The organism is Streptococcus sanguinis, from assembly GCF_050222175.1.
Lineage (GTDB): Bacteria > Bacillota > Bacilli > Lactobacillales > Streptococcaceae > Streptococcus > Streptococcus sanguinis_M.
Genome location: NZ_CP071420.1, coordinates 1,730,023 through 1,786,298, shown reverse-complemented (window position 1 = coordinate 1,786,298; position 56,276 = coordinate 1,730,023). Strand labels below are relative to the sequence as shown.

Here is a 56,276-nt window from a genome sequence, read left to right as displayed (position 1 = left end):
GGCTTTGGAGCCTTTCTACCAGGTTTGATTTGCGGTATTTTAGCGGATCTTATAGCTCGGTCAGGCAGCTATCAAAAGACTGTTAGAAGCTTGCTGGCTTTTATAGTTTTCAGCTTTAGCACAGCGGGTCCTATTTTCCTAATGTGGCTGGCACCCAAGCAGTACGAAGCTAGTCTTCTTGCTAGAGGAAAGACTCAGGCTTATATCGGGCAGGTCATGCTTAAGCCAGAACCCAGCTTAGTCTTTTGGTTTGTGGTCAGCATTTTACTGGGGGCTTTACTAGGCGCCCTATTAGGAAGAAAAATCCTTAAAGCTAGACATTCCAAGTCAGCTTCAGACTAAATATCATCGAAAATATAACTAAGGAGAAAACATGAACAATTTACTCGTACTCCAGTCGGACTTTGGTCTGGTAGATGGAGCCGTGTCAGCCATGATCGGAGTGGCCTTAGAAGAATCGCCCACTCTGAAAATTCATCATCTGACTCACGATATCACCCCTTACAATATCTTTGAAGGGAGCTATCGTCTCTTTCAGACGGTTAATTATTGGCCAGCAGGAACGACCTTTGTGTCGGTAGTGGATCCGGGCGTTGGCTCCAAGCGTAAGAGTGTGGTAGCCAAGACTAAAAAAGGACAGTACATCGTCACGCCTGATAACGGCACCCTGTCTTTCATCAAGAAGCATGTCGGCATTGAGGCCATTCGGGAAATTTCTGAAGTGGAAAATCGCCGTAAGGATACGGAGCATTCCTACACTTTCCACGGTCGTGATGTCTATGCTTATACAGGTGCCAAGCTAGCCAGCGGCCATATCAGCTTTGAAGAGGTTGGACCAGAACTCAAGGTCGAAGACATTGTCGAAATTCAGGTAGTTGAGACCACGCTTGCGGAGAATTATGTCAGCGGAGCTATTGATATCCTGGATGTTCGTTTCGGCTCTCTCTGGACCTCTATTACCCGCGAAGAATTCTGCACCTTGAAACCAGAATTTGGCGACCGCTTTGAAGTTACTATTTACAATAATGACATGCTGGTTTATCAAAACCAAGTAACCTATGGCAAGTCCTTTGCGGATGTCCGCATCGGCCAGCCTATCCTCTATATCAACTCCCTCTATCGGGTTGGCTTAGCGATTAACCAAGGTTCCTTTGCTAAGGCCTACAATGTTGGTGTCGGTGCCCAGTGGCATATTGAAATCAAGAGAATTGAAAATTAAGGAAGAAGAAAATGAAAAATAATACAATCAGAAACGTAGTCGCAACAGGAATTGGAGCTGCCCTATTCGTGGTCATCGGAATGATCAATATCCCAACGCCTGTGCCCAATACCAGCATTCAGCTCCAATACCCTCTGCAAGCTCTTTTTAGCGTCATCTTTGGACCAATCGTCGGTTTCCTGATGGGCTTCATTGGCCATGCCATTAAAGACGCTATGAGTGGCGGCGGACTTTGGTGGTTCTGGATTGCTGGCAGCGGGGTCTTCGGTCTATTGGTTGGCTTCTTTAGAAAATTCTTCCAAGTGGAAGAAGGAAAATTTGAAGTCAAGGATATTATCCGCTTTAACTTGATTCAGTTTGGAGCCAATGCAATCGCTTGGCTAATCGGCCCGATTGGTGACGTGATTGTATCTGGTGAGCCGGTCAATAAGGTTATTGCTCAAAGTATTGTAGCAATTCTGGTGAATTCTGCGACAGTAGCAGTCATCGGTACAGTCTTGCTGACTGCTTACGCTCGCACCCGCACCCGCGCAGGAAGTCTGAAAAAGGATTGATTACATCAAAAATTGAAAGATTGGGAGAATTCCCAATCTTTTTTGTACAAAATAAAAAACAAAATGTAATTTATATATTGCATTATTTAAAATATATTGTATAATAGACTTATAAAAATGAAGGGAGAAGCGATATGAAAAACATCAAAAATATATATTCACCACTTATTTGGCTTGTTTTGGGTATCATTTTTTTGGTTATAGGACTGAACAATCAAAATCAGACTTTTCTTATTTTTGCTGGCAGTGATATTACAATTGGTTGTGCACTTTTAGGCATAGCAACAAAGAAGAAAAATGATAAGGATGATGACCATGGCAAAAAATCTTAGACTAAAAATGGCACGAGCTGAGCATGATATGACCCAGGGGGACTTGGCAGATGCTATCGGAGTGACCCGCCAGACCATTGGCCTGATTGAGGCAGGTAAGTACAATCCCAGTCTCAGTTTATGCTTAGCGATTTGCAAATGTCTCAATAAGACGCTGGATCAATTGTTTTGGATTGAATAGAGAAAGGACTAGTCATGAAAATTAAACTTATTAAACGACAGATCTTGGACGAGCGGGAAGAGCAGCTTGTCAACAAGGCCGGTATGGAGGCTTTTAGTCTTTTGTTGTATGGTGGTTTAGCCCTATATGCTGGTTCTGTATCTATGAATGCTGGAGCTATTCACTATCAGCCCTTCTTGGTTTTGATCATTATCGCCTGCTTATATTTCTTCTTTCGGGCTCAGTATCTGGGAGCCAATTATTACAATAGTTTCAGTCTGACTATTTGGGGTATAGCAGCTTGGACGGGGTCTCTAACTCTTTTGATTGCCTGCCAGAATTTCCAACTGAATCATGTTATTTATCATAACAGTGTTTTTCACCCCATGTTTCTATTTGTTATTTTTATTACGTTTGTCATTCACTTTCCCTTTATGCTGCTGGTCAATATTTTCTTGGAGTATATAAATAAATGGCAGAAAAAGCGCTTTGAGAAGTATTTGGATCAATTGGAAGAAGAGTGATAACTTGTCCTTCTCGCTTAAACTTTCCAGCTCTGCTATTTTTCAAACAAATATTTTGCCCAGTTTTTTCAATCAGGTTATAATAAATAGATGAATTAAAAAATTCAGAAAATTTTATAGAGAAAAGAGAGTTGAAATCTTATGGCAAAAGATATTCGCGTCCTACTTTACTACAAATATGTTCCGATTGAGAATGCTGAGAAATTTGCAGCTGATCATCTGGCCTTCTGTAAGTCCATTGGTCTTAAAGGCCGCATCCTAGTAGCAGATGAGGGAATCAATGGAACGGTTTCTGGTGATTATGAAACCACTCAAAAATACATGGATTATGTGCACAGCCTTCCGGGCATGGAAGACCTTTGGTTCAAGATTGACGAAGAAAATGAGCAAGCCTTCAAGAAAATGTTTGTTCGCTACAAGAAGGAAATTGTGCACTTGGGCTTGGAAGACAATGATTTTGACAATGACATCAACCCGTTGGAGACGACAGGAGCTTACCTGTCACCTAAGGAATTTAAGGAAGCCCTTTTGGACGAAGACACTGTTGTCTTAGACACTCGTAACGACTACGAGTACGATCTAGGCCACTTCCGCGGAGCCATCCGTCCAGACATCCGCAACTTCCGCGAATTGCCGCAATGGGTCCGTGATAACAAAGAGAAGTTCATGGACAAGCGCGTGGTTGTTTACTGTACCGGTGGTGTTCGTTGTGAGAAATTCTCAGGCTGGATGGTTCGTGAAGGCTACAAGGATGTTGGTCAGCTTCATGGCGGTATCGCGACTTACGGCAAGGATCCAGAAGTTCAAGGTGAGCTTTGGGACGGCAAGATGTATGTCTTTGATGAGCGTATCTCGGTTGATATCAACCATGTTAATCCAGTTGTGATTGGGAAAGACTGGTTTGACGGTACTCCTTGCGAGCGCTATGTCAACTGTGGCAATCCGGAGTGTAACCGCCGCATCCTGACTTCAGAAGAAAATGAAGACAAGTACCTCCGTGGCTGTTCTCACGAATGCCGCGTTCACCCTCGCAATCGCTATGTGGCTGAAAATGGCTTGAGCCAGGCAGAAGTGATGGAGCGTTTGGCTGCGATTGGAGAAAGCTTGGAAACATTGGTAGCTCAGTAATCGCATAGTAAAGATAAAAACTTTGGATGTTTCAAGCGTCTAAAGTTTTTTTATCATTTATTTACAGGTAAAAGTCTTGTTGGACAGAGATTTGGGAAAGTAGACTGTTTCCGCCGATTCTTGGGGCATCTCGCGGAGTATTACTTGCTTTCTGCTTTTCTTTCTGCGATTTTGATTTTTTGTCCTTTCTTTTTGATGTGATATAATGAGCTTAAATAAATGGGAAAGGAGCAAGTCTATGTCTAAAGCTATCATGGAAGAAGTGGCAGCCTATCTGCGTCAGCATGCAGATGAAGAGCTGAGTCTGACCGATTTGGCTCATCATTTCCATTATAGTCCATCCCATCTATCCAGAACTTTCAAGAAAAGGATGGGTTTTTCTATCAAGCAATATATGGAAGCTCTTAAGATGGAAAAAGGGATTCAGGAGATTGTAGAAAGGCGTCAAAATGTGACCGAGACCTCTATGGAAGCCGGTTATGATAGTCTGGGCAGTTTTTCCAATACGTTTAAGCGGCATACTGGACTTTCTCCTAAAAAATACTATCAAGAATCAACCAAGGCTTATGATTTTATGATCAAACAGTTAGATGAGAAGGGAGCTTTGTTACATCAGGATCCCGACTGTAAAAGTGGCAATCGATTGACCGTAGAGTTATCTTATCCTGAGGGCTATGAACCACGCCTTAGCTGTGTCGGGCTTTTTAAAACCCGCATTCCCAAAGAAGAGCCGATTATCGGAGTAGCACTGAGTCAGGAGAGACAGTTTACTTTTGAAAATGTACCCGATGGCCACTACTATCTTTTGGCCTGTGAATTGCTGGAGGATTTACGCCTGTCCAAAAACTATGTCTTGAAGAATAACTTTCGCTGGGGCAGCGATGAGCCTCTCACTTTTTCAGGCGATAGCATCTATCAGGAGGAAATCATCATGCGCAGGCCCTTGCCCAGCGATCCACCTATTACAGTTAATCTTCCAGTTTTAATCATGCGTTCCCTAGCCAAACAAGCGCAATTGAGAATAAGAAAATTTTTATCTTAATTGATAAACTGATACTAGAGATTTATTCTCAGCTATAAAAAATTGGAGGAACAATAATGAAATTAGACGTGTTTTTAAGTTTTAATGGTCAGGCCGAAGAAGCTTTTCGTTTTTATGCAGATCTTTTTCAGATAGAGATAAAGGGACTTGTCCGAGCCAGTGAGATGATGGATCCAGCAGACCTTCCTGCAGAAAAACGGGATAAGATTGCCTGGATTGCCTTAGATACGGAAAACTTGACCCTGAATGGTGAGGATGTAGGCATTTTTAACGACCTATCTATTCCTAGCAATCATCAGCCCAATCAATGGTTAGTTCTGAGCCCAGACAGTAGAGAAGAAGCTGATGAGCTTTTTGCTAAGCTTGCTGAAGGTGGGCAAATTCTCTATCCTTTAGAGGAACAAGCTTTCGCAGAGTTTTATGGCCGCTTGATTGACCGCTTTGGTATCGGCTGGGATGTGATGAAATGAGGCCGAAGGATGGCTTATAGTGAATCCTTAGCCCAGCAAGTCCGTGCCATTTTAGCTACTGAACTTCCTCCTCATGTTTTTGAAGAAGAGGTAGAAGAGAAGAAGATGTTTGGTGGCTTGGCTTTTATGGTTCGAGGTAAGATGACCGTTACTGTGAGTTCGAGAAGTCAAGAGCTTGTCATGGTACGCATTGGTAAGGAAATGGAAAAGCAGGTTCTGCCTAAAAATGGTGCTAGCGTGACTTTAATGAAGGGTAGGTTTTATCATGGCTATATTGATTTAGATGTCGAGGGACAAAAAGAATTATCTTACTGGATCAAGCTAGCCTTGTCCTACAATCAGGAGCTGACGCAGCAGGATAAAAAGTAAGAAGTACTCAGAATGAGTTTTGCTTTCTTAGAAGTTTGTTCATTACCTTTTTATGAAGTTCAAATATATTCTTAGAATCTGTATTGATGAAGTTTTCAGTCGGAGAGTCTCTTCATGGATACAGGTTTTTTCGTCTTTTTCTTCCAAAAATGTTATACTAATACCAGAGTCCGTTTTGCGAATGAAGTTTATCCTTAAAAGTCTTGGAGAAAATCTAGTTTGTACCTGTATTAAGTTTTGATTTTGCATTTTCTCGTTTTCTGAAAGGCTTTTGTAATTAGAAAGGAGCATGGTATGAGTATTTCTTTTTACATTCAGAACCGAAAGGGCTTGTTTAGCTATAAGGCGGTCGAAACACCCTTGTCTTTGGTTTCCTTGGTGGAAGGGCTGGAGGTCGTAGGCCTTGAGGGCGATAAGGCTTATCAATCCTTGGATCAGGTCGGAACTTTTCTGGCTGTCTACTGGGAAGGGGCAGGCCGTGGGTTTGAAGTTTATTATCTGCCAGACCGGGAAACCTACCAGGTCCGCGTCTTGTCACCATCAACGGTGGGCGACTGGAAAGGGGCTATTCTCTTCATGAGTCGTTTGGCTCAGAAGATGAAGCAGGATATTGTCGATGAATACGGCACCACTTACACTGCTGACGGGATTTTTAATATTGATTTTGAAGCGGATATTCTCTATGGCCTGAACGATGCCAGAGTTGCAGCTGCGCCTATGCATGTTTTTGAAGGCTATGCTCATGATTTGTACATGTCGCAGGAAAAACTTCTGGAACTATTCAAAGCTGAAGATCCTGTGGAGGAGTTTGGCAGGCAGATGGCCGAGATGCAGCAGGTTCAGAGTCAATTTTCTACTCCGAAGTATTATAAGGATCAGGGTGGGAAATATCTGGGTTCTTATGTTCTGGCAGAAGGAGTGGATACAGTCCTTCCAACTCAGCCCATGCCCAAGGGCTACTTGGTTAAAGAGATGGTTGAGAGTGGTGCTAGTCAAGACATGGAATGGCATCTTCATATCCTGATAGAGGATGCCAGCAGTCCTCAGGGCTATAAATACTTGACAACAAAGGACTTACAGGCTTTTTTGGAGAAAATTCCAGACACTCACCGCACCTATCTGGATTCCAGTCAGATCCGGATTCAACCACTCAATCGGCTGGAACTGGAAGCTATTTTGGATCAACTTCCCGATGGAGAACCGAAGTTTTAGTGCTAGGAAAATTTACTTTTTGAATCTTAACAGAGCTGCCAAAAGGCGGCTTTTTAAGGTCTGTCAGCAGTTCTCACAATTTTGTGACTCTTTTCTTTTTGATAACATTATTGAAAATATCTTGAAAATTTCAAAAAGAAGCTATAGAATAGAGGTCAGTTTTATAAAAAGGAGAACGAAATGAAAGAAAAACACATGCTAATCTTGGGCTGGGTGGCTACTTTTATGTCTGTTATGATGTATGTTTCCTATATTCCACAGATTATGAATAATCTAGCTGGTAATAAGGGTGACTTTATCCAGCCTTCAGTGGCTGCTCTAAACTGTACTCTCTGGGTCATTTATGGTCTATTTAAAGAGAAGCGGGACATTCCTTTGGCAGCGGCTAATATGCCAGGCATCGTATTTGGCTTGATTACTGCTGCTACAGCCCTTATGTAAGATGAGATTGGGAGTTATTCCCAGTCTTTTTTTCTTGGAAAATCATTGGACAAAGTATTCACGTCATTTGTGGCTATAGAGTCTGCCTATGGCTTTGGCTATGTAGAAAATATGCAGGCAGCGTTCAGCAGACCGCCTTTTTATGATACAATGGTAAGATGAAGTCAGCAGAGAATTGCTGGCTGTTTCATTAGGAAGAAAGGGATAAGAGCGCGCCTATGATACTTGAAGAATTTGACAACAATCGCAAGGCCATCATCAATCCGGAAGATTTGAATGAATCTATAGAAGACTTTCCGGAGACGGCTGTCTCTTGCTTTGCCAGAGAGACTTTTGCTCGGATGCTAGCGGATTTTGAGCATGAGCTGATTACGACAACCAGCATGGCAAATATTGAAATTCCTATCTATCGTATTTTCGCGGATGGACGAGAACTGGCTCTCTTCAATGCCCCGGTTGGAGCTTCGGCTTGTGTAGCTATTCTGGAAGACATGATTGCTTTTGGCATGAAGAAGCTGGTGCTTTTCGGTACTTGTGGCATCTTGGATGAGGAGATTAAGGAAACGTCCGTCATTATCCCGACGGAGGCCCTGCGTGATGAGGGGACTAGTTATCACTACCAGCCAGCTAGCCGTGAGCAGGAAGTCAATCTTGGCTTGAAAGATTTTTTGACGGCTTTTCTGGATGAGCGTGGTATTTCCCACAGCAAGGGCAAGGTCTGGACGACAGACGGCATTTATCGTGAGACGCCAGCTAAACTTCGCCTGAGAAAGGCTGAGGGAGCTATCTGTGTGGATATGGAATGCTCAGCTGTAGCGGCTTTGGCAGCCTTTCGAGAGATATCCGTCTGCCAGTTCTTTTATGCAGCCGACCACTTGTCTGAGGAAGCTTGGGATATGCGCAACCTGGCCAATCATGCAGACTTAGACGAAAAAGATAAAATTGCCAATCTAGCGATTCAAATCGCTCTGGCACTATAGAGAAATAAGATGAAAAAACCAATTATCCAATTTGAAGACTTTAGCTTTCAATATCAGGCCCAGTCTGAGCCAACCCTCAAGAATATCAATCTGACTATCTATGAGGGGGAAAAGGTTCTGATTGTCGGACCGTCTGGCTCTGGCAAGTCAACGCTTGGCCAGTGTCTCAATGGAATTATTCCTAACATTTATAAAGGAGAGGCTGGCGGCCAGCTCTTGATTAAGGGTCAGCCGGCTTTTGAGTCCAGCATTTATGATAAGTCTAATCTTGTCAGCACGGTTTTGCAGGACACGGATGGCCAGTTTATCGGGCTTAGCGTAGCAGAAGATTTGGCCTTTGCGCTGGAAAATGATGTCATGGAGCTATCGCTTATGCGCGAAAAAGTCAAAACCTGGTCAGAGAAGCTGGATTTATCAGAGCTTTTACAGCATCGACCCCAGGATTTATCAGGCGGTCAAAAGCAGCGCGTCAGTCTTGCTGGAGTTTTGATTGACGAGAGTCCTATTCTGCTCTTTGACGAGCCCTTGGCCAATCTGGATCCCAAGTCAGGTCAGGATACCATTGATTTGATTGACCAGCTTCATCGGGAGACGGAAACGACGACTCTGATTATCGAGCATCGTTTAGAAGATGTTCTCTACCAGCCAGTAGACCGCTTGGTGCTGGTCAATGACGGACGCATTCTCTTTAATGGACAGCCGGATGACCTGCTCAGAACCCAGCTGCTAGCTGAAAATGGCATCCGCGAACCGCTCTACATTACGACCCTGCGCCAGCTGGGCGTTGAAGTGGAAAAGACTGAAGGATTGTCCCGATTGGATCAGTTGCAGCTGGCAGATGTGACCTTTGAAGGCAGAGATTGGTCTGACTCTGACAAAGAGCCTCAGGAGCCCTTACTGGAACTGGAGCATGTGTCCTTTGCTTACCAGAGCGGCGGCAAGCCTATATTGCAAGATATCAGCCTGAAGATTTTCAAGGGTGAGCGGATAGCTATCGTTGGTAAAAATGGAGCTGGTAAGTCAACCCTGGCCAAGGCCCTCTGTCAGTTTATCGAGACTGTGGGGAGCTATAGCTGGAAAGGTCAGGATATCAAAGGAGACTCCATCAAGGAGCGAGCTGAGCGGATTGGCTATGTCCTGCAGAATCCCAATCAGATGATTTCGGCAGCCATGATTTTTGATGAAGTGGCCTTAGGCTTGCGCCTGCGCGGACTGGCAGAAGCGGAAATCGAAGAGCGGGTCCATGCGGCTCTCAAGACCTGTGGACTCTATGAATTCCGTAGTTGGCCGATTTCGGCCCTGTCTTTTGGCCAGAAGAAGCGGGTAACTATTGCGTCTATCTTGGTGCTGAATCCGGAGATTATCCTCTTGGATGAACCGACAGCTGGCCAGGACCAGCGCCATTATACAGAGATGATGGACTTTCTAGACGAGCTCAACCAGCAGGGACATACGATTATCATGATTACCCACGATATGCAGCTGATGCTAGATTATTCAGATCGGGCAGTAGTTGTGGTGGATGGTCAGATTTTAGCCGATAAGGCGCCTGCTCAGGTGCTGACAGATCAAGAGTTGATTGCGGCGGCTCATCTAAAGGAAACGTCAATCTTTGCTCTGGCTGAGAAGATTGGTGCCGACCCTCTGGCTTTGACTGAGTTTTATATGCGAGAAAAGGAGGACAAGCATGCTTAATCAGCGAAAATTAATCGGCTACCATGCAGGCGAGACGTTTCTTCATGGTCTGTCCGGTGCCAGCAAGATGCTGTTCTTCGTTCTGGTATCAGTGGCAGCCATGATCAGCTATGATACTCGCTTTTTGCTGGGGCTAGCCCTGCTGTCCCTCTGCCTCTTTCGGCTGTCCCGTATCCGCATCCGTGATATTTCATTTGTTTTAGTCTTTGCGGCATCCTTTGCTGCTCTTAACTTAGTGATGGTCTATCTTTTTGCGCCTCAGTATGGTGTCGATATCTACGGAGCCAAAGATGTCCTCTGGACTGGATGGGGAGCTTATAATCTCACAGCTCAGCAGCTGTTCTACCTCTTTAATCTCTTGCTCAAGTATGTTTCGACCATACCTCTGGCAGTGATTTTCCTCATGACAACCCATCCCAGTCAGTTTGCTTCCAGCCTGTATCAGCTTGGTATTTCCTATAAAATTGCTTACGCGGTCAGTCTGACGCTCCGCTATATTCCAGATTTGCAGGAAGAGTTTTTCCTGATCAGGATGTCTCAGGAAGCGCGTGGGCAGGAATTATCCAAGAAAGCCAAACTGGCTCAGCGCGTAAAGGGAAATCTGCAGATTATTATTCCGCTGATTTTCAGCTCGCTAGAGCGCATCAATACCATTGCCACAGCCATGGAGCTGCGCCGTTTCGGCAAGAATAAAAAACGGACTTGGTATACCTATCAGGCTCTAAGCAAACGAGATATGCTGGTGCTGACACTGGCAGTCGCCTTTCTATTGCTCTGCTTTGTCCTCTTCGCAGTCAATCACGGCCGATTTTACAATCCGTGGAGGTAGGATAAAGTGTGTGAACTTCGTTTAATATATATTAGGAGGATAACTACTAGGTGGAAGAAAGAATAAAGAGTAGATTCCGTAAGGACTTATTATTTCCTGTTTTATATGGTTTAGGAGGTATAATTTTTCTCTTCTATATGCCACATGCGGACGAATTTGGCTTTTGGGCATCCTTGATTTTTGCTGCTTTGCTACTACTGATGAGTGCACTCTTTACCTGGCTTGCTTGGATTACTAGGCAAAAGAGCTTGCAGAGCTATCAGAAGCTTTATTCTCAATATCCGGAGCTGGAGAAGGAGTTTTACAAGATTTACAACCAGTCTCGCTATTCACGTGAAAAACTATCTCTTTATCTTTATAAGGATGCAATCATACGAGATGATACCTATTTTCAATTTCTTATGCTTTATGATTTAACTGATTTGACTATTAAGATTGAGAAAGTTCAAGAGAACAAGTACGTTAAGTATCCTCATCTATATTTGTATTATAGTCCCATGAGTGCCAACAAAGATATTCGTCTGCATCTGGGACGCTATACTAATCAAAATTATGTTGAACTATTACAGTTTTTAGATGTGGTTAATCAAGTTGCCCCTCAGATTAGAATCTATAATGAAGCAAAAAATAATATTCTCTAATGGCGAAGAAAAACCAGGCAATCCTTGCCCGATTTTTCTTCTTATAACGGTCTTTTATTTGGCATGCCGGCTTTGCGGGGGTATTTATTGGGAGTTTCTTTCTTCTTTTCTACCACCGTGATAAAGCGGGGATCGCCGTTTGGTAGGGCATAGCTGAGGTTGTCTTGGACCTTGCTAAAGAGTAAGCTGAGGGCAGTTTTGGCTTCTGCCAGTTCTTCTGGAGCATTGGAAGCCTTGAGCGCTAGGAGTTTCCCGCCAACTTTCAGGTAGGGAATGGTCAGTTCAGACAGGATTTGCATGCGAGCGACTGCCCGTGCAGTGACCAGGTCAAATTGGGCCCGAAAGGCCTTGTCCTGAGCAAAGTCTTCTGCACGACCGTGGTAGAAGTGAACCTTGTCCAGCCCGATCTCTTCTGCCAGCAGTTTGAGGAAGTTGATGCGTTTGTTGAGCGAGTCAATGATAGTCACATCCAGCTGGGGGCAGATGATTTTCATAGGGAGACTAGGAAAGCCGGCACCGGCTCCGATATCCAGCAGCTTAAGCTCTTGATTATCAATCAGGCCTTGCAAAACGGGGGCAATTGAATCATAGAAATGCTTGAGATAGACTTCGTTTTTCTCAGTGATAGCTGTTAGATTGATTTTTTCATTCCATTCGACCAAGAGTTCAAAATAACGCCCAAACTGGTCTTTCTGGCGGTCGTTCAGCTCGATTCCCTGCTGGGCTAAGAGCTGGTAAAATTCTTGCGGTGTCATAGTTTCATCCTTGTTTGTCAGTATTCATCCTATTATATCATAAAAAGGAGACCCCAGCATTCTGCCGAAGGGCCTCTTTTCTTATATGCCAATCTGATTGAGGTCCGCCAAGAGCAGCTGGCGCCGCTCATCCTGATTAGCGGTTTGGTCAAATAGAACTTCTTTTTTTATCTTGCCATCTAAAATGAGCAGGACCTTGTCGGCATAGGTAGCCACGCTGGCATCATGCGTCACCAGGAGAATACTTGCGCCCTGCTGGTGGAAGTGCTGCATGAGCTCCATAGCTTGACGGCCAGCCTGAGAGTTGAGCGCTCCTGTCGGCTCGTCAGCAAAAATGATTCGAGGCTGGTTCATGAGAGCCCGGCAGATGCCGGCTCGCTGGAGCTGGCCGCCCGATACTTGATGGATAGAGCGGTTGGCAATGTCCTTAATGCCAGTCAGAGCCATTAACTCCTTGGCTCGCTCATAGGCTGCCTTTCGCTCGCTGCTTTTCTTACCAATGATACTCGGTAGGCAGATATTGTCTAGGATATTGATATTTTTCAGGAAGGTTGCCTGCTGGAAGACAAAGCCGAAAGCCTCTCTGCGAAGGCGGTCTAAGTCCTTATCTTTCATAGCTAGCAAGTCCTGTCCCTGGTAAAGAATCTGGCCTTGGTCAGGTCTGTCAATGGTGGATAGAAGATTGAGAAGAGTGGATTTCCCACAACCAGAAGGTCCCATGATGGCGATGAATTGGCCGCTTTCAATCTCTAGCGACAAATCACGAAGAATGGGCTCCTGATTTTCCTGATATCTTTTGCTGAGGTTGTGTGCTTCTAATAACATAGGCTTCTCCTCGGATGTAAAATAAATGCTAAGTGCTCGAAAGCTATCTGCTTAAGGTCAATGTTCCTTGAGATAACGTCCAATTTCCAGCTTGTTCAGCGCTCGGAGACTGATGTGTGCTGCTGTGAGTCCACTAAGAAGCAGAGCCAGCGGTGTCCATAGAAAAGTAAAGGACTTATTGGTGATGAGCTGGAGTTTGCTGATACCGAAGCTGCTGAGCAGCAGACTGCAGACTTCTTGCCCTAGGCTAAGGAGCAGCAGGTCGGCTATTGCCAGAGCCAGCATCAAGATGAAGCAGACGGCGAGCAGGTAGTGGCTCCTGAGTCGTTCACTGCCAAATCCCAGCATCCGATAAAGTGCCAAGTCAGCTTGGTCCTTGGTGAAAATCATATAGACAAAGAGAGTCATTAGGATGAAGACAATGCCAAGCCCTGTCCAGAAAACACTGGTCTGAATCAGGCGGAGCATGGCCAGAGTGTCATCAAAAGTCTGATGGAAAAAGTCTTCTACGTCGGTTAATTTATAGTTGGAATACCGTTTTTTCCAATCGTTGATTTTTTTAGCTTTGTTGCTAACATCTTTAAGACGGATGGTCGTCAGACTATTGAGCGTTTGCGCTTGCTTTGTCACAAAGACAGCCTTGGCGGTCTTGCCGCCGTAAGTCAGATCTGAGTAGATACCGACTACTTTTAGTTTTCTGGCTTGACCGTCTACCGTCAAGGTCAAGCTGTCCCCTACTTTTAGCTTGAGCTCTTCTGCCTTAAGCTTGGAGAGGGCAATTTCATGCTCGTTTTTAGGATAGCGGCCTTGGCTGTATTTGACTGGAAATCCTGCATGGTTTCCCAGCGTTACGCGCAGCTGCTGGATCTGACCTTGATGATCCAGATAGAAAAAATTCTGGCTCTGGTACTGACTGATTTCGGCGATATCCTTGTCTGCCCGCAGTTCTTTCAGAAGCTGGGCAGCCTTGGTATCGATATCTTCAGTCTGAGAAATATCTATCAGCACATCTGCCTGACCAGCTCCCAGATACTGGATGAAGTTCTTGTCCATCACAGTGCTATAGAGACTGGCTGGCAGCAGAATGAGCAGGCTAATCAAACTGACAATGAACAAGATAGTCAAATATAGTTTCTTATGATTGAGAATTATTTTCAGAGCGAAATAGGGTCTGTCTAAAAAGGGAATAGTCGGTAAGCCCATTTTCGGAGTAGAACGCGTCTCGGTTAGACTGTTGGAAGAAGCTAATCTTAAAGCTTGGCCGGGGGTCATTTTCTTAAAAGAGCTTAGAGGCCGGGCAGTTAGCCAGAAGACCAAGAGACAGAGCAGCAGAGCCACTAGCATTTCCAAAAGATAACTATAGAATGGCGTCGGACTTTGCCCCATAGACAGTGCCATCTGCTTTTTAAAAGGACCACTCAGAAGAAAGGACAGTCCCCAGCCTGCGATGGTTGCCAGAACCAGGCAGAAATAATACTTGGTCAGGTAGACCCTGCTGATAAATCTTTGGGGCAGCCCCATCACTTTCATAACAGCAATCTGCTGCAGTTCTTCTTGAATCTTGGTCAAGAGGGCAAAGCGCATGCAGAGAAAGGTGATGCCAATGATAGCCAAAACCAGCAGCCCCATGACTAGGATGACTAGAGCATCATTGAAGCCGTTAATCATCTTGATGGTCGGATAGGTAATCATAGGCGGCCCGTTGGACTCAAGCTCTGCATTTTTATAGGCTTGCTCGATAGCTGAGATTTGGCTAAGCTTATGCACTCGAAAGGCAATCAGGTTCTCATTAGATGCAAATGCTTCTTTTTTCAGATTCTGCAAATCAGCCTGCGAGATGAGGAAGCGCTTGGAGGAGACTAGACCTGCATTCATCTGGGCATCGCGGATAAAGCCCTTGACAGTCAGTTGTAGCTTGCCGACCTTTATTTGGTCACCGATCTTGATTTTTCCGTTGTTGTAGTAGTAGAGCGGGATATATACTTGCCCCGGCCGAGGCTGGGCTGGCTGGTTATTCTGATCTAGCAGAAAGTCAAAGTTTTGGTTCTGACTGGAAAAGCCATTATCCTGCGAGCTGTCCTGAAGCGAGTCTTTCTCATTGATGTGGATGGCTGATCCTTCTACATTGACAAAGTCTGTCAGCTGCCAAGAGGCAATTTCTGAATGCTGCTGGACGAAGTTTTGCAGGCGTTCTCGGTCGACGCTTCCGCTGTGCATCTGTAGCAGGTGAGGACTTTTAGCTGTTTCTACAAAGCGCTCAATTGAGCTAGTCAGACTAACGGTCAGGCGTGTAGCTGCAAAGCTTAGAGTCAGAGTCAGAAGCAGGAAAAGCCCGATGACCAGCATACTGACTTTATTTTCTTTTAAATCATTTTTTATCAAGCGTTGAAACATATTCCAGCTCCTTTACTGAACGTGCTCGGGAGAGCAGATAAGCACCGATGCTGATAGAGATACCGGATAGGATAAAGAGCAGACCGTAGCCTCTGCCTCCTCCAACACCGATGATTTTTCCGACAGAATTTGCCAGCCAACCAAAGTAAGTCAGCGAGGGTTTGAAAAGTGTATCCGCGACCCAACCCATGCTGGCATAGGCTAGCACATAGCCCAACTGAGAAATAATCCCAATGGTCCCCCAGACCTTACCTTGGTCAGCTTTGTTAATATTGATGCGGACCAGATAGTCAATGGCAGTATTGGCAAAAGGCAGAGCAGCAAAGAGGAGAAAGCCGAAGCTGCAAATCCAGATGAAGTTTTCCTTCATTCCCAGCCCAACCATGAAGAGCCCCAGTAGAAATAGAGATAGGCAGAGCATACGATGGAAGTGTTTTTTGATAGCAACTATCCCCAGAACCAATCCTCCTATCAGCATGCCACTGCTAGAGATGGTCATGACCCAGCCCACTGTCTTGGCATCTGCGAAAGCCAGCACCAAGGGAGAAAGCAGGATTTGGACTGTTCCCAGAAAGAAGGAAAAGCCTGTCCCAGCTAGGACTAAAATCCAGATGCCTTTTTTTCCATAGACGATTTGAAAACCTTTAAGGAAATCTGCCCAGAAACGACTATCGTTGCTATAAACTTGTGTGTGAATGCCTCTACGAGCGAGCAAGGTGCAGGCTACTGTCACGAAAATAGTTGAAAAGTCCAGCAACAGAATCGTGCTGATATGTCCACTCGCCAAAATCATTCCAGCCAAGGCTGGTGAAATCAGATAGCGGGCAATGCCATTAATCTGAGACAAACCAGTTGCTTTTGATAACTGATCCTCCGGCAGCAAGTCGGAAATCGTAGCTCGAAAGGCCGGATTGACCAAGGCTGAAAAGAACGAACTAATGGCAGCTCCGATACAGATAAAAATCAAAGCAGGATTCTTCAGACTAAAGTAAATCCAGAGAACTCCTAAGCCTGACAGACCATCTCCCAGAGCCATCAGCAATCTTCGGTCATAGCGATCTGCCAGAATTCCAGCCAGAGGGGTGACCAAAAGACCGGGCAGGAAAGCACAAAGCGTAACAAAAGAAGAAACAGAAACCAAACCGGTCAGCTGGAAGATATAAACTCCTAAAGCGAAAGAAGTCATACCAGAGCCGATTTCCGAGATGAGGCTTCCTATCCAAATCACTAAAAAGAGTCTAAAGCCTGATTGTTTCATAGTTGCCTCCTAATCTTGTGACGTCAAGTAAGTGAAAATAGTGAATCTAGTAATTAGCTGTCTAGCTGCTTTGAGTCTGAATCAGAGATAGAAAGGGATCAAAGTAACCTTTCCGGCTGTGAAAAATAGTTTCTAAAAAATAGAGAAAAGCCTGAAGTTTTTGCTGCTGTTTTTCTGGGGGAAGTGCTTGAAAGCTGCTGCCAAAAACTTGTAATGAATAAGTAAGAATCATTTCCAGGCTTTCATATGGATAGTCAGTTTTCATATCTCCAGCGGTGATGCCGTCTTGGATGATGGGAAGTAGAATCTGGGGTGCTCGTTCAAGAAGAATTTGATTGGTCTTTTCGTGCAGGAGCGCATTTTGCGGCTTGTTGAGATGCAGCAGCACTCCCTCTCCCTCTTGATGATTAAGATTTAGAGCAGCCATGCTGCCAACCAAGCGCTCTATGATAGTCAATTCACGATTATCAGCAAAGGCTTGGGAAGCTGTAAATGCTCTTTCAATGGTTCGCTCAATGATGGCATCCATTATCTCTTCCTTAGAAGAAAAGTAATAGTAGAGAGTACCGCGGGCGATTTGAGTCGCTTCTAAAATCTGGGAGATAGAGGTTTGGTCAAAGCCTTGCTCCATAAAAAGCTTCTGAGCAGTATCTAAGATAAAGTCTTTTTTATTGGCCATAGTTGCATCCTTTTTAGTAGTAAAATTTTATTCGACCGACAGTCGGTTTATCCTTTCCTTTATCATACATCTTTTCTAAATCCATGTCAAGAATAAAGACAGTTCCACTATTTTTTGATATAATAAGTCTAATCAAAATTGAAGGAGTATATCATGACTTTTATTATTATTCTTATTATTGTCGCGGTTTTAGCATTCTTTGTCGTTGGCGCATACAATACCTTGGTTAAAAGCCGCATGCAGACTCAGGAAGCTTGGAGCCAGATTGATGTGCAGCTCAAACGCCGTAATGATTTGATTCCCAACCTCTTGGAAACGATCAAAGGCTATGGGAAGTATGAGCAGGCAACCTTGGAAAAGGTAACACAACTGCGCAACCAAGTAGCTTCAGCTGCTTCACCAGCAGAAGCTATGCAAGCCAGTGACGCCCTTTCTCGTCAGATTTCTGGAATCTTTGCAGTAGCTGAAAGCTATCCAGATCTGAAAGCTAACACTAACTACCTGAAGTTGCAGGAAGAGCTGACCAATACAGAAAATAAAATTGCTTATTCTCGTCAGCTTTATAATTCAGTAACTAGCAACTACAATGTCAAGCTGGAAACTTTCCCAAGCAATATTGTTGCAGGAATGTTTGGCTTTAAAGCTGCAGACTTCCTCAAAACACCAGAAGAAGAAAAGGCTGTACCAAAAGTTGACTTTGGCAGCACTGGACTAGGTGACTAAGATGCTATTTGATCAAATTGCCAGCAATAAAAGGAGGACTTGGCTCCTCCTTATCGCTTTTTTCGGTCTCTTGGCTCTCCTTGGAGCAGCTATTGGCTATCTCTGGCTGCGGTCTGCTGTAGGTGGTGTCTTGCTAGCTTTAATTATCGGCGCGATTTATGCCGGAGTGATGATTTTTCAGTCTACAGAGGTTGTCATGGCGATGAACGGAGCTCGCGAGGTCTCTGAGCAGGAAGCACCTGAACTCTATCATATTGTTCAGGATATGGCCATGGTCGCACAGATTCCTATGCCACGTGTCTATATCGTAGAGGATCCCTCTCCCAATGCTTTTGCGACCGGTTCTAAGCCTGAAAATGCAGCTGTTGCAGCAACTACAGGTATCTTGCAAATCATGAATCGTGAGGAGCTTGAGGGAGTGATTGGCCATGAAGTCAGTCATATTCGCAATTATGATATTCGAATTTCAACGATTGCTGTGGCTTTGGCCAGTGCTATTACCATGTTGTCTAGCCTAGCTGGCCGTATGATGTGGTTTGGTGGCGGACGGCGCAGTAGTAATGATCGAGATAACGATAGTGGTTTGGGAATTATTCTCCTTATCGTATCGCTGATTGCTATCGTTTTAGCTCCTCTGGCAGCTACCTTGGTGCAGTTGGCCATTTCTCGTCAGCGGGAGTTTCTGGCTGATGCTTCCAGTGTTGAGCTGACCCGCAATCCGCAAGGGATGATTAATGCCCTACTCAAGCTGGATCGCAGCGAGCCTATGGAACATCATGTCGATGATGCCAGTGCAGCTCTCTATATCAGCGATCCTAAAAAAGAAGGCAGTCTGAAAAAACTCTTCTATACGCACCCTCCTATCTCAGAGCGGGTGGAGCGCTTGAGACATATGTAAAAGCTGGGAATAAATTATTTCCAAAACTTAGACAAATAACTAGTAAATGGATTTAGTTCTGTATTGTCCAGGACTAAGTCCTTTTCATTTTACTTCCTTTCATTCATGTCTAAAAAATATTCGTTTAGATTTTGTTACAGTTTTATTTCAACCGTCTATAAACCTCAGATTATCCAAGTTTATTTTTGTATAAGTAAGGAAGCTAGATTTAAAAAAGCCAGTGTTTTCAAGTTGTCAGGTTGAACCCTTCTGAGAATCTTATAAAATCAATATTTTCTTGAAAACCATAAAACTTTCAGAAAAAATCACTATATTGAGTATTCCTATCTTTCAAATTAATCTATTTGTATTATTTGGAAATATAAAGTAATTTTTTTGTAACATATTCGAAATATATTACTAGTATATTAAATTTAGTAAAAAATTTTATTGCATATATGAAACCGAGGGCTCAATATGTTGAAAACATTTGGAAAAATTTTCAAAGTCATTAGAGAATCAAAAAACATGTCTCTTAAAGAGGCGGCAGCCGGAGATATTTCAGTGGCTCAGCTGTCTCGTTTTGAGCGGGGAGTCAGTGGTATTACGCTTGATTCTTTCTATTGCTGCTTAAAGAATATGGCTGTTTCTCTAGACGAATTTCAGTATGTTTACCATAACTACATTGAGGCAGATGATGCGCTTTTCTCAAAAAAAGTAGCTGATGCTTATCAGGAAAACAATGTCGTCAAGCTCCAAAGTATATTGGCTAGCTCAGAAGCTTTGGCTAAAAAGTTCCCTGAGAAGAAGAACTATAGGCTTAATACAATTGTTGTTAGAGCAGTATTGTCTTCCTGCAGTCCAGATTTTCAGATTAGCAAGAAAGATGTAGAATTTCTGACCGATTATCTCTTTTCCGTTGAGGAGTGGGGGCGTTATGAGCTCTGGCTCTTTACTAATAGTGTGGATCTATTGACCTTGGAAACACTGGAGACCTTTGCTAGTGAGATGATTAACCGCACCCAGTTTTATAATAATCTACCGGAGAATCGCCGGCGTATTATCAAGATGCTGCTTAATGTTATCAGCGTCTGCATAGAGAGTAATCATTTGCTAGTTGCTATGAGATTCCTCAATTATCTTGACCATTCTAAAATCCCTGAGACAGATCTTTATGATCGGATGCTGATTAAGTATCATAGGGCTCTTTATTCTTACAAGGTTGGGAATAGCTATGCTCTGAGTGATATTGAGGAGTGCTTATCTTTCTTGGAATTTTTAGATTCCTTCGGTGTTGCCCAGAAGCTCAAGGCTCAGTTTGAAAGGATTTGCCTTTCCCAGTTGCAGATGTGCAAATAAAATAGACTCATTTCTAAAAATGTACTAGAATAAGAGTATAACTTTATACCAAATTCAGAAGGAGGCTTTATGATGGAGAAAAAAATTCATTATAAGATGCATAAAGTTAAGAAGAACTGGGTAGCCATCGGTGTGACTACCTTAGCACTTATCGTAGCACCAAAAGTACTTGGTCTCGAAGCAGGTCTTGTCCACGCTGATGATGTTAAGCAGGTGGCAGTTCAAGAACCAACTGCAGCTCAGGATAGTGGCTCAGGGCAGCGAGTTCAAGTACAAGCTAACTCAGCTTCTCAGTTAGAAGCAGAAAAAGCAACTTCTGCAGACAAGGTGACTGATGCTGCTGTAGCCAGTGAAAAAACTGTTGAAACTGCAGCAAATACGGAAGCGACAGCTCAAACAGATGCTCAAGAGCCAGCTAAGCCGGCAGTAGCAGAAGCAGCAACTACAGAAAAGGCAGCCGTTGCTGAAGAAGCAAAAGCAGCTAACGCAACATCAGAAGCAGCTAAAACGGAAGCAGCTGATCAGGATAGACAAGCAAGTCCAGCAACTGCTGATAAACAAGCAAAGAAGACTGTTACAGACAAGATTGTTGCAAATCCAAAGGTTGCAAAGAAAGATCGCTTGCCAGAACCTGCTCAAAGACAGGGAGCGATAGCTGAAAGAATGGTGGCTGATCAAGCCCAAGCGGCGCCTGTTAATACTGAGCATGATGATGACGTCTTATCTCACATCAAGACCATTGATGGCAAGAAATACTATGTTCAGGACGACGGTACAGTTAAAAAGAATTTTGCAGTTGAGCTCAATGGAAAAATTCTTTATTTCGATGCAGAGACTGGAGCATTGATTGATTCAGCTGAGTATCAATTCCAGCAAGGTACTAGCAGTCTCAATAATGAATTCACTCAAAAGAATGCTTTTTATGGTACAACGGACAAGGATGTTGAAACAATAGACGGCTACTTGACAGCAGATAGCTGGTATCGTCCAAAGTTCATCTTGAAAGACGGAAAAACATGGACAGCCTCAACAGAAACAGACCTACGTCCGCTTTTGATGGCTTGGTGGCCTGATAAGCAAACGCAGGTTAGCTATCTCAACTATATGAATCAGCAAGGTCTGGGAGCAGGAGCTTTTGAAAACAAAGTGGAACAAGCTATCCTGACAGGTGCTTCTCAGCAGGTTCAGCGCAAAATTGAAGAAAGAATCGGTAAAGACGGCGATACTAAATGGCTGAGAACGCTGATGGGTGCATTTGTCAAAACTCAGCCAAACTGGAATATCAAGACAGAGTCTGAAACAACTGGTACTAATAAGGACCACTTGCAAGGCGGAGCTCTGCTTTATACCAATAGTGAGAAGACTTCTCATGCTAATTCTAAGTACCGCATCCTTAACCGCACACCTACCAACCAAACTGGTACACCTAAGTACTTCATTGACAAGTCAAATGGTGGTTATGAGTTCCTGCTAGCTAACGACTTTGACAACTCTAATCCAGCTGTTCAGGCTGAGCAACTCAACTGGCTGCACTTTATGATGAACTTCGGTAGCATCGTAGCCAATGATCCGACTGCTAACTTTGACGGAGTCCGTGTCGATGCGGTGGACAATGTCAATGCGGACTTGCTCCAAATTGCTTCTGACTACTTCAAGTCTCGCTACAAGGTTGGAGAAAGTGAAGAGCAGGCTATTAAGCATCTGTCTATCTTAGAAGCTTGGTCTGACAACGACCCTGACTACAACAAAGACACCAAGGGTGCTCAATTGCCGATTGATAATAAGCTTCGTCTGTCCTTGCTTTATTCGTTCATGCGTAAACTTTCTATCCGTAGCGGTGTAGAGCCAACGATTACGAATAGTCTGAATGACCGTTCTGCTGAAAAGAAAAATGGCGAGCGGATGGCCAACTATATCTTTGTCCGGGCACATGATAGTGAAGTACAAACCGTTATTGCCGACATCATCCGGGAAAATATCAATCCAAATACTGATGGTTTGACCTTTACCATGGATGAGCTTAAGCAAGCCTTCAAGATTTACAACGAAGATATGCGCAAGGCGGACAAGAAGTATACGCAGTTCAATATCCCAACTGCTCATGCTCTCATGCTCTCTAATAAAGACTCCATTACTCGGGTCTACTATGGGGATCTCTATACTGATGACGGTCAATACATGGAGAAAAAATCTCCTTACTATGACGCTATTGATGCCTTGTTGCGGGCTCGTATTAAGTATGTAGCTGGTGGTCAGGACATGAAAGTCACCTATATGGGTGTACCTCGTGAGACTGATAAATGGTCTTACAATGGTATTTTAACCTCTGTTCGTTACGGTACTGGTGCTAACGAAGCAACAGATGAAGGAACAGCAGAAACTCGTACCCAAGGGATGGCAGTTATTGCTTCTAATAATCCGAATCTGAAACTGAACGAATGGGATAAACTGCAAGTCAATATGGGAGCAGCCCATAAGAATCAATACTACCGCCCTGTGCTCTTGACGACCAAAGATGGTATTTCCCGCTATTTAACTGACGAAGAAGTACCACAATCCCTCTGGAAGAAGACAGATGCCAATGGTATTTTGACCTTTGATATGAATGATATTGCAGGCTACAGCAATGTCCAAGTTTCTGGTTATCTGGCTGTTTGGGTACCAGTTGGTGCTAAGGCAGATCAGGATGCTCGTGTAACAGCCAGTAAGAAGAAAAATGCCAGCGGTCAGGTTTACGAGTCTAGCGCAGCCCTTGATTCTCAGCTGATTTACGAAGGTTTCTCTAACTTCCAAGACTTTGCAACTCGTGATGACCAATATACCAATAAAGTCATTGCTAAAAATGTCAACCTCTTCAAGGAATGGGGAGTGACTTCATTTGAGCTGCCACCTCAGTATGTATCTAGCCAAGACGGTACTTTCCTAGACTCTATCATCCAGAATGGTTATGCCTTTGAAGACCGCTATGATATGGCTATGAGCAAGAACAATAAATATGGTTCTTTAGATGACCTGCTCAATGCTCTCCGTGCTCTTCACAGTGTCAATATCCAAGCCATTGCGGACTGGGTGCCAGACCAAATCTACAACCTGCCAGGCAAGGAAGTGGTAACAGCAACTCGTGTCAACAACTACGGAACCTACCGTGAAGGCGCAGAAATCAAGGAAAATCTTTACGTTGCCAATACTAAAACGAATGGTACAGACTATCAAGGCAAGTATGGTGGAGCCTTCTTGGATGAACTCAAAGCTAAATACCCAGAAATCTTTGAAAGAGTACAGATTTCCAACGGTCAAAAGATGACGACTGATGAGAAGATTACCAAGTGGTCAGCTAAACACTTCAACGGTACCAATATCTTAGGTCGTGGTGCTTACTATGTCCTTAAAGACTGGGCTAGCAACGAATATCTCAACAACAAGAATGGTGAGATGGTACTGCCTAAACAATTAGTTAATAAGAATGCCTACACAGGATTTGTTAGTGATGCTAGTGGTACTAAGTACTATTCAACTAGTGGCTATCAAGCTCGAAATTCCTTTATCCAAGATGAAAATGGAAATTGGTATTACTTCGATAAACGAGGTTACCTAGCAACGGGTGCTCATGAAATTGATGGCAAGCAAGTTTATTTCCTCAAGAATGGTATTCAGCTGCGTGACTCTCTCCGTGAAGATGAAAACGGCAATCAGTACTACTATGATAAGACTGGCGCCCAAATTCTCAACCGTTACTATACTACTGACGGCCAAAACTGGCGTTACTTTGATGCCAAGGGTGTCATGGCTAGAGGTCTGGTAACCATGGGCGGCAATCAGCAATTCTTCGACCAAAACGGCTACCAAGTCAAGGGCAAGATTGCGCGTGCCAAAGATGGTAAACTTCGTTACTTTGATAAGGATTCAGGTAATGCTGCTGCTAACCGCTTTGCCCAAGGTGATAATCCAAGTGACTGGTACTATTTCGGAGCAGATGGTGTTGCAGTAACAGGTCTTCAAAAACTTGGCCAACAAACCCTTTACTTCGACCAAGATGGCAAGCAAGTCAAGGGTAAAATCGTGACACTTGCAGACAAGAGTATCCGTTACTTCGATGCTAACTCAGGAGAAATGGCAGTCGGCAAGTTTGCAGAAGGATCTAAGAACGAATGGTATTACTTCGATCAAGCTGGTAAAGCAGTGACAGGTCTTCAGAAGATTGGCCAACAAACCCTTTACTTCGACCAAGATGGTAAGCAAGTCAAAGGTAAAGTAGTAACTCTGGCTGATAAATCTATCCGTTACTTCGATGCTAATTCCGGAGAAATGGCAGTCGGCAAGTTTGCAGAAGGTGCCAAGAACGAATGGTATTACTTTGATCAGGCTGGTAAAGCAGTGACTGGTCTTCAGAAGATTGGTCAACAAACCCTTTACTTCGACCAAGATGGCAAGCAAGTCAAAGGACAGCTAGTAACTCTGGCTGATAAATCTATCCGTTACTTCGATGCCAACTCAGGAGAAATGGCAGCCAACAAGTTTGTTGAAGGTGCCAAGAACGAATGGTATTACTTCGATCAGGCTGGCAAAGCAGTGACTGGTTTACAGCAGATTGGCCAACAAACCCTTTACTTCGACCAAAATGGCAAGCAAGTCAAAGGTAAGATTGTCTATGTCAATGGTGCTAACCGTTACTTTGATGCCAATTCAGGAGAAATGGCGCGCAATAAATGGATTCAGCTAGAAGATGGAAGTTGGATGTACTTTGACCGCAATGGTAGAGGCAGACGCTTCGGCTGGAACTAAAAGCAATAGAATAGGCTAAATGAAACTTAATCTTTAGCTTTCTAATAGACAAAAACGATAACTTCTTATTTTGAAGTTATCGTTTTTAGCTGTCTTCTAGGAGAACAAATATAGAAACAAGATTAAATCTATCAAATTTCTTTAACATCTTTCTTTTTTTCGATAGATAGGAGCAGAGCAATCACACCGATAATGCTGAAGATTAGCCAGCTAGCGTTCATATTCCAGAGGGCCAGGCTGCTGAAGACCATAGTACCAAAGGGGACAGAGAAAGAAAAGAGCAGACTCAGAAAGCTGGAAGTCTGAGCGAGAACATCAGAAGGCAATTTGCTCAGTAAGAGGGTGTTGATTTTGGGATTGATCTTGCCGGAGATATAAGCTAGTAAAAATCCAAAAGCAATGCCGACGAAAACAGGCAGATGCAAGAAATTGCTGACAGCAAGCAGAATCATTGTAAGAGCAGCCCAGAGGGTTAGTTGATTTAGAGAGAGACGGCTAAAGTAATCGTTGGGAGTCAGACTGGCTGCAATCATGGCTAGGACAAGAGTGGTCTGAAGAACCAAGAGAGACTGACTAAAGGATAGCTGGAAGATGGGGTTATCCAGCAAGTAGAGATTATAAAGAGCTATAAGAGAACCTGCCATAGCGTTGACGATCAGGATTTGAGCCAACAGTTTGAGAAAATTGCTAGAACCTTCCTGATCAAAAATGAGCTTGGACGATGTGTACATTTTCTTCAATTCTTCTTTCAGAGGAGCGTTTTTCTCAGAAATTACGACGGGGTCATGGGTCAATCGGCGGCGGACTAGGTAGAGGATGGTGGAGGATAGGAGAAAGGTCAAGGCGTTAACCAAAGCAACTAAGAAAAAGTCTTGCTGGCTGACGGTCAGGAGCCAAACTCCCAAAGCTTGTCCGGCCAGGCTACAGAGAAAGCTGATAAGCTGGGTAAAGGAGAAGGCTTCCATAAGGTCTTTCTCTGGAACATTCTTTTTTAAAATCGGCATTTGCAGGCCGCTGCGGTAATCGCTGATAATATCTGAAAGAATATTCATCAAGCAGACGGCTGAAAAGGCTAGATAAGAGCTGGAGCGAGTCATGAAGGCAACAAGAACAAAGAGCAGGGCTTGAAGATAACCAAAATGAATCAGCCAACGAGCTTTACGGATAGTCTTGTCAGCTTTGATACCAGCAAAGATAGTAAAGAATGTCGGAACCAGGACGATAAAATTAGCCACAGCAATAGCAAACTTGGGATTGGGCATGCTGGAAGCAAATACCACAAAAACAATATTGAAAATAGAAGCTCCCAAGGTGTTGAAGATTCGGGAAAGGCTGAGTGAGGCATAGACCCCATTTTTAAAGAATAATTTCATCGTAGACTCCTTTTCTAAACTGCAAGAATGAATGAAAGCTGATTGGGTGCATCTGTAAACTGGCTTTTGTTTTTTCTCTTTCTGATGAACATTATAGACCGTTTAAAGCCAAAAACAAGGGCTTTTCGGCAACTGGTTAGGTCTCATTAAGTAAGTGGTAAAATTCTGAAAGTGACTTGCGCTAGCTCTTTCTGCTTTTAGTATAAAATAGAGAATCCAATCTGCAGGAAATATTGCATATATTCAACGATTTTCGGGTAGAAACTTTTAAATCAGAAAGGTGGAGCTCGAGTAGGAACAAAAAACCACTTTCCAACTCAAAATAGCTGAGCTTAAAAGTGGAAATTTGCATCATTTGCTATATTTTTGAAAAGCAGTATCAAGGGCTTTTTGATAGTAGTCAGCGCTATGATGACAGTTCAAGATTCGGAAAATATCGACAGCTTGCTTCATTTGAGTGAGCCCCTCTTCTGTTTTCCCTTTCAAACAGATCAACTCTCCCTGAGCAAAGAGATAGACAATTCGGAAGTAAGTCTCATTTTCTTCATAAAAGTTTCGCTCAATGACTTGTTGGAAATAGTCTGCCTGAGTGATATTTTCCTGACTGATGGCCAGAAGATAGCCATTAAGAAAGGTGGTATGCAGGGTGTTGCGGTTGTTGGCAAACAAGGCGGCAAAATCCTTTCTTGAGAGGATTTCTTTGGTGTATTGGGAAAACAAGTCTAGAGATAAAACCGGAGTGCAGACAGAGAAGAGATTGAGTTCGTAGCGCCCCCAAATGTCAACTGAAAAGAGGTAATCATGGAGGAAATCCAGTTCTCCTGGACTGGCCTTTTCAGACTCCTTGAGGGCACAGAGATAGGCCTTTACAATCAGGCGCTCAACCCAATCGCTAGCCTTCTTGCTTTTTTGAGTGATTTTTTCTTTTTCCAGATAAAGTTCCTCTAAGAGGTCAAGCTGATTGGCTTGCAACAGGTCTTGAATTTGGCTTAAGAGTTCCTTGTGAGAATGATGATCCTGGATGCCGGCTGCAACGGTAAATTCTTCCGTTTCCGTGTGGATGGCGCTGAGAGCGCTAAAAAGTTTCTGTGCCGAAAGTTCGCTCTGCCCATTTTCAAAGCGAGAGAGCATAGATTTTGAAAATTCTCCGCCAGTTGCTTCGGATAAAGAGATGTGCCTTGCCTCTCGAAAAAATCTAAAAATCTGTCCTAGATGTTCCATTGTCTTCCCTCTTTGCATTTTATTATAACAAAATAATTTTCAATAACATCGAAGTGCTCAAACATGATATAATATAAAGAAAAAAACAAAGAGGAACTTATGTTGCATATTCAAGAAATTCGGAAGAATCCAGATGGTCTAGCTTTTGAGAAAAAGCTGGACTTGGCAGAGGAGTTAAAAGAGCGCAATCCTGAGATTTTAGACGTTCAGGATATTGTAGCCAAAGGAAAGGTTCAATATGAAGACGGCCTTTATTTTCTGGATTATGACTTGTCATATACCATTACCTTAACGTCCAGTCGTAGCATGGAGCCAGTGGAACTCAAGGAGTCTTATCTAGTCAACGAAATTTTCATGGAAGAAGGACAGGCTGCATCGCAGGAACTGATTGATCAGGACTTGGTGCTTCCGATTGAAAATGGCGAGATTAATATAGCTGAGAGTGTAGCTGACAATATCCTGATGAATATTCCACTGAAAATCCTAACAGCTGAGGAAGAAGCCGGCCAAGGTTTTCTGTCTGGTCAGGACTGGCAGGTTATGACGGAAGAGGAATTCGCCGCTGCCCAGGAAGCTCAAAAAGAGAAGAACAATCCTTTCGCCGGTTTGCAAGGACTGTTTGATGAATAATTCTTGTAAAAATTTTGAAAATAATTTGAGAATTTGAAATAATTTGTTATACTAAGTATAAAAAGAAAATAGACAATGAAAATTGTCTTATAGAAGGAGATTTAATGGATACATTTTTCTTTCCAACCTGGTTGATTCCAGTAATTATTGGTTTGGTTGTACTTGTTGTACTTTTAGTGAAAGGCTATGTTAACGCACGCCCTAACGAAGTAGTTGTAATTACAGGTCTTCGTAAACAGCGTCACCTTCGCGGTAAAGCTGGATTTATGATTCCTTTTGTAGAGCAGCGCTCCTATTTGGATATTGAGCAGTTCTCAACAGATGTTCGCACATCTGAAGCAGTACCGACTCTTGACTTTATCAATGTACGTGCTGATGCAGCTGTTAAGCTGAAAATCGGAACGACCGATGAAATGATTGCTCGTGCAGCAGAAAACTTCCTTAATTGGAATACAACAGATATTTCTAACTCTGTTCAAGATGTCTTGGAAGGAAATCTTCGGGAAGTAATTGGTCAGATGGAGCTTCGTAAGATGGTCAATGACCGTCAGGAATTTGCCTCAAAAGTTCAGGACAACGTAGCTCCGGATCTGGCTAAGATGGGATTAGAAGTCATTGCCTTTACCGTTCAGTCTTTCTCTGACGAAGGTGGTGTGATTGATAATCTCGGTATCGAAAATGTCGAAACCATCAAAAAAGATGCCCTAATTGCAAAGGCTAAAGCTGAACGTGAGCGCAAGGAAGTAGAAGCTGAGCAAGACAAATTGGCTAACGACAAGCGCGTAGCCGCTGACTTAGAAATCGCTCAAAAGCAAAATGAGTTGAAACTGAAGCAAGCAGCCCTCAAGCAGGAAGCGGATATTGCGCAAGCTAAGGCTGATGCAGCTAAAGGGATTGAGGCAGAGGTGCAGCGTCGCGAGCAAGAACGTGTGGCTGCTGAAGCTAATATCATGAAGCAAGAGAAAGAGGCTGAAGTCAAGGAACGCGAAGTTAAGGTTCGGGAGCAAGAACTGGATGCTAACATCCGCAAACAGGCTGAAGCGGAGAAATACTCTCGTCAACAAGCAGCGGAAGCACAATTGATTGAGCGTCAACGTCAAGCCGAGGCGGAACTCTTTGAAACACAAAAAGAAGCCGAAGCCCGCAAGGCCCAAGCCGAGGCTGAGAAATTTGCGCAACTGCAAGAAGCTGAAGCCATTGAAGCAAAGGGACGTGCTGAAGCTGAAGCTATTCGTCTTAAGCTAGAAGCTGAAGCAGAAGGTTTGGATAAAAAAGCAGAAGCCATGAAGAAGATGCAGGAAGCTGCGATTACTGAGATGATTGTAGACAAACTGCCAGAAATTGCCCGTGCTGTAGCAGAGCCGCTTACTAAGGTGGACAAAATTACTATGTATGGTGAAGGCAATGCTTCTAAGATGGTTGGTGATATCATGCAGAGTATTGACCAAGTGTCGCAAGGTGCAGGCTTTGACATCCGTCAACTCCTAGCAGGAGCTCTTGGTGTTAATATGACTGTTAACAAGCTAAAACAAGATGAGCAACCTGTTATTGAAGCTGCAAATCTTGACACCGACAAAAAATAAAAGAAAAGGCAAATTGCTATGACCCGCACCCCAAAAGTTAGACAGAAAATCTAACTTTTGGGGTGTTTTTAATCTGAAATTAAGTTATACAAATAAACTAGGTGTATAACCTAAAAAGAATGGTGCTTCTCGGGTTCAGATTGACCTCAAATATAATATAGCTGTCTCAAATCTTTAGTGTTATTTGCTTGACTTAAAGCAATAAATAATTGAGAAGATTCTAGTAGATGGCCAACTCCATATAATAAGCTCCCAGACTGAGTTTGGGAGCTTATTGATTTATATCTTCTGTTTGGCCTTGATAGTGGTAGATACAGAGTCGTTTTGCTTGGTCTGGACGACTGACGGTAAAGTGGAAGTAATGGTCCTTCTTGTCCAAGCTTTTGGTCTTGGAGAGTTTGAAATAAGTGGCTTGGCGGCTGGCCATGTGGAGTAGGATGTCATCTTCCATGACCATCAGAGGCTGGGGAAGATTGGAAAATTGATAAAAATCCTCTTGAAATTGATAGTAATTCTGGGAAAAATAGTCAAATTGAAGTTCCTCATGTACATTTTGAGTGGTCATCTGCGCCTCCTGAAGCTTGTATCGAAAGAATCTGATGGATAGCAAGGCCTTTGTAATGGTCACCTTCCTGCAGGAGGACCTGCTTGCAGTCCAGCAGAAAGACGGTAGCAGTAATGTCGGTCAGCTTTCCCTGATTAAGAAAGGTGATTCTGATGGGAACTTGATGACTGTAGGCTTGGTTGAGTAACTGGAATTTTTCCTGTCTATCAAGTTGGGGCAATTGGCTCATATCTAGTTCTTTTTTGGCCAAAGCAGTGCTGTGCTCAGAGAGGAAAAAGCCAGCCCACTTAGCCATGCCCCGATCCTGAAAGTCACGAGCTGACTGATAGGGGAGGTAGGAGCGGTCGGTCATGATAAGCCCTCCAGCCCTCCAGCCGAATGGCCACCTGTCAGCTTGCTTCGAGCGATGGCACGGGAGGAGCCCAGCAAGGCATTTCCCTTAAGCAGAGAGGCGAAGCCGAAGCGATCTCTGATGCGGTCAATCGTCTGTTGGAGCTCCTCTTCTTTTTGAATTTGCAGGGGATCGTCAAAGAGAGAAATCAGACCATAACCTTGATCGACAAAATCACTGTAAAAAACGCCAATCTGGCGGATAGCCCCGCCCTGATATTTGGAACGAAAAAGCTGAACCACAATTTGAGCCAGTCGATCGCTGTTATTGGTAGGCTCAATTTTTTTCTGTGTATGAATGGAAGGCAGGCGATCCTGCTTGGAATAGCGGGCATAGATGGAGACACACTGGCACTTCTTACCAGAGCGTCTGAGCCGAATGGCGACCTGCTCAGCCATTTCTCGGAAAACGAGCTCAATCTCTGCCTGCTGTCTATAATCTCGGGGGAGAATTTGCGAATTCCCTAGGCCGTGTGACTTGACCTGATAAGGCTTGTGAACATTGCTTTCATCAATGCCGTGAGCGTGAAACCAAAGCTGCAGGCCCAGGACTCCCATTTCTTTTTTGAGAATATCGGGATTAAAGTGAGCCAAATCATAAATGGAGTGAATTCCCAGCTTCTTAAGACGGGTGGCTGTTCGGTAGCCGATGCCCCAAAAATCAGTCATTGTCGGAATAGTCCAAACCTTTCTGGGAACATCCTCATAGGACCAGTTGACCCGCATCTTTTTTGTGTGTTTGGCTTCAATGTCTAAGGCTAGCTTGGCGAGAAGTGGATTGGCGTTGCTCAGACCGATAGATGCATAAATCCCAGTCTTCTTCCAGATAGCCTGTTGAATGCGGGCAGCCAGCAGGTCCAGCTTGGTCCTGCGGTCCAGCGTCTGATCGGGAATGAAGTAGTTGATAGAGCTTGTCAAATCTAGGAAGCCCTCATCGATTGAGTAGGGGAAAATGTCATCGGGAGCTGCAAAATCCTGGAAAATCTTTTGGATTTCCATGTTTTTCTGGATGTAGTAGTTCATCCGAGGTGGGACCAGTAAGGTCTTTTGAGCAGCGTCTTCGATAAAGCGTATATAATCTGCTGTAATCGGTAGTCCCTGCTTGCGGGCAGCAGCATAGTTGAACTTACGGGTGTGGACATCAAAAGGAAGATTATAGCTTCGGCTGACATTCTGGCTGCCGAAATTCTTTTTAAAGAGAGGGGTGGCAGCTAGTATCAGTCCAGCGGAATTTTCAATTCGGCTCATGACACAGAGCGAGGTTTTTAAAGGGGCAAGGCCGAGGGAAATGCATTCGCAAGAGGCATAAAAACTTTTCATATCCACAAAAGCGATGTCTGAACGAGGCTCGCGTGAATAATCAAATAGGACCATAGTTTTATACCTCAATCGGCAGAAAATGTCCGACTACGATACCAACAATGCTAGGTTGGTCTTCGTAGGGAGCAAAGAGATCCTCGTAGTCAGGATTGATAGACTCTAAACGAAGTCCTTCAGCTTCTCGATAGACTTTTTTGATATAGGTCTTGCCATTCCACATAAGAGCATAGACAGCCCCATCGTAGTCGAATCCCGTCTGTTTCATAAGGGCAACAGAGCCATTGGGATACTTAGGCTCCATAGAATCCCCAGAGACCCAGGATGCAAAGTCGTGCTGGATATCTTGATCAAAGTAGACAGTTTCGTAGTCTGTTTCATTGTCATAGTAACTGTGCCCGCGCCCTGCAGCTAGCTCAACGGATAGAACCTTATAAGCTGTAAGAGAGCTAACCTTGCGCTGTCTCTCTAGGAGTTGACTAGCTAGCTGGTCTACTTCCTTTTTATGCGGTGGGGTTAGTAAAGGGTAGGTGTAGAGCGTACTAGTCTCATCCACAAAGTAGTTCTCTTGGACCTTGAGACAGGTGGCCAACCTCCTGAGATTTTTTGCGTGGGGTTCTGCTAGACCATTTTCCCAAGCAGAGTAAGTCTTTCGAGAGATGCCCAGCTCTTGGTAAATGGAAGCCTGTGCCAGATTAAGCTCCAGCCGGCGTTTTTTTAATTTTTCATGCGAAAACATATCACACCTCCTATGTAACGTTTTAAAGGTTACATATAGTATAGCAAATGAAATCGAGAAAAGCAAGTTCTTTATTGAGTATTGTTATTTCTAGCAAGAGTGTGGTAAACTGTAGGGAGGAATATAACCTGGAGGTAGAGAGATGTTTCCTATGATAGCAAAAACGATCATGACAGAAGAAGCTTACCGCCGTTTCGCTTGGACCAATTTTTGGTATAAAAAGAATGGCATCTTCTCGCTGATTCTCCCTGAGATAGTGGTGCTGATATGCGGTGCAATCTGTTTTTTCATCGGGGAACCTTTGCCAGGCGCAGCTTTTCTTGTTACTGTGGCTGTCCTTCCTTTTCTTTACTATCTGTCCATGAATCGACATATTAAAAAGTTTTATAGAGGCAACCCCCTCTGGCATGATATAGAGCAGGAGTTTAGCTTCTATGAGACAGACTTTCGTGTCGTTAATCGGAATAACAATGCCAGATTTGACTACCAAGATATTGTGGCGATTATAGACAAGCCAGAAACTTTTTATATCATGGTTGGTCGGTCAATGGGACTGATCTTGGATAAGGCAGACTGTCAGCCTGAATTAATTGATTTTTTATTGAAATTAAAAGAAAACAGAAGTCTCTAATTTTGGGGGACTTCTGTTTTTTATCTGTCAAGTTTTCAAAAAATTGGCCTCCTGTGCGATGTGTGTTATAATGTTTTTTATGAGAGTTGTTGCAGGTAAATACGGGGGCAGGCCCCTCAAGACTTTGGACGGCAAGACGACCAGGCCTACGACCGATAAGGTCAAGGGGGCAATTTTTAATATGATTGGTCCCTATTTTGACGGCGGTCGGGTGCTAGATCTTTATGCTGGGAGTGGGAGTTTGGCCATTGAGGCTATTTCGCGAGGTATGGAGGAAGCTGTCTTAGTCGAAAGGGATCGCAGAGCTCAGGCTATTATTTCAGAGAATATTCAGATGACAAAGGAGCCGGAACGTTTTGACTTGCTCAAGATGGAGTCTGGCCGAGCCTTGGAAATATTGACGGGAGCTTTTGACTTGGTTCTCTTAGATCCGCCTTATGCCAAGGAGCAGATTGTGGAGGACCTTGAGAAGCTAGAGGAGCGCCAGCTCTTGGGTCAAGATGTCCTGGTAGTCTGTGAGACAGACAAGGAAGTTGAATTGCCAGAAGAAATTGCAGGGCTAGGCATTTGGAAGCAGAAGATATATGGAATTTCAAAGGTGACGGTGTATGTCAGATAAGATAGGATTATTCACAGGGTCTTTTGACCCGATGACCAAGGGTCATGTGGACCTGATTGAGCGGGCCAGCAGGCTTTTTGATAAGCTCTATGTAGGGATTTTCTATAACCGAGAAAAGTCTGGTTTTTTCACAATTGAGGCCAGAGAACGCATGGTCAAAGAAGCTCTGCAGCATTTGGATAATGTTGAGGTCATCACTTCTCAGAATGAGCTAGCAGTGACAGTGGCCAGAAGACTGGGAACTCAGGTCTTTGTGCGCGGTCTCCGTAACAGTCAAGATCTAGACTATGAAGCCAATATGAACTTTTTCAATCATGAACTAGCAGGAGAGCTGGAGACGATTTTCTTGCTCAGCAAGCCGGCCTATCAGCATATCAGTTCATCACGTATTCGTGAGCTGATTGCTTTTCAGCAGGATATCGCGGCCTATGTGCCTCAAAGTGTAATCAAAGAATTAGAAAGAATCAACAATGAAAAGAATTAAGAAGTTTATATTGCCGACGGTCATTGGCGTCACTATTGCCTTTTTTATAGCAGCTCTTTACGTTCGTCTGCCTTATTATATAGAAGTTCCTGGTGGTGCCGAGGATGTTCGGCAGGTCTTGCTGGTTGATAAAAAGGCTGATAAGGAAGCGGGTTCCTATAACTTTGTGACAGTCGGAGTAGAGCAGGCAACCTTTGCTCATCTGGTCTATGCTTGGCTGACCCCTTTTACAGATATTTATTCCGCCAAGGATATGACAGGGGGATCCACGGATGAGGAGTTCAATCGGATCAACCAGTTTTACATGGAAACATCACAAAATATGGCTAAATATCAAGGGTTGACGACAGCTGGTAAAGAGATCAAAATGGACTATCTGGGAGTTTATGTCCTACAGGTGGCTGATAACTCAACCTTCAAGGGAGTTCTCAATATTGCTGATACGGTAACTGGTGTCAATGATAAGACATTTGAAAGCTCTGAGGAACTGGTCAAGTATGTCAACTCGCAGAAGCTTGGGGATAAAATCAAGGTGACTTTCCAAGAAGATGGTCAGGAGAAATCGGCAACCGGTAAGGTCATCAAGTTGGAGAACGGTAAGAACGGGATTGGGATTAGTCTGATAGACCGGACGGAAGTCAGCAGCAGTATTCCGATTACATTTTCAACTGAGGGTATCGGCGGTCCCAGTGCTGGTCTCATGTTCAGCCTCGCCATTTATACCCAGTTGGCTGATCCGACTCTTCGTGATGGCCGCGATATTGCAGGGACCGGCAGCATCAGCCGTGAAGGCGAAGTTGGCGAAATCGGCGGAATCGATAAGAAAGTCGTTTCAGCGGCCCAAAGCGGAGCAGACATCTTCTTTGCACCGAACAATGAACTGACAGAGGAAGAGAAAAAGCTTTCTCCTAATGGGAAAAACAACTACCAAACGGCTCTGGAGACAGCCAAGAAGATTAAAACGGATATGAAAATTGTTCCAGTTAAAACGCTGCAGGACGCCATTGACTATCTGAAAAAGAACAAGTAAGATCTTAGCTTTTGCTAAGATTTTTCTTGTGAGACAGACAAAATCAGCTGGCCTTTTCTACTTTAAATCGTCTGACTTTTTTCAGAAAGGTATTTTTGATGAAAAGTCCGCGAAATACTGGCTGATTTATGATAAAATAAGGTGTTGTAGATAAACTATCCAAGATTGTTAAAGGAAGAGTATGCGTAAAGATATTTCACCTGAATTGTATAATTATAATAAATTCCCAGGACCGGAGTTTAAACAGCTTGACAGCAAGATTCTTGCAGAAAAATTCGAGTTTGAATTGATTGAGAACTATAAGGAAGGCTTTGACTTGACGGCCTTTCATCAGCGCTTTTCAGAAATTCTCACCAAGTTTGACTATATTGTCGGTGACTGGGGCAACGAGCAGCTGCGCCTGCGCGGTTTTTACAAGGATGAGCGGGCTAATGAAAGCGATGAGAAGATTAGCCGCTTAGAAGACTATTTGCTAGAGTACTGCAGCTATGGCTGTGCTTATTTTGTCTTGGAAAATCCAAATCCCCAGCGCGCTTCCTTTGATAAGAAATCGCATGGCAAGAAAGAATCAGAGGGTCGGTCAAAACGTTCTCGCAACAGCCGTTCAGGCGGCAACCGCAATCGCAGAAGCGAGCGAGACCGAGACAGTCGTTCTAAAAGGGACAATAAGCGCTCTCGCAACAATTCCCAGCAAGATAGGCAGAAAAAGCCAAGAGACAGCAATCGCCATTTTGTAATTCGTCAGAATAAAGGAGAAAAATGAAACCATCTATTTATAGCTTAACGCGTCAGGAAATGATTGAATGGGCGGAAGCTCAGGGAGAAAAGAAATTCCGTGCCGCCCAGATTTGGGAGTGGCTCTATCGTAAACGGGTTCAGTCTTTTGAAGAGATGACCAATCTATCCAAGGACTTGATTGCCAAGCTAAATGATCAGTTTGTCGTCAATCCGCTTAAACAGCGCATTGTCCAAGAGTCGGCTGACGGTACGGTCAAGTACCTCTTTGAGCTGCCGGACGGTATGCTGATTGAGACGGTGCTCATGCGCCAGCACTATGGACTTTCTGTCTGTGTGACCACCCAGGTCGGCTGCAATATTGGCTGTACCTTCTGTGCTTCCGGCTTGATTAAAAAGCAACGCGACCTCAATAACGGTGAGATTGTTGCTCAGATTATGCTGGTTCAGAAGTATTTTGACGAGCGTGGTCAGGATGAGCGGGTCAGCCACATCGTGGTTATGGGAATCGGCGAGCCATTTGATAACTATGACAATGTGCTCAAGTTTGTCCGGACGGTCAATGATGACAAAGGTTTGGCTATCGGTGCCCGCCATATCACGGTTTCGACATCAGGGCTGGCTCATAAGATTCGTGACTTTGCCAATGAAGGTGTGCAGGTCAATCTAGCTGTATCCCTCCATGCCCCGAATAATGATTTGCGGACCAGTATCATGCGGATTAACCGGTCCTTCCCTATCGAAAAGCTTTTTGCAGCTATCGAATACTATATTGAGACGACCAACCGTCGTGTGACCTTTGAGTACATCATGCTCAATGAAGTCAATGACGGGGTAGAACAGGCCAAGGAATTGGCAGAATTGCTGAAAAATATCAAGAAGCTATCTTATGTCAATCTCATTCCTTACAACCCCGTTAGCGAGCACGACCAATACAGCCGCAGTCCCAAAGAGCGCGTGATGGCTTTCTATGATACCCTCAAGAAAAACGGAGTCAACTGCGTGGTTCGTCAGGAACATGGTACAGATATTGATGCAGCCTGTGGCCAGCTGCGTTCCAATACTATGAAGCGTGATTGCGAGAAAGCATTGGTAGAAAATGTTCAGCCTTAAGAACTATCTGACTTCAGCTGGTGAGCTGACTGCTAAGGGACGGAGATTGCTGATAGGGGGAAGCTGGCTCTATTTCTGGATGCTTTGCATTCTGTGCTTTATTCCTCAAGTTCCAGAGCCGGGAATGGAAACGCCAGGAATCCAGTATTTTGGCCGAATAGTAGTTTTGTTAATCCCTTTTAATTCCTTTGTCAATATTGGCGAGATTACTTCTTGGATCCAGTTGGTCAAAGTCTTTATCCAAAATCTAGCCAATATCTTCTTGCTGTCGCCCTTAATCTTTCAATTGCTTTGGCTCTTTCCGAAATTGCGGAAGACCAAGAAGGTGGTATGGCTGAGCTTTGGGATGAGTCTGTCTATCGAGATGACTCAGATTCTGCTGGACCTTCTCATCAACGCCAATCGAGTCTTTGAGATTGATGATCTCTGGACCAATACTTTGGGTGGTTATCTGGCTTGGCGGGCTTTTCAGCTTGGTCAGAAAATCTGGATAAATCGTCAAGATTACGCTTTCAAAAGAGATTAGCCAGCGAAAGGTTCGGATTTAGAAGAAAAAAATAAATTTTTTCTTGACAAGAAAAAGGGAAAGGCCTATAATAAAATAAATCATCAGAAAAGTAATAATTTTTTCTACTTTCAGGGAGCCTGTGGTTGGTGGAAACAGGCAGTGGAAGGTTATGAAGTGGGCTGATGCAAAAAATGAATTTGAAGCAATAAAAATTCGGTGAGCACACCTTACAGTGCAGCTTGTTGTTAGACAAGACAGAGATATGGAGACAGTCTATACTTTTCTCCATAATTGAGGTGGCACCGCGATTTTACGCCCTCACACAGATTTTTTCTGTGTGTGGGCTTTTGTTTTGCTTGAAAATAAAGAAAAGAGGCAATCAAGATGACAGAAACTAAAGGATATTTTGGACAATTCGGCGGCTCCTTTGTACCGGAGCCTATCCAGGCCTTGCTGGATGAATTGGAAGCTACTTTTGAGAAGTATAAGGATGATCCAGAATTTTTAAATGAATACCGGCATTATTTGGCGGATTATTCAGGTCGGGAGACTCCGCTCTACTATGCAGAAAGTCTGACCCAGCACCTGGGCGGAGCGAAGATTTATCTGAAGCGGGAAGATCTCAATCATCTGGGCTCTCATAAGCTCAATAATGTTTTGGGGCAGATTCTTCTAGCTAAGCGGATGGGCAAGACCCGAGTCATCGCTGAAACTGGAGCTGGCCAACATGGTGTGGCAACTGCGGCAGCCGCAGCCAAGTTTGGTATGAAGTGCGATGTTTACATGGGTGCAGAGGATGTAGAGCGCCAGCGCCTCAATGTCTTCCGCATGGAAATGATGGGAGCGACTGTTCATGCAGTGGAAACAGGCACCAAAACCCTCAAGGATGCTGTAGATGCGGCCTTTGGAGCGTGGATGAGCGATTTGGAAGCCTTCTATGTTTTGGGTTCTGCTGTCGGTCCTCACCCTTATCCGACGATTGTCCATGAGTTTCAAAAGGTGATTAGTGAAGAATCTCGCCGGCAGATTTTGGACAAGGAAGGCCGCTTGCCAGACTATGTTATTGCTTGTGTAGGCGGTGGTTCCAATGCTATCGGCGCGTTCTCTCAGTATGTGGCGGATGAAGAAGTCAAGCTGGTTGGTGTTGAAGCGGCTGGACGGGGTCTTGATACAGACCAGCATGCGGCGACCATGACCAAGGGAAGTGTCGGAGTAGTGGACGGCATGAAGACCTACGCTGTCTTTGCTGAAGATGGTCAGGTGGCGCCGGTTTACTCGATTTCAGCAGGCTTGGACTATCCTGGTGTTGGTCCTGAACATGCTTTCTTTAAAGATTCTGGTCGAGTAGAATATGTAGCAGCGACAGATGATGAAGCTGTGGATGCCTTGCTTCTCTTGACACAAAAGGAAGGAATTTTGCCGGCAATCGAAAGTTCTCACGCTATTGCTGAAGCCATCAAGCGGGCTCCGCAATTGTCATCTGACCAAATCATCATTATCAATGTCTCTGGTCGTGGAGACAAGGATGTGGCAGCCATTGCCGACTATCTAGAAAAACGAAAATAAAATACCCAGCAGAAGAGTAGTAACATCCCTCCTTTCAGAGAGTCTGTGGTTGCTGTAAACAGGCAGGAGAAGTTATGAAATGGGCTGTTGGAGTCAACATTTTGTCCTTTAGTTGATCTTTTATCATTTTATTAGCTTACTTTGCCATGAGCCAGTACGCTGCCTTGTGCTAAAAGGGATCTAAATGACTGTAAATAAGTAAATGAGATGTGGAGCCTGAAAACTCCATAACTGAGGTGGCACCGCGATGATACGCCCTCACAGGATGAACTGTGCGGGCGTTTTTCTGTAGTTCTGGAGCAAGTTATGACAGTAGACAGGTGCTATCTGTTCTTGTGGAATGCGGTCATAGCTAGTAGTTTGTTCCTCCTTAAACGCTTCTGATTAAATAGAAAGAAAAATTATGCAAAAGATTTTACCAGCTGATATTTTATCGCCGATTCTGGCTTATATGCGGATTCAGGGCGACCACAAGGTGATTTTGGAAAGTATTCCGAGAGATAGCGAGACAGCTCGCTTTTCTATCCTTGCCTATAATCCAGTCTTTGAAGTCCGCTATGAAAATGGCCAGTTAACAAAGAATGGGCAAGTAATTGAAGCAGATCCATTGGACTATCTGCATGAGTTAGCCGTAAAGAAAGATCATCATTCAGACCTGCCTTTTGGCGGTGGAGCCATCGGTTTTGTCGGTTACGATATGATTTCCCTCTATGAGGAGATTGGCCAGATTCCAGCTGATGTGATTGGAACGCCGGATATGCACTTTTTCGTCTATGAGAGTTACATGGTTTTTGACCATAAAAAAGACAAGGTCTATATCGTTGAGGAGGCACTCTACAGTGATAGAGACGAAGCTGATTTGGCTGCTAGTCTGGAGCGTATCATGACTGAGCTGGCGCAGCCTGCGGTAGATGAATTTTCACCGCTGGAACTGTCCAGTTTGAACTTCCATAGCCATATCGAGCAGGCAGCTTTTGAAAAAATGGTGGAAGAAGCGCGTAGCTTGATTCGGCAGGGAGACATGTTCCAATGTGTTCTCAGTCAGCGGTTTTCAGCAGAGTATTCTGGTAGACCACTGGATTACTATCGCAATCTGCGCGTGACCAACCCTTCCAACTATCTCTACTTTTATGACTTCGGGGATTATCAGATTATCGGAGCCAGCCCGGAAAGTCTGGTCTCTGTCAAGCAGGGTCAGGTTACGACCAATCCTATCGCTGGAACCAGACCGCGTGGGAAGGATGAAAGAGAAGATAAAGCCTTGGCAGAGGAGTTGCTGGCTGACGAGAAGGAAGTGGCGGAACACCGTATGTTAGTTGATTTGGGGCGTAATGATATTGGTAAAATTTCCCAGAATAACAGCGTGGAAGTCACTAAATACATGGAGGTAGAGTATTTTCGCTATGTCATGCATCTGACCAGTGTGGTTCGTGGTCAGCTTCTGCCTCAACTGACAGCCATGGATGCGCTCAAGTCAACCCTGCCGGCTGGTACCGTCTCGGGCGCGCCTAAGATTCGAGCTATGAAGCGAATTTATGAGCTGGAGCAGGAAAAGCGTGGTATTTATGCTGGGGCAATAGGTTATCTGTCTGCGACTGGAGATATGGATGTTGCCATTGCCATCCGAACCATGATTTTGAAAAATGGCAGAGCTTACGTTCAAGCTGGAGCAGGTATTGTTTATGACTCGATCCCTGCCAATGAATACCAAGAAACCATCAACAAGGCCAAATCAATGACCAAGATAGGAGAGATGCAATGATTTTATTGATTGATAATTATGATTCTTTTACTTACAATCTAGCCCAGTATATCGGCAATTTCGCAGAAGTTAAGGTCTTGCGAAATGATGATGCAGGCCTTTATCAAGCGGCAGAAGAAGCTGATGCCTTGGTGCTGTCTCCGGGTCCAGGCTGGCCAGCAGATGCAGGACAGATGGAAGAGCTTATCCGCGATTTTGCTGGTAAAAAGCCGATTTTGGGGATTTGCTTGGGGCACCAAGCCATTGCAGAAGTATTTGGCGGAAAGCTAGGTTTGGCTCCCAAGGTCATGCACGGCAAGCAAAGTATTCTGCGCTTTGAGGGAAAATCTCCTATCTATGAGGGGATAGAGGATGGGCAGCCAGTCATGCGTTATCATTCGATTTTGATTGAGGAGATGCCGGAGGACTTTGAAGTGACAGCTCGAGCGGTTGATGATAACTCGATCATGGCTATCCAACACAAGAGTCTGCCCATTTATGGTTTTCAGTATCATCCTGAAAGTATTGGCACGCCGGACGGCTTGTCGTCTATCAAGAATTTCATCGATTTAGTAAAATAAAGGAGCGTGTATGAAAGAGATTATTGCAAAACTAGCTGATTTTAAGGATTTAAGCAGCGCTGAGATGACAGATGTGATTGAGCGTATTGTCACCGGACGGGTGACAGAGTCCCAAATTGTAGCCTTCTTACTGGGGCTCAAGATGAAAGGGGAGACGATTGAGGAAAGAACTGCTTTGGCTCAGGTAATGCGAGGCCATGCTAAGCAGATTCCGACCACTATTCGCACTGCCATGGATAATTGCGGTACTGGCGGGGACAAATCTTTCAGTTTTAATGTTTCGACTACAGCAGCTTTTGTCCTAGCAGGCGGCGGGATTAAGATGGCCAAGCACGGCAATCGCTCCATTTCTTCTAAGTCAGGCTCAGCTGATGTGTTAGAAGCTCTGGGTATCAATCTAGACTTGGACGCTGCTAGCTTGGGTAAGGTTTTTGAGCAGACAGGTATCGTCTTTCTCTTTGCAAAGAATATGCATCCAGCCATGAAATACATCATGCCAGCCCGTCTTAGCCTTGGTATTCCTACTATCATGAACCTAACCGGCCCGCTTATCCATCCCATGAGTCTAGAAACTCAGCTTTTGGGGACCAGCCGGCCGGATATGTTAGAGAGCACAGCAGAGGTTTTAAAAAATATGGGCCGTAAGCGTGCAGTAGTCGTGTCGGGGCCGGATGGTCTTGACGAGGCCGGCCTTCATGGCCGTACCCAGTATGCTCTGCTGGAAGATGGGCAAATCAGCCTGCACAGCTTTCTGCCGTCAGATGTTGGCATGGAAGAGATAGCTCTTGAAGCGATTCGCGGAGGCAATGCCAAGGAAAATGCAGAAATTCTGCTATCTGTCCTGCAAAATCAAGCCAGCCCCTATCTAGAAACGACAGTGCTGAATGCGGGATTGGGCTTCTATGCTAATGGGAAATCAGACAGCATAGAAGAAGGAATAGCTTTGGCCCGCCAAGTAATTGCAAGCGGTGCAGCCTATGAAAAACTCAAGCAACTACAGGAGTATCAGAAATGAGTAAAGAATTTCTCCCAACCATTCTAAAGCAAAAAGAGCAGGAAGTGGCGGCTATGTCTTATGAAGAGCTGCAACCTCTGCGCTCGACCTATTCCCTCTATGAATATCTCAAAAGTCGTCCTCAAGAGCTGCAGCTGATTGCTGAGGTTAAAAAAGCCAGCCCCAGTCTGGGAGATATTAATCTCGGTGTGGATATTGTGGAGCAGGCTCGCACCTATGAACGATGCGGTGCAGCCATGATTTCGGTCCTGACAGATGAGATTTTCTTCAAAGGACATCTGGATTACCTGAGAGAGATTTCCAGTCAAGTGACCATTCCAACCCTCAATAAGGACTTTATCATTGATGAAAAGCAGATTGTTCGCGCCCGCAATGCAGGAGCGACAGTTATTCTTCTGATTGTAGCTGCTTTGTCTGAAAAGCGGCTGCAAGAACTCTATGATTTTGCGACAGGTTTAGGCTTGGAAGTTCTGGTCGAAACCCATAATCTGGCGGAGCTGGAAATTGCCCATAGAATAGGAGCACAGATAATCGGTGTCAATAACCGCAATCTAGTTACTTTTGAGACTGATATCAATACAAGTCTTCAGCTATCTGCCCATTTCAAAGATGACAGGGTTTACGTGTCTGAGTCCGCTATTTTCAGCAAGGAAGATGCTGAGCTAGTAGCTCCTTATTTCCATGCGGTTCTAGTCGGAACAGCCCTGATGCAGGCAGAGGATGTGGCAGAAAAAATCAAGGAGCTGAAAATTGACAAAGGTTAAGATTTGCGGCTTATCAACGGCCAGCGCTGTGGAAACGGCATGCCAGGCTGGTGCAGATTATATTGGATTTGTCTTTGCTGAGAGCCGTCGGAGGGTTAGTTTGGAGCAAGCTCAGGAGCTAGCTGCCTTGGTGCCGCCTACTGTCCGAAAGGTAGGAGTTTTCGTCTCTCCGAGTTTAGCAGAGCTGCAGGAAGCTATTTCGGTGGCAAATCTGGATTTGGTGCAGATTCATGGCGATTTTAATGAAGATCTTCTGTCTGAGATCGGCCGGCCGGTTATTCGAGCTTATCAGGTCAAGGGAGCGTTAAAAGGAGTCAGCCAACAAGCGGACTACCTGCTCTTTGATGCCCCTCTTGCCGGTAGTGGTCGGACCTTTGACTGGCAATCTTTTGACAAGAATCAAATCCACCAGCCCTTCTTTATCGCCGGTGGTTTGAATGCAGGAAATGTCCGAGAAGCGATTCAGCACTTCGCTCCTTACGCAGTTGATGTCTCAAGCGGGATCGAGACTGACGGCCAGAAGGACTTAGAGAAAATAAAAGAATTTATAGAAAGAGTGAAACATGGCATATAATCAACCCAATCAAGAAGGATTTTACGGTGAGTTTGGCGGGCGCTTTGTTCCAGAAACTCTGATGACAGCAGTTTTGGAGCTGGATAAAGCTTACCGTGAGAGTAAAAAAGACCCAGCCTTTCAGGCAGAGCTGGACGAGTTGCTGAAGCAGTATGTAGGGCGAGAAAATCCTCTCTATTTTGCTAAAAATCTGACAGCCTATGCTGGCGGTGCTAAGATTTATCTGAAGCGAGAAGACCTCAACCATACCGGGGCCCATAAAATCAATAACGCTCTAGGCCAGGTCCTATTAGCTAAGCGAATGGGCAAGAAGAAAATTATTGCAGAGACTGGTGCGGGTCAGCATGGAGTAGCTACAGCCACTGCTGCAGCCCTTTTCAACATGGACTGTACTATCTACATGGGCGAAGAAGATGTCAAGCGCCAAGCCCTCAATGTCTTTCGGATGGAACTTCTTGGAGCCAAGGTGGAGTCTGTGACCGATGGCTCTCGAGTCCTCAAGGATGCGGTCAATGCAGCTTTACGAGCTTGGGTGGCTCAGGTCGATGATACTCACTATATTATGGGATCGGCCTTGGGACCCCATCCCTTCCCAGAGATTGTCCGCGACTATCAGAGTGTGATTGGTCGTGAGGCTAAGCGCCAGTTTGCTGAGCAAAATGCAGGTGCCCTGCCAGATGCTTTAGTCGCCTGCGTTGGCGGTGGTTCCAATGCTATTGGGCTCTTTTATCCCTTTGTAGATGATAGTACAGTGGCTATGTATGGAACAGAAGCGGCTGGGCGAGGCATCGATACAGATGAACATGCTGCGACCTTAACCAAGGGCCGGCCGGGTGTTTTACACGGTGCCTTGATGGATGTCTTGCAGGATGAGCAAGGGCAGATTCTGGAAGCTTTCTCTATCTCTGCTGGGCTGGACTATCCGGGCATCGGTCCCGAACATTCTCATTTTAATGCTATTCAGCGCGCGACTTATGTCCCAGTCACAGATGAAGAAGCCTTGGAAGCCTTCCAGCTCCTATCTCGTATCGAAGGGATTATTCCTGCTCTAGAGTCTAGTCACGCTATTGCTTACGCAGTTAAGTTGGCTAAGGAGTTGGGACCAGATAAATCAATGATTGTCTGCCTATCCGGCCGTGGTGATAAGGATGTCGTTCAGGTAAAGGAACGCTTGGAAAGCGAAGTGGCTCAACAAGGAGGTGCCCATGACTAAAACACTCACTCAGCATTTAGAGGCCGTCAAAAAAGCAGGTAAGGGAATTTTCCTTCCATATATCATGGCCGGTGATCACGAGAAAGGTTTGGCAGGATTAGCAGAAACTATCTCATTTTTGGAAAACTTGGGTGTGTCAGCCATTGAAATCGGTCTGCCATTTTCAGACCCTGTTGCAGATGGGCCGGTTATTGAAGAAGCCGGTCTGAGAAGTCTGGGTCACCATACTTCGGCCAAGTCTTTAATCGCAAGCTTGCAGAAGTTGGACACTCAGCTGCCTCTCATCATCATGACCTACTTCAATCCTATCTTCCAGTACGGTCTCAAAGATTTTATCAAGGATTTGGCTAGGACGCCGGTTAAGGGATTGATTATTCCGGATCTGCCCTACGAGCATAGGGACTTTATCCTGCCTCTGCTGGAAGATTCAGATATCGCTCTAGTTCCTTTAGTGAGCCTTACGACTGGACTAGAACGTCAGCAGGAGCTAATTAAGGAGGCAGAAGGTTTTATCTACGCTGTAGCCATCAACGGTGTAACGGGTAAGAGCGGAAGCTACCGCAATGATTTGGACCAGCATTTGAGCAAGCTCCATGATATTGCTGAGATTCCAGTGCTGACAGGTTTTGGCGTTTCAACTTTAGAGGATGTTGATCGCTTCAATCAAGTCTCAGACGGAGTCATTGTCGGATCTAAGATTGTCAAAGCTCTTCATGAAAAGGACGCCAGTATAGCAGCCTTTATCCAAGAAGCAGCAGCTTATAAGAAATAATCACCACCACACCAAACAAAAGACAAGGTACAAATGCTAGCCTGTCTTTTTTCTTTTTAAAGCAGAAACAGGCGAGGCCAGAGAAACTAGCGATTTGGATCAGGATGAGAGTCTCCGTCAGGCTGAAAATGGCTGAGCAAGACGCCAGAAAGAGAAAGTCACCAGCTCCAATACGAAGATTATAAAAGAAGGCTAGAAGTCCTAAGGCTAAAAAGAAGAGCATGAGAAGGTTGACGCCTGCTGTCATCAGCAGCAAAAGCTGAAAAATCAGCCAGACCATCAGGGGATATTGCTGCTCTCTTTGATCGTAGATGGCCAGGGTCAAGCCCATGGTGAATAGTAGGAGTTGACTGATGGAAATCGTGCCAAGCGAAGTTGCTAGAGAAAGACCGCCCAAGAGACATTCAAAAAATAAATAGCGTAAGGGAATCTTGTCTCCACAGAAGCGGCAACGAAGACGGTTCATGACTTGAGAAAAAATAGGAATCAAATCACGCGGTGCCAATCTTTTCCCGCAGGCATTGCAATGGCTAGCGGGAGTGATGATAGACCGCTCTGGGAAGCGGTCTATCATCAAGCCTAGGAATGAGGCAAAGACGGTTCCAAGGAGAAAAAAGTATAGATGAATCATACTTATTTATTCGTAATTTTAAACAGAAAAATTCTGAAATTTTGCAACTTTTCTAATAAAGTCTTTTTTTGAATCTTTTGTCTTGACTTTCTTATTTAGAAGCATTATAATTAAACCATAATCTAAAAAGATTAGAATCATTATAAATAAAAACGAGGTAAATACAATGACACAAGTAAAAAATAGTGCAGCAACTGACGTAGCAACTTTTGTAAATCAAAACTCTTTGCCAAAAACTAAGGCTGTATTGAACCAAGTAGTGGCAGATCTTTATACTGCTCATATTGCTCTTCACCAAGTTCACTGGTATATGCGTGGCGCAGGTTTCATGGTTTGGCATCCAAAAATGGATGAATACATGGAAACTTTGGATACAACTTTGGATGAAGTCAGCGAGCGCTTGATTACACTGGGAGGCAAGCCTTATTCTACCTTGACTGAGTTTATCCAACACAGCAAGATTGAAGAAAAAGCTGGTGAATTCAGCAAGAATGTAGAAGAAAGTCTGGCGCGTGTGATTGAGATTTTCCGTTATCTGACAGGTCTTTACCAAGAAGCGCTGGATGTAACAGACGAAGAAGGGGACGATGTAACCAATGATATCTTTGTCGGTGCCAAGGCTGACCTTGAAAAGACTATCTGGATGCTGACAGCTGAAATCGGTCAAGCACCAGGTTTATAAAAAATGATCCATGCCAAGCAGAAGGGAACAGACTTTCCTTTCTGCTTTTTTTCGTCTTGAAAAGCGCTGGAAAATCTGATAAAATATAGCTCATGAAAACCCTGTATGATGTTCAGCAATTTCTTAAAAGTTTCGGAATCATTATCTATATGGGCAAGCGCCTTTACGATATTGAGATGATGAAAATTGAGCTGAAGAGGATTTACGATGCCGGTCTAATGGATAAGCTAGCTTATTTTGAGGCGGAGGCAGTCTTGCGACGAGAACATCGCTTAGAGTTAGAATATTTAGAAAAGAAAAAGGAGACTTGAGATGACAATTTGGATTTTGTGGGCGGTACTTTTAGGAATAATTGGCTGGATGGGCTTTAATTTTTTGCGCCTTCGTCAGGCAGCAAAAATCGTGGATAACGGAGAATTTGAAGGCTTGATTCGCCAAGGTCAGTTGGTTGATCTGCGGGATCCATCTGATTTTCACCGGAAGCATATCTTAGGTGCTCGCAATATTCCATCTCAGCAGCTCAAGGATAGTGTCGGTGCACTTCGCAAGGACAAGGCTGTTCTTCTCTATGAAAATAGTCGTGGTCAGCGCGTAACCAATGCGGCTCTGTATCTGAAAAAACAAGGATTTAAAGAAATCTATATTCTTTCTTATGGGTTGGATTCTTGGAATGGCAAGGTGAAGGCTAGTTAACATAAATCAAAAATTTGTTGCATTATATATACAAAGCTGGTTTCTTATGTTATAATAAATTAATATTAATTTTAAGGAGTTTTTAGAAGATGCAAGAAAAGAAAAAATCTTCACTTGTTTTAGGTATCCTATCCATTATTTTTAGTCTTTTGTTTGCTTTGATTGGACTTATTCTAGGAATCGTTGGTTTGGTTTTGGCAAGTTCACATCAAAAAGAGAGCCAAATGGATTATAAAACAGAAAAGATTCTAAATATCATTGGTATTGTTATCTCTGTAATTAACATGATTGCAGGGGTTATGTTAACTCTGAGCTAATTTGACTTTTAAAAAAGATGCTATTTGTATTACAATGTAAGATAAGATCGAGACATTATTGTCTGGATCTTTTTTTACCGACTTTTCTCTAAATGTTTTTTAATAATCCCTAATTCTTCTTGGTTCAAAGCACGGTAATCGCCTTTTGCTAGATCTGGGTCTAATGTAAAATCTCCGAATTGAATCCGCTTGAGATAAGTAACCTTGACACCAACTGCCAGAAACATCTTTTTGATTTGGTGGAATTTCCCCTCGGAAATCTTGACGGTAGCACGGCTCAGACTGGAGCTGGTAGAGAGGATAGAAAGCTGGGCAGGCTGACAGACGGTGCCGTCTAAAAAGCGAATGCCTTCGTGAAAGGCAATTTTGTCCTGAGGGGTCAGAGGTCCATTGACTTCTACATAGTAAGTTTTTTCAACGTGGTATTGAGGGTGCAGCAGCTGAAATCCTAGAGGACCATTGTCGGTAATCAGAAGAAGCCCCTCGGTATCTCTATCCAGCCGTCCGATAGAGTAAAGGTTTTCTTTCTCTATCTCCTTGTCCAGCAAATCCAGAACAGTCAATTTTTCAGCGTCGTGATTGGCAGTGACCGCACCTGCAGGTTTATTCAGCATGTAGTAACGGTGGGCAGGGCCGCTGACATGCTTTCCTTGAAAAGTAATCTGCTGCAGGCCGGTATCAACGTTTTGGCTGAGTTTGTAGGCGGGCTTACCATCCACTAAAATCTGTTTTTGTAAATGGCTTTGTTTCATCTTTTTTCGGCTGATATGATTGGCAGCCAGCAGTTGGTCGAGGCGCATCTGTTTTCCTTATTTTTTTCTAAATCATATCATAAATTTTCAGGATGGGAAATGCAAATCCTCATGGAGCTCCCATATTTTTTAATGAAAACATTTACACTTATCAAAGCCGTGTTTTTTGCCTGCGTCTGTGGTATAATTGTTCAGTTAGAAATAAAATTTAAAAATTCAGAGGAAATCATGACAAAATTAAGAGAAGATATCCGTAACATTGCGATTATCGCCCACGTTGACCATGGGAAAACAACCCTCGTTGACGAATTATTGAAACAGTCTGAAACTCTTGATGCTCGTACAGAGTTGGCAGAGCGTGCTATGGACTCAAACGATATCGAAAAAGAGCGCGGTATTACGATCCTTGCTAAAAATACAGCCGTTGCTTACAACGGGACTCGTATCAACATCATGGATACACCAGGACACGCGGACTTTGGTGGAGAAGTTGAGCGTATCATGAAAATGGTTGACGGTGTTGTTTTGGTGGTAGATGCCTACGAAGGAACCATGCCACAAACTCGTTTCGTATTGAAAAAAGCCCTGGAACAAGACCTTGTCCCAATTGTTGTTGTAAATAAAATCGACAAACCATCAGCTCGTCCAGCAGAAGTAGTGGACGAAGTATTGGAACTCTTCATCGAGCTTGGTGCAGACGATGACCAGCTTGATTTCCCAGTTGTTTATGCTTCAGCTATCAACGGAACTTCTTCACTTTCTGACGATCCTGCTGATCAAGAAAAAACAATGGCACCAATTTTTGATACCATTATCGACCATATCCCTGCTCCAGTGGACAACTCAGATCAGCCTTTGCAGTTCCAAGTCTCACTCTTGGACTACAATGACTTTGTAGGTCGTATTGGTATCGGACGTGTCTTCCGTGGTACTGTTAAGGTTGGGGACCAAGTTACCCTGTCTAAACTAGACGGTACAACGAAGAACTTCCGTGTCACAAAACTCTTTGGTTTCTTTGGCTTGGAGCGTCGTGAAATCAATGAAGCCAAAGCGGGTGACTTGATTGCCGTATCAGGTATGGAAGATATCTTTGTTGGTGAGACGATTACACCGACAGATGCCATTGAACCTCTTCCAATTCTTCACATCGATGAGCCAACGCTTCAAATGACCTTCTTGGTCAACAACTCACCATTTGCTGGTCGCGAAGGGAAATGGGTAACTTCTCGTAAGGTTGAAGAACGCTTGCAGGCCGAACTGCAAACAGACGTATCCCTTCGTGTTGACCCAACAGATTCACCAGACAAGTGGACAGTTTCAGGTCGTGGCGAATTGCACTTGTCAATCCTTATCGAAACAATGCGTCGTGAAGGATATGAGCTGCAAGTATCTCGTCCAGAAGTTATCGTAAAAGAAATCGATGGTGTCAAATGTGAGCCATTTGAGCGCGTCCAAATCGATACTCCAGAAGAATACCAAGGATCTGTTATCCAAAGCCTTTCTGAACGTAAGGGTGAAATGTTGGATATGATTTCAACTGGTAATGGTCAAACTCGTTTGGTCTTCCTCGTTCCAGCGCGTGGTTTGATCGGATACTCAACTGAGTTCTTGTCAATGACTCGTGGTTACGGTATCATGAACCATACCTTTGACCAATACTTGCCATTGATTCCAGGGGAAATTGGGGGACGTCACCGTGGTGCCCTTGTTTCCATCGATGCTGGTAAGGCTACAACTTACTCAATCATGTCTATCGAAGAACGTGGTACAATCTTTGTCAACCCAGGTACTGAGGTTTACGAAGGAATGATTATTGGTGAAAACTCTCGTGAAAACGACTTGACAGTTAATATCACCAAGGCCAAACAAATGACCAACGTCCGTTCAGCTACTAAGGACCAAACAGCTGTTATCAAGACACCTCGTATCTTGACACTTGAAGAGTCTCTGGAGTTCTTGAACGACGATGAGTACATGGAAGTAACACCAGAATCTATTCGTCTGCGCAAGCAAATTTTGAACAAACAAGAACGCGAAAAAGCCAATAAAAAGAAAAAATCAGCTGCAGCTGAATAAGCAAAATGGAAAGGAGCAGCAAGATGGTTTATCTTATCATTGGGATTTTAATCCTCTTTTTCTACATTTTTGCTGTTCCATCCAGTATTAAAGGGACTGTTAATGCAGTGACCATGGTGCTACTGATTGTAGCCTTAATTATCTTATTTGGCTTAGGCATTTTTAAAATTTTCCAGTTACCGGCTGAATATTTTGTAGGTTTCGGCCTATCCGTAGTGACTGTCTTGGCTTTGCGGGATATCAATCGTCTCAAGCCGCCTACGAAATCAAAAAAGAATTTTGATGAAGAATAATAAATGAGCAAGAATTTAGAAAGTTGGACAGACTTTTTGAGTTCTTGCTCTTTTTCTTTACAAAAACAATAGGTTTATGTTACAAAATATTTCAAATAGATGAAAACATATCATTTTTTTCAAAACTTGCTTACAGTCGAAAATAAAAGACTCCTATGACTTTTTTATTTTCACAAAAAAAGGTAAAATAGAGTGAAGTATGAATGGAAGAGGTTGCTTATGAAAAAAATAGCAAATTTTGCCAATAAGAAGGTCTTGGTTCTGGGATTGGCCAAGTCGGGTGAGTCAGCTGCTCGCCTTTTAGATAAATTAGGAGCTATCGTGACAGTTAACGACGGCAAACCTTTTGAGGAAAATCCTGCTGCTCAATCTTTGCTAGAAGAAGGTATTAAAGTGGTGACAGGAGGTCATCCCTTGGAGTTGCTGGACGAAGATTTTGAACTAATGGTGAAAAATCCAGGTATTCCTTATGACAATGCCATGGTCGTTCGGGCTCTGGAGAAGAAGATTCCAGTCATTACTGAAGTCGAGTTGGCTTATCTAATTTCTGAAGCACCGATTATTGGTATTACGGGTTCAAATGGCAAGACGACGACCACAACCATGATTGCGCAAGTCTTGACGGCTGGCGGTCAGAATGGTCTATTGTCCGGTAATATCGGCTTTCCTGCTAGTCAGGTAGCCCAAACAGCCAGCAGCAAAGATACTCTGGTCATGGAACTGTCTTCCTTCCAGTTGATGGGGATTGAAGATTTTCATCCGCAAATCGCTGCTATTACTAACCTCATGCCGACTCATTTGGATTATCACGGCTCTGTTGAGGAATATGCAGCTGCCAAGTGGAATATCCAGAAAAACATGACAGCTGATGATTATCTGGTTTTGAATTTCAATCAAGATTGGGCCAAGGAAATGGCTAGCCAGACTCAGGCTGCTGTTGTGCCTTTTTCAACGACTGAAAAGGTGGATGGTGCCTATCTAGATGGTGACGTCTTGACCTTCCGTGGAGAAGCGATTATGCAGGCGGCTGAAATCGGCGTTCCTGGCAGCCACAATATTGAAAATGCTCTGGCTACGATTGCTGTGGCCAAACTGCGTGGCATTGACAATCAGACGATCAAAGAAGTCTTGTCTGCTTTTGGTGGTGTTAAGCACCGTCTCCAGTATGTGGGACGTGTAAATGAGGTTGTCTTTTACAATGATAGTAAGTCTACCAATATCTTGGCAACCCAGAAAGCCCTATCTGGTTTTGACAATAGCAAGGTGATTCTGATTGCAGGCGGCTTGGACCGTGGCAATGAATTTGACGAGTTGGTGCCTGACCTCAAAGGGCTCAAGAAAATGGTTATCTTAGGACAATCAGCTGCGCGTGTAAAGAGGGCGGCTGATCAGGCTGGTGTTTCTTATCTGGATGCGACTGATGTCCGGGATGCAGCTCATAAGGCCTTTGCTCAAGCGGAGCCAGGAGACATTATCTTGCTCAGTCCTGCCAATGCCAGCTGGGATATGTATAGTAATTTTGAAGTCCGTGGCGATGAATTTCTCGCTGCATTTGAAGAATTAAAAGGTTAAGATGAAGAAGATTGTATTTACAGGTGGAGGAACAGTTGGGCATGTAACCCTCAACCTTCTCCTTATTCCGAAATTTATCAAAGAAGGCTGGCAGGTCCACTATATTGGTGATAAGCATGGGATTGAGTATCAGGAAATCCAAAAGTCTGGACTAGACGTGACCTTCCATTCGGTAGCTACGGGCAAGCTTCGCCGCTACTTTTCATGGCAGAATCTGCTGGATGGCTTTAAGGTCGTCTGGGGTATTTTCCAGTCGCTGGGTATTATGCTCAAGGTACGGCCGCAGGCTCTCTTTTCTAAGGGAGGCTTTGTATCCGTTCCGCCCGTGATTGCAGCCCGACTGTCAGGAGTGCCTGTATATGTTCATGAGTCGGATCTATCCATTGGCTTGGCCAATAAAATCGCCTATAAGTGTGCGACCAAGATGTATGCGACCTTTGAGCAAAGTTCCAGTCTGACCAAGATTGAGCATGTCGGAGCTGTGACCAAGGTCGGTAACCAAGAGTCAGTCCCACCGCAGGAACTAGAAGAAATCCGTCAGTATTTTGATAAAGAGCTGCCTACTCTGCTTTTTGTCGGTGGTTCTGCTGGTGCTAAGGTCTTTAATGACTTTGTCAGCCAGAATCAAGCTGCGCTGACCGAGCGTTATAACGTTATCAATCTGACAGGCGATGCAAGTTTGGATGTTCTGTCTGAACGTCTCTTTCGCAGAGCCTATGTGACTGACCTCTACCAGCCTTTGATGGACTTGGCAGATGTAGTGGTGACACGCGGCGGTTCCAATACAATTTTCGAGCTCTTGGCTATGGCTAAGCTGCACATTATCGTTCCTCTGGGACGTGAAGCCAGTCGCGGCGATCAGATTGAAAATGCGGATTATTTTGTGAAAAAGGGATATGCCAAGCAATTGGCAGAGGAACAGCTGGATATGAGCAATTTACAGGTAGCTCTTGATGACCTTTTGGCTAATCAGGCTTCTTATCATCAAGCTATGAAGAATTCCCAGGAAATCAAGTCTGTAGATGAATTTTATGCTTTATTGAAGGCGGATATTGATAAAGGAAAGAAATGAGCAAGAAAAACAACGATGAGCCAAAGGAAGAGGTAAGTGAGCACCTCTCTGAATGGCAGAAACGAAACAAAGAATATCTTGAAAAGAAGGCTCAAGAAGAGGCCAGCAAACAAAAGAAGCTGGAAGAAGAGGAAGCAAATGAAGCTGAAGCTGAGGACTCAATCGAAGGCGAAGAAATAGCTGAAGAGACGGAAGAAGATGACTCATCTTATGAAGAGGAAGAAACAGAATATTTGGAAGATGAATCATCCGAATCTGAGCTAGAGACCGAATTGAGCGAGAAAGAGCGCAAAAAACTGGAGAAACTTCAGAAAAAGGCAGAAAAAGAAGCTGCTAAGGTTCATATCTCGAGGGTTCATATTTATCGAGCGCTGCCAATTTTGCTGGGCAGTGGCTTGATTTTTCTCCTGTCAGTTTATTTTTTGACGCCACTGGCAACCATGAAGACAATCGAATTTTCTGGGAATCAAATGGTCAGTCAGGAAGATCTGCTCAAAAGCAGTAAGATTGATGAGAAGGACTATACTTTAACAACCTTTATCAATGGCGGTAATCATATCCGCAATATGAAAGCTTCTAGCCCTTGGATTAACAACCTGGAGATGGCTTATCAGTTTCCGATTACTTTTCAGGTAAAGGTCAAGGAGTACGGAGTTCTGGCCTATCTGCATGAGGGTGGCCAGTACTATCCTATTCTGACAAATGGGGAGATTATTTCGGACCCGACTGCTGCAGATTCTTTGCCAGAAACCCATATTTCGATAGAGTTTTCAGATAAAAAATTGATTAAAGAATTTGCTCTTCAAATTGAAAAGGTACCGGCTTCGGTCAAGAAAAATATTAAGACAGTTCAGCTGACCCCGAGCAAGGTGACACCGGACTTGGTTACGCTGACAATGCATGATGGCAATAAAATTTTGGTACCAATTTCGCATATTGCTAAGAAACTGCCATATTACAAGGGAATCCAATCGCAGCTGGAAGAGGGTGTACCTAGTGTCGTAGATATGGAAGCAGGGATTTTTAGTTATGTTGAAGGAGCTCAAAACGAGTCGTCTTCTTCTGATGAAGAAAAGCAGAAAGCAGAAGAGGAATCGACGGGACAGCCAACAGAACAAGCGGCTGAGCAGGTGACAGAAAGTCAGGAAGAAGAACCTGCAGAGCCGCAAAATTCGACAGAAAACCCGGGAACTGCTGAAAATCGCTAAATTATATGTAGAAAAACTGCACATTTTCAGTTTCTTTATGTTATAATAAAGCTTGGGTAACTCTAATTTTTAGCGTTATTAGTATAGACCGGAAACATGGAAGATAGAGAGGACTGGTGTAATGGCTAGAGACGGCTTTTTTACTGGATTAGATATAGGAACTAGCTCAATTAAAGTGTTGGTGGCAGAGCACATCAACGATGAAATGAATGTTATTGGGGTCAGCAACGCAAAAAGTGCTGGCGTTAAAGATGGAATTATTGTTGATATTGAGGCTGCTGCTGCTGCCATTAAGACAGCTATTTCTCAAGCAGAAGAAAAGGCAGGCATTTCAATTGGTTTAGTTAATGTCGGACTTCCGGCTAATCTCTTACAGATTGAGCCAACTCAGGGCATGATTCCTGTGACTAGTGATTCTAAGGAAATCACAGATACAGATGTAGAGAATGTTGTTAGATCTGCTCTGACTAAGAGTATGACTCCTGACCGCGAAGTGATTACTTTCATCCCAGAAGAGTTTGTAGTGGATGGTTTCCAAGGGATTCGTGACCCACGCGGCATGATGGGG

Annotated in this window: 60 protein-coding genes and 1 other annotated feature (2 of these 61 only partly in view); of the genes, 47 read left to right on the top strand and 13 right to left on the bottom strand. The window is 44.1% G+C overall.

Features of this window, described 5'->3' with window-relative positions:
- The 16 genes from J1C91_RS08740 to J1C91_RS08665 all read left to right on the top strand — a co-directional run.
- Window positions 1–342 carry the 3' portion of an MptD family putative ECF transporter S component gene (locus tag J1C91_RS08740; protein WP_125439152.1) on the top strand. It extends 252 nt beyond the left edge of the window, so 342 of the gene's 594 nt are visible here — the last part of the coding sequence; the start codon falls outside the window, past its left edge; it ends in the stop codon at window positions 340–342.
- Between the two features lie 31 nt (window positions 343–373).
- On the top strand, window positions 374–1,219 hold the full coding sequence (locus J1C91_RS08735) for an SAM hydrolase/SAM-dependent halogenase family protein (RefSeq protein WP_002896272.1): 846 nt from the start codon (window positions 374–376) through the stop codon (window positions 1,217–1,219).
- An 11-nt stretch (window positions 1,220–1,230) separates the two neighbouring features.
- The gene (locus tag J1C91_RS08730) at window positions 1,231–1,773 is read left to right on the top strand and encodes an ECF-type riboflavin transporter substrate-binding protein (RefSeq protein ID WP_002900998.1); all 543 of its coding nucleotides are present in this window, start codon (window positions 1,231–1,233) and stop codon (window positions 1,771–1,773) included.
- Window positions 1,774–1,907: 134 nt separating this feature from the next.
- Window positions 1,908–2,105 (top strand): hypothetical protein, encoded by a 198-nt coding sequence (locus tag J1C91_RS08725; RefSeq protein WP_002896269.1) that lies wholly within the window; start codon window positions 1,908–1,910, stop codon window positions 2,103–2,105.
- Window positions 2,089–2,286 (top strand): helix-turn-helix transcriptional regulator, encoded by a 198-nt coding sequence (locus tag J1C91_RS08720; protein WP_002896268.1) that lies wholly within the window; start codon window positions 2,089–2,091, stop codon window positions 2,284–2,286. Before J1C91_RS08725 ends, J1C91_RS08720 begins: the two co-directional genes overlap by 17 nt.
- 14 nt (window positions 2,287–2,300) lie before the next feature.
- Window positions 2,301–2,789, top strand: coding sequence for a DUF6773 family protein (locus J1C91_RS08715; protein WP_002910386.1), 489 nt, complete (start codon window positions 2,301–2,303; stop codon window positions 2,787–2,789).
- Window positions 2,790–2,930: 141 nt separating this feature from the next.
- Window positions 2,931–3,917 (top strand): rhodanese-related sulfurtransferase, encoded by a 987-nt coding sequence (locus J1C91_RS08710; protein ID WP_002910385.1) that lies wholly within the window; start codon window positions 2,931–2,933, stop codon window positions 3,915–3,917.
- Between the two features lie 238 nt (window positions 3,918–4,155).
- Window positions 4,156–4,959: a helix-turn-helix transcriptional regulator gene (locus J1C91_RS08705; protein ID WP_125439154.1), complete on the top strand. Its 804-nt coding sequence runs from the start codon at window positions 4,156–4,158 to the stop codon at window positions 4,957–4,959.
- Window positions 4,960–5,015: 56 nt separating this feature from the next.
- Window positions 5,016–5,429, top strand: coding sequence for a VOC family protein (locus tag J1C91_RS08700; RefSeq protein ID WP_125405500.1), 414 nt, complete (start codon window positions 5,016–5,018; stop codon window positions 5,427–5,429).
- Window positions 5,430–5,438: 9 nt separating this feature from the next.
- A complete protein-coding gene (locus J1C91_RS08695) occupies window positions 5,439–5,798 on the top strand; it encodes a TfoX/Sxy family protein (RefSeq protein ID WP_125439156.1) in 360 nt (119 codons plus the stop codon).
- 294 nt (window positions 5,799–6,092) lie between these two features.
- Window positions 6,093–7,010 (top strand): DUF4299 family protein, encoded by a 918-nt coding sequence (locus tag J1C91_RS08690; RefSeq protein WP_125439158.1) that lies wholly within the window; start codon window positions 6,093–6,095, stop codon window positions 7,008–7,010.
- 180 nt (window positions 7,011–7,190) lie between these two features.
- On the top strand, window positions 7,191–7,451 hold the full coding sequence (locus J1C91_RS08685; RefSeq protein ID WP_002898091.1) for a SemiSWEET family transporter: 261 nt from the start codon (window positions 7,191–7,193) through the stop codon (window positions 7,449–7,451).
- 218 nt (window positions 7,452–7,669) lie between these two features.
- Entirely contained in the window at window positions 7,670–8,431 is a 762-nt protein-coding gene (locus J1C91_RS08680; protein ID WP_009659944.1) for a nucleoside phosphorylase, read from the top strand.
- A gap of 9 nt (window positions 8,432–8,440) precedes the next feature.
- Window positions 8,441–10,126, top strand: coding sequence for an ABC transporter ATP-binding protein (locus J1C91_RS08675; RefSeq protein ID WP_125439160.1), 1,686 nt, complete (start codon window positions 8,441–8,443; stop codon window positions 10,124–10,126).
- Window positions 10,119–10,955: an energy-coupling factor transporter transmembrane component T family protein gene (locus J1C91_RS08670; protein ID WP_002910373.1), complete on the top strand. Its 837-nt coding sequence runs from the start codon at window positions 10,119–10,121 to the stop codon at window positions 10,953–10,955. Before J1C91_RS08675 ends, J1C91_RS08670 begins: the two co-directional genes overlap by 8 nt.
- 50 nt (window positions 10,956–11,005) lie before the next feature.
- The gene (locus tag J1C91_RS08665; RefSeq protein ID WP_002910372.1) at window positions 11,006–11,596 is read left to right on the top strand and encodes a hypothetical protein; all 591 of its coding nucleotides are present in this window, start codon (window positions 11,006–11,008) and stop codon (window positions 11,594–11,596) included.
- Window positions 11,597–11,637: 41 nt separating this feature from the next.
- Here J1C91_RS08665 and rsmG read toward each other — a convergent pair whose 3' ends face one another.
- From rsmG to J1C91_RS08640, 5 genes are all read right to left on the bottom strand, one after another.
- Window positions 11,638–12,351, bottom strand: a complete 714-nt coding sequence (gene rsmG / locus J1C91_RS08660; RefSeq protein ID WP_002910371.1) for a 16S rRNA (guanine(527)-N(7))-methyltransferase RsmG — start codon at window positions 12,349–12,351, stop codon at window positions 11,638–11,640.
- 81 nt (window positions 12,352–12,432) lie between these two features.
- Window positions 12,433–13,176: an ABC transporter ATP-binding protein gene (locus tag J1C91_RS08655; protein WP_002910370.1), complete on the bottom strand. Its 744-nt coding sequence runs from the start codon at window positions 13,174–13,176 to the stop codon at window positions 12,433–12,435.
- 57 nt (window positions 13,177–13,233) lie between these two features.
- A complete protein-coding gene (locus J1C91_RS08650) occupies window positions 13,234–15,570 on the bottom strand; it encodes an ABC transporter permease (protein WP_125434189.1) in 2,337 nt (778 codons plus the stop codon).
- On the bottom strand, window positions 15,545–16,828 hold the full coding sequence (locus J1C91_RS08645) for an MFS transporter (RefSeq protein ID WP_125434188.1): 1,284 nt from the start codon (window positions 16,826–16,828) through the stop codon (window positions 15,545–15,547). The genes J1C91_RS08650 and J1C91_RS08645 overlap by 26 nt, the downstream gene beginning before the upstream one ends.
- A 61-nt stretch (window positions 16,829–16,889) precedes the next feature.
- Window positions 16,890–17,507 (bottom strand): TetR/AcrR family transcriptional regulator, encoded by a 618-nt coding sequence (locus J1C91_RS08640; RefSeq protein WP_125439162.1) that lies wholly within the window; start codon window positions 17,505–17,507, stop codon window positions 16,890–16,892.
- Between the two features lie 153 nt (window positions 17,508–17,660).
- On the opposite strand from J1C91_RS08640, the gene J1C91_RS08635 reads away from it, so the two are divergent.
- The 4 genes from J1C91_RS08635 to J1C91_RS08620 all read left to right on the top strand — a co-directional run bounded on the left by J1C91_RS08635 (window position 17,661) and on the right by J1C91_RS08620 (window position 25,248).
- Entirely contained in the window at window positions 17,661–18,230 is a 570-nt protein-coding gene (locus J1C91_RS08635) for a LemA family protein (RefSeq protein ID WP_125439164.1), read from the top strand.
- A 1-nt stretch (window position 18,231) separates the two neighbouring features.
- Complete coding sequence (gene htpX, locus J1C91_RS08630; RefSeq protein WP_032912509.1) at window positions 18,232–19,128, top strand: zinc metalloprotease HtpX; 897 nt, start codon at window positions 18,232–18,234, stop codon at window positions 19,126–19,128.
- Between the two features lie 456 nt (window positions 19,129–19,584).
- Complete coding sequence (locus tag J1C91_RS08625) at window positions 19,585–20,466, top strand: helix-turn-helix domain-containing protein (RefSeq protein ID WP_002898077.1); 882 nt, start codon at window positions 19,585–19,587, stop codon at window positions 20,464–20,466.
- 69 nt (window positions 20,467–20,535) lie between these two features.
- Entirely contained in the window at window positions 20,536–25,248 is a 4,713-nt protein-coding gene (locus J1C91_RS08620; RefSeq protein ID WP_125439167.1) for a glycoside hydrolase family 70 protein, read from the top strand.
- Between the two features lie 131 nt (window positions 25,249–25,379).
- Here the strand turns inward: J1C91_RS08620 and J1C91_RS08615 are convergent, their stop codons facing one another.
- Entirely contained in the window at window positions 25,380–26,621 is a 1,242-nt protein-coding gene (locus tag J1C91_RS08615; RefSeq protein WP_002900962.1) for a hypothetical protein, read from the bottom strand.
- Between the two features lie 351 nt (window positions 26,622–26,972).
- Window positions 26,973–27,842, bottom strand: a complete 870-nt coding sequence (locus J1C91_RS08610; protein ID WP_032912507.1) for an Rgg/GadR/MutR family transcriptional regulator — start codon at window positions 27,840–27,842, stop codon at window positions 26,973–26,975.
- A gap of 99 nt (window positions 27,843–27,941) precedes the next feature.
- Here J1C91_RS08610 and J1C91_RS08605 point away from each other — a divergent pair, with 99 nt between their 5' ends.
- Complete coding sequence (locus J1C91_RS08605; RefSeq protein ID WP_002900960.1) at window positions 27,942–28,472, top strand: YceD family protein; 531 nt, start codon at window positions 27,942–27,944, stop codon at window positions 28,470–28,472.
- Between the two features lie 104 nt (window positions 28,473–28,576).
- Entirely contained in the window at window positions 28,577–30,055 is a 1,479-nt protein-coding gene (locus tag J1C91_RS08600; RefSeq protein ID WP_002896230.1) for a flotillin family protein, read from the top strand.
- A 271-nt stretch (window positions 30,056–30,326) separates the two neighbouring features.
- Here J1C91_RS08600 and J1C91_RS08595 read toward each other — a convergent pair whose 3' ends face one another.
- Genes J1C91_RS08595 through J1C91_RS08580 form a run of 4 tightly spaced genes read right to left on the bottom strand, consistent with a single transcriptional unit; the run spans window position 30,327 to window position 33,066 of the window.
- Window positions 30,327–30,620 (bottom strand): DUF5960 family protein, encoded by a 294-nt coding sequence (locus J1C91_RS08595; protein ID WP_002910360.1) that lies wholly within the window; start codon window positions 30,618–30,620, stop codon window positions 30,327–30,329.
- The gene (locus J1C91_RS08590; RefSeq protein WP_002910359.1) at window positions 30,598–30,972 is read right to left on the bottom strand and encodes a hypothetical protein; all 375 of its coding nucleotides are present in this window, start codon (window positions 30,970–30,972) and stop codon (window positions 30,598–30,600) included. The genes J1C91_RS08595 and J1C91_RS08590 overlap by 23 nt, the downstream gene beginning before the upstream one ends.
- Complete coding sequence (locus J1C91_RS08585) at window positions 30,969–32,384, bottom strand: Y-family DNA polymerase (RefSeq protein ID WP_002910358.1); 1,416 nt, start codon at window positions 32,382–32,384, stop codon at window positions 30,969–30,971. Before J1C91_RS08585 ends, J1C91_RS08590 begins: the two co-directional genes overlap by 4 nt.
- A 4-nt stretch (window positions 32,385–32,388) precedes the next feature.
- Window positions 32,389–33,066, bottom strand: a complete 678-nt coding sequence (locus J1C91_RS08580; protein WP_002900956.1) for a helix-turn-helix domain-containing protein — start codon at window positions 33,064–33,066, stop codon at window positions 32,389–32,391.
- Window positions 33,067–33,208: 142 nt separating this feature from the next.
- Here J1C91_RS08580 and J1C91_RS08575 point away from each other — a divergent pair, with 142 nt between their 5' ends.
- The 15 genes from J1C91_RS08575 (at window position 33,209) to trpA (ending at window position 46,412) form a co-directional block, all read left to right on the top strand.
- Entirely contained in the window at window positions 33,209–33,697 is a 489-nt protein-coding gene (locus tag J1C91_RS08575; RefSeq protein ID WP_002910357.1) for a YcxB family protein, read from the top strand.
- 70 nt (window positions 33,698–33,767) lie between these two features.
- Window positions 33,768–34,316 carry a 16S rRNA (guanine(966)-N(2))-methyltransferase RsmD gene (gene rsmD / locus J1C91_RS08570; protein ID WP_002910356.1) on the top strand — a complete coding sequence of 183 codons (549 nt, stop codon included), beginning with the start codon at window positions 33,768–33,770 and terminating at the stop codon, window positions 34,314–34,316.
- A complete protein-coding gene (gene coaD / locus J1C91_RS08565; protein WP_002910355.1) occupies window positions 34,306–34,800 on the top strand; it encodes a pantetheine-phosphate adenylyltransferase in 495 nt (164 codons plus the stop codon). Before rsmD ends, coaD begins: the two co-directional genes overlap by 11 nt.
- Complete coding sequence (locus tag J1C91_RS08560; protein ID WP_002910353.1) at window positions 34,787–35,830, top strand: SepM family pheromone-processing serine protease; 1,044 nt, start codon at window positions 34,787–34,789, stop codon at window positions 35,828–35,830. The genes coaD and J1C91_RS08560 overlap by 14 nt, the downstream gene beginning before the upstream one ends.
- A gap of 181 nt (window positions 35,831–36,011) precedes the next feature.
- The gene (locus J1C91_RS08555) at window positions 36,012–36,593 is read left to right on the top strand and encodes a YutD family protein (protein WP_002910352.1); all 582 of its coding nucleotides are present in this window, start codon (window positions 36,012–36,014) and stop codon (window positions 36,591–36,593) included.
- Entirely contained in the window at window positions 36,590–37,678 is a 1,089-nt protein-coding gene (gene rlmN, locus J1C91_RS08550) for a 23S rRNA (adenine(2503)-C(2))-methyltransferase RlmN (protein WP_002910350.1), read from the top strand. The genes J1C91_RS08555 and rlmN overlap by 4 nt, the downstream gene beginning before the upstream one ends.
- A complete protein-coding gene (locus tag J1C91_RS08545; protein ID WP_002910349.1) occupies window positions 37,665–38,204 on the top strand; it encodes a VanZ family protein in 540 nt (179 codons plus the stop codon). The genes rlmN and J1C91_RS08545 overlap by 14 nt, the downstream gene beginning before the upstream one ends.
- 75 nt (window positions 38,205–38,279) lie before the next feature.
- Window positions 38,280–38,509: a binding site (T-box leader), on the top strand.
- A gap of 61 nt (window positions 38,510–38,570) precedes the next feature.
- On the top strand, window positions 38,571–39,752 hold the full coding sequence (gene trpB, locus J1C91_RS08540; RefSeq protein WP_002904022.1) for a tryptophan synthase subunit beta: 1,182 nt from the start codon (window positions 38,571–38,573) through the stop codon (window positions 39,750–39,752).
- A 403-nt stretch (window positions 39,753–40,155) separates the two neighbouring features.
- Complete coding sequence (gene trpE, locus J1C91_RS08535) at window positions 40,156–41,514, top strand: anthranilate synthase component I (protein WP_002910348.1); 1,359 nt, start codon at window positions 40,156–40,158, stop codon at window positions 41,512–41,514.
- The gene (locus tag J1C91_RS08530; protein ID WP_002910347.1) at window positions 41,511–42,074 is read left to right on the top strand and encodes an aminodeoxychorismate/anthranilate synthase component II; all 564 of its coding nucleotides are present in this window, start codon (window positions 41,511–41,513) and stop codon (window positions 42,072–42,074) included. The genes trpE and J1C91_RS08530 overlap by 4 nt, the downstream gene beginning before the upstream one ends.
- Window positions 42,075–42,084: 10 nt before the next feature.
- Entirely contained in the window at window positions 42,085–43,089 is a 1,005-nt protein-coding gene (gene trpD, locus J1C91_RS08525) for an anthranilate phosphoribosyltransferase (RefSeq protein ID WP_002910345.1), read from the top strand.
- Window positions 43,086–43,853, top strand: coding sequence for an indole-3-glycerol phosphate synthase TrpC (gene trpC, locus J1C91_RS08520; protein ID WP_002910344.1), 768 nt, complete (start codon window positions 43,086–43,088; stop codon window positions 43,851–43,853). Before trpD ends, trpC begins: the two co-directional genes overlap by 4 nt.
- Window positions 43,840–44,427: a phosphoribosylanthranilate isomerase gene (locus J1C91_RS08515; RefSeq protein ID WP_002910343.1), complete on the top strand. Its 588-nt coding sequence runs from the start codon at window positions 43,840–43,842 to the stop codon at window positions 44,425–44,427. Before trpC ends, J1C91_RS08515 begins: the two co-directional genes overlap by 14 nt.
- Window positions 44,417–45,640, top strand: a complete 1,224-nt coding sequence (trpB, locus tag J1C91_RS08510) for a tryptophan synthase subunit beta (protein WP_125439169.1) — start codon at window positions 44,417–44,419, stop codon at window positions 45,638–45,640. Before J1C91_RS08515 ends, trpB (J1C91_RS08510) begins: the two co-directional genes overlap by 11 nt.
- On the top strand, window positions 45,633–46,412 hold the full coding sequence (gene trpA / locus J1C91_RS08505) for a tryptophan synthase subunit alpha (RefSeq protein ID WP_125439171.1): 780 nt from the start codon (window positions 45,633–45,635) through the stop codon (window positions 46,410–46,412). Before trpB (J1C91_RS08510) ends, trpA begins: the two co-directional genes overlap by 8 nt.
- On the opposite strand, the gene J1C91_RS08500 is transcribed toward trpA, so the two are convergent.
- The gene (locus J1C91_RS08500) at window positions 46,381–47,043 is read right to left on the bottom strand and encodes a prepilin peptidase (protein ID WP_002910337.1); all 663 of its coding nucleotides are present in this window, start codon (window positions 47,041–47,043) and stop codon (window positions 46,381–46,383) included. The two genes, trpA and J1C91_RS08500, sit on opposite strands and share 32 nt — an antisense overlap.
- A 166-nt stretch (window positions 47,044–47,209) precedes the next feature.
- Here J1C91_RS08500 and J1C91_RS08495 point away from each other — a divergent pair, with 166 nt between their 5' ends.
- From J1C91_RS08495 to J1C91_RS08480, 4 genes are all read left to right on the top strand, one after another.
- Complete coding sequence (locus tag J1C91_RS08495; protein ID WP_002910333.1) at window positions 47,210–47,725, top strand: Dps family protein; 516 nt, start codon at window positions 47,210–47,212, stop codon at window positions 47,723–47,725.
- 92 nt (window positions 47,726–47,817) lie between these two features.
- Window positions 47,818–48,036 carry a YqgQ family protein gene (locus tag J1C91_RS08490; protein ID WP_002898045.1) on the top strand — a complete coding sequence of 73 codons (219 nt, stop codon included), beginning with the start codon at window positions 47,818–47,820 and terminating at the stop codon, window positions 48,034–48,036.
- Between the two features lies 1 nt (window position 48,037).
- Entirely contained in the window at window positions 48,038–48,418 is a 381-nt protein-coding gene (locus J1C91_RS08485; RefSeq protein ID WP_002910331.1) for a rhodanese-like domain-containing protein, read from the top strand.
- A gap of 89 nt (window positions 48,419–48,507) precedes the next feature.
- Window positions 48,508–48,735, top strand: coding sequence for a hypothetical protein (locus J1C91_RS08480; protein ID WP_002910330.1), 228 nt, complete (start codon window positions 48,508–48,510; stop codon window positions 48,733–48,735).
- Window positions 48,736–48,809: 74 nt separating this feature from the next.
- On the opposite strand, the gene J1C91_RS08475 is transcribed toward J1C91_RS08480, so the two are convergent.
- A complete protein-coding gene (locus J1C91_RS08475; protein WP_002910329.1) occupies window positions 48,810–49,535 on the bottom strand; it encodes a 16S rRNA pseudouridine(516) synthase in 726 nt (241 codons plus the stop codon).
- Between the two features lie 180 nt (window positions 49,536–49,715).
- On the opposite strand from J1C91_RS08475, the gene typA reads away from it, so the two are divergent.
- From typA to ftsA, 6 genes are all read left to right on the top strand, one after another.
- Window positions 49,716–51,563: a translational GTPase TypA gene (gene typA, locus J1C91_RS08470; RefSeq protein ID WP_032912629.1), complete on the top strand. Its 1,848-nt coding sequence runs from the start codon at window positions 49,716–49,718 to the stop codon at window positions 51,561–51,563.
- A 23-nt stretch (window positions 51,564–51,586) separates the two neighbouring features.
- Window positions 51,587–51,856: a DUF3165 family protein gene (locus tag J1C91_RS08465; protein WP_032912504.1), complete on the top strand. Its 270-nt coding sequence runs from the start codon at window positions 51,587–51,589 to the stop codon at window positions 51,854–51,856.
- Between the two features lie 219 nt (window positions 51,857–52,075).
- On the top strand, window positions 52,076–53,428 hold the full coding sequence (murD, locus tag J1C91_RS08460) for a UDP-N-acetylmuramoyl-L-alanine--D-glutamate ligase (RefSeq protein ID WP_032912502.1): 1,353 nt from the start codon (window positions 52,076–52,078) through the stop codon (window positions 53,426–53,428).
- A 1-nt stretch (window position 53,429) separates the two neighbouring features.
- Window positions 53,430–54,500: a UDP-N-acetylglucosamine--N-acetylmuramyl-(pentapeptide) pyrophosphoryl-undecaprenol N-acetylglucosamine transferase gene (locus tag J1C91_RS08455; RefSeq protein WP_125439173.1), complete on the top strand. Its 1,071-nt coding sequence runs from the start codon at window positions 53,430–53,432 to the stop codon at window positions 54,498–54,500.
- Entirely contained in the window at window positions 54,497–55,708 is a 1,212-nt protein-coding gene (locus J1C91_RS08450; protein WP_002910323.1) for a cell division protein FtsQ/DivIB, read from the top strand. Before J1C91_RS08455 ends, J1C91_RS08450 begins: the two co-directional genes overlap by 4 nt.
- Window positions 55,709–55,829: 121 nt before the next feature.
- A protein-coding gene (gene ftsA / locus J1C91_RS08445) for a cell division protein FtsA (RefSeq protein ID WP_002896169.1) crosses the window boundary here: on the top strand, window positions 55,830–56,276 show its beginning. 912 nt of this gene lie beyond the right edge of the window; 447 of the gene's 1,359 nt are visible here — the first part of the coding sequence; its start codon is at window positions 55,830–55,832; the stop codon falls past the right edge of the window.

Excerpts from the sequence above, each read along its gene's own strand:
- J1C91_RS08670 (WP_002910373.1), top strand. The coding sequence starts at position 10,119 with ATGCTTAATCAGCGAAAATTAATCGGCTACCATGCAGGCGAGACGTTT.
- murD (WP_032912502.1), top strand. The coding sequence starts at position 52,076 with ATGAAAAAAATAGCAAATTTTGCCAATAAGAAGGTCTTGGTTCTGGGA.
- J1C91_RS08545 (WP_002910349.1), top strand. The coding sequence starts at position 37,665 with ATGTTCAGCCTTAAGAACTATCTGACTTCAGCTGGTGAGCTGACTGCT.
- J1C91_RS08695 (WP_125439156.1), top strand. The coding sequence starts at position 5,439 with ATGGCTTATAGTGAATCCTTAGCCCAGCAAGTCCGTGCCATTTTAGCT.
- J1C91_RS08500 (WP_002910337.1), bottom strand. The coding sequence starts at position 47,043 with ATGATTCATCTATACTTTTTTCTCCTTGGAACCGTCTTTGCCTCATTC.
- coaD (WP_002910355.1), top strand. The coding sequence starts at position 34,306 with ATGTCAGATAAGATAGGATTATTCACAGGGTCTTTTGACCCGATGACC.
- typA (WP_032912629.1), top strand. The coding sequence starts at position 49,716 with ATGACAAAATTAAGAGAAGATATCCGTAACATTGCGATTATCGCCCAC.
- J1C91_RS08730 (WP_002900998.1), top strand. The coding sequence starts at position 1,231 with ATGAAAAATAATACAATCAGAAACGTAGTCGCAACAGGAATTGGAGCT.
- rlmN (WP_002910350.1), top strand. The coding sequence starts at position 36,590 with ATGAAACCATCTATTTATAGCTTAACGCGTCAGGAAATGATTGAATGG.
- J1C91_RS08725 (WP_002896269.1), top strand. The coding sequence starts at position 1,908 with ATGAAAAACATCAAAAATATATATTCACCACTTATTTGGCTTGTTTTG.
- trpD (WP_002910345.1), top strand. The coding sequence starts at position 42,085 with ATGAAAGAGATTATTGCAAAACTAGCTGATTTTAAGGATTTAAGCAGC.
- J1C91_RS08585 (WP_002910358.1), bottom strand. The coding sequence starts at position 32,384 with ATGGTCCTATTTGATTATTCACGCGAGCCTCGTTCAGACATCGCTTTT.
- J1C91_RS08620 (WP_125439167.1), top strand. The coding sequence starts at position 20,536 with ATGATGGAGAAAAAAATTCATTATAAGATGCATAAAGTTAAGAAGAAC.
- J1C91_RS08495 (WP_002910333.1), top strand. The coding sequence starts at position 47,210 with ATGACACAAGTAAAAAATAGTGCAGCAACTGACGTAGCAACTTTTGTA.
- J1C91_RS08450 (WP_002910323.1), top strand. The coding sequence starts at position 54,497 with ATGAGCAAGAAAAACAACGATGAGCCAAAGGAAGAGGTAAGTGAGCAC.
- J1C91_RS08610 (WP_032912507.1), bottom strand. The coding sequence starts at position 27,842 with ATGGAACATCTAGGACAGATTTTTAGATTTTTTCGAGAGGCAAGGCAC.
- J1C91_RS08455 (WP_125439173.1), top strand. The coding sequence starts at position 53,430 with ATGAAGAAGATTGTATTTACAGGTGGAGGAACAGTTGGGCATGTAACC.
- J1C91_RS08490 (WP_002898045.1), top strand. The coding sequence starts at position 47,818 with ATGAAAACCCTGTATGATGTTCAGCAATTTCTTAAAAGTTTCGGAATC.
- J1C91_RS08580 (WP_002900956.1), bottom strand. The coding sequence starts at position 33,066 with ATGTTTTCGCATGAAAAATTAAAAAAACGCCGGCTGGAGCTTAATCTG.
- J1C91_RS08715 (WP_002910386.1), top strand. The coding sequence starts at position 2,301 with ATGAAAATTAAACTTATTAAACGACAGATCTTGGACGAGCGGGAAGAG.
- J1C91_RS08640 (WP_125439162.1), bottom strand. The coding sequence starts at position 17,507 with ATGGCCAATAAAAAAGACTTTATCTTAGATACTGCTCAGAAGCTTTTT.
- trpB (WP_002904022.1), top strand. The coding sequence starts at position 38,571 with ATGACAGAAACTAAAGGATATTTTGGACAATTCGGCGGCTCCTTTGTA.
- htpX (WP_032912509.1), top strand. The coding sequence starts at position 18,232 with ATGCTATTTGATCAAATTGCCAGCAATAAAAGGAGGACTTGGCTCCTC.
- J1C91_RS08480 (WP_002910330.1), top strand. The coding sequence starts at position 48,508 with ATGCAAGAAAAGAAAAAATCTTCACTTGTTTTAGGTATCCTATCCATT.
- J1C91_RS08530 (WP_002910347.1), top strand. The coding sequence starts at position 41,511 with ATGATTTTATTGATTGATAATTATGATTCTTTTACTTACAATCTAGCC.
- J1C91_RS08475 (WP_002910329.1), bottom strand. The coding sequence starts at position 49,535 with ATGCGCCTCGACCAACTGCTGGCTGCCAATCATATCAGCCGAAAAAAG.
- J1C91_RS08625 (WP_002898077.1), top strand. The coding sequence starts at position 19,585 with ATGTTGAAAACATTTGGAAAAATTTTCAAAGTCATTAGAGAATCAAAA.
- rsmD (WP_002910356.1), top strand. The coding sequence starts at position 33,768 with ATGTTTTTTATGAGAGTTGTTGCAGGTAAATACGGGGGCAGGCCCCTC.
- J1C91_RS08655 (WP_002910370.1), bottom strand. The coding sequence starts at position 13,176 with ATGTTATTAGAAGCACACAACCTCAGCAAAAGATATCAGGAAAATCAG.
- J1C91_RS08635 (WP_125439164.1), top strand. The coding sequence starts at position 17,661 with ATGACTTTTATTATTATTCTTATTATTGTCGCGGTTTTAGCATTCTTT.
- J1C91_RS08605 (WP_002900960.1), top strand. The coding sequence starts at position 27,942 with ATGTTGCATATTCAAGAAATTCGGAAGAATCCAGATGGTCTAGCTTTT.
- J1C91_RS08465 (WP_032912504.1), top strand. The coding sequence starts at position 51,587 with ATGGTTTATCTTATCATTGGGATTTTAATCCTCTTTTTCTACATTTTT.
- J1C91_RS08650 (WP_125434189.1), bottom strand. The coding sequence starts at position 15,570 with ATGTTTCAACGCTTGATAAAAAATGATTTAAAAGAAAATAAAGTCAGT.
- trpB (WP_125439169.1), top strand. The coding sequence starts at position 44,417 with ATGGCATATAATCAACCCAATCAAGAAGGATTTTACGGTGAGTTTGGC.
- J1C91_RS08675 (WP_125439160.1), top strand. The coding sequence starts at position 8,441 with ATGAAAAAACCAATTATCCAATTTGAAGACTTTAGCTTTCAATATCAG.
- J1C91_RS08710 (WP_002910385.1), top strand. The coding sequence starts at position 2,931 with ATGGCAAAAGATATTCGCGTCCTACTTTACTACAAATATGTTCCGATT.
- trpC (WP_002910344.1), top strand. The coding sequence starts at position 43,086 with ATGAGTAAAGAATTTCTCCCAACCATTCTAAAGCAAAAAGAGCAGGAA.
- trpE (WP_002910348.1), top strand. The coding sequence starts at position 40,156 with ATGCAAAAGATTTTACCAGCTGATATTTTATCGCCGATTCTGGCTTAT.
- J1C91_RS08690 (WP_125439158.1), top strand. The coding sequence starts at position 6,093 with ATGAGTATTTCTTTTTACATTCAGAACCGAAAGGGCTTGTTTAGCTAT.
- J1C91_RS08720 (WP_002896268.1), top strand. The coding sequence starts at position 2,089 with ATGGCAAAAAATCTTAGACTAAAAATGGCACGAGCTGAGCATGATATG.
- trpA (WP_125439171.1), top strand. The coding sequence starts at position 45,633 with ATGACTAAAACACTCACTCAGCATTTAGAGGCCGTCAAAAAAGCAGGT.
- J1C91_RS08705 (WP_125439154.1), top strand. The coding sequence starts at position 4,156 with ATGTCTAAAGCTATCATGGAAGAAGTGGCAGCCTATCTGCGTCAGCAT.
- J1C91_RS08645 (WP_125434188.1), bottom strand. The coding sequence starts at position 16,828 with ATGAAACAATCAGGCTTTAGACTCTTTTTAGTGATTTGGATAGGAAGC.
- rsmG (WP_002910371.1), bottom strand. The coding sequence starts at position 12,351 with ATGACACCGCAAGAATTTTACCAGCTCTTAGCCCAGCAGGGAATCGAG.
- J1C91_RS08685 (WP_002898091.1), top strand. The coding sequence starts at position 7,191 with ATGAAAGAAAAACACATGCTAATCTTGGGCTGGGTGGCTACTTTTATG.
- J1C91_RS08575 (WP_002910357.1), top strand. The coding sequence starts at position 33,209 with ATGTTTCCTATGATAGCAAAAACGATCATGACAGAAGAAGCTTACCGC.
- J1C91_RS08735 (WP_002896272.1), top strand. The coding sequence starts at position 374 with ATGAACAATTTACTCGTACTCCAGTCGGACTTTGGTCTGGTAGATGGA.
- J1C91_RS08560 (WP_002910353.1), top strand. The coding sequence starts at position 34,787 with ATGAAAAGAATTAAGAAGTTTATATTGCCGACGGTCATTGGCGTCACT.
- J1C91_RS08595 (WP_002910360.1), bottom strand. The coding sequence starts at position 30,620 with ATGACCACTCAAAATGTACATGAGGAACTTCAATTTGACTATTTTTCC.
- J1C91_RS08555 (WP_002910352.1), top strand. The coding sequence starts at position 36,012 with ATGCGTAAAGATATTTCACCTGAATTGTATAATTATAATAAATTCCCA.
- J1C91_RS08600 (WP_002896230.1), top strand. The coding sequence starts at position 28,577 with ATGGATACATTTTTCTTTCCAACCTGGTTGATTCCAGTAATTATTGGT.
- J1C91_RS08485 (WP_002910331.1), top strand. The coding sequence starts at position 48,038 with ATGACAATTTGGATTTTGTGGGCGGTACTTTTAGGAATAATTGGCTGG.
- J1C91_RS08700 (WP_125405500.1), top strand. The coding sequence starts at position 5,016 with ATGAAATTAGACGTGTTTTTAAGTTTTAATGGTCAGGCCGAAGAAGCT.
- J1C91_RS08590 (WP_002910359.1), bottom strand. The coding sequence starts at position 30,972 with ATGACCGACCGCTCCTACCTCCCCTATCAGTCAGCTCGTGACTTTCAG.
- J1C91_RS08680 (WP_009659944.1), top strand. The coding sequence starts at position 7,670 with ATGATACTTGAAGAATTTGACAACAATCGCAAGGCCATCATCAATCCG.
- J1C91_RS08615 (WP_002900962.1), bottom strand. The coding sequence starts at position 26,621 with ATGAAATTATTCTTTAAAAATGGGGTCTATGCCTCACTCAGCCTTTCC.